General features: G+C 47.4%; 56 protein-coding genes, 1 tRNA gene and 1 other annotated feature. Of the genes, 29 read left to right on the top strand and 28 right to left on the bottom strand.

Going from position 1 to position 57508, the window contains the following annotated elements; translation table 11 throughout:
- Nucleotides 1-66 precede the first annotated feature (66 nt).
- On the bottom strand, nt 67-2397 hold the full coding sequence (locus F458_RS0113135) for a TonB-dependent receptor (protein ID WP_018983891.1): 2331 nt from the start codon (nt 2395-2397) through the stop codon (nt 67-69).
- Nucleotides 2398-2605: 208 nt separating this feature from the next.
- Here F458_RS0113135 and F458_RS0113130 point away from each other — a divergent pair, with 208 nt between their 5' ends.
- From F458_RS0113130 to F458_RS0113100, 7 genes are all read left to right on the top strand, one after another.
- Nucleotides 2606-3901, top strand: a complete 1296-nt coding sequence (locus tag F458_RS0113130) for a GntP family permease (protein ID WP_018983890.1) — start codon at nt 2606-2608, stop codon at nt 3899-3901.
- Between the two features lie 18 nt (nt 3902-3919).
- Nucleotides 3920-5125 carry an E22 family MetX-like putative esterase gene (locus F458_RS0113125; RefSeq protein WP_156824250.1) on the top strand — a complete coding sequence of 402 codons (1206 nt, stop codon included), beginning with the start codon at nt 3920-3922 and terminating at the stop codon, nt 5123-5125.
- Entirely contained in the window at nt 5122-6102 is a 981-nt protein-coding gene (locus F458_RS0113120) for an extracellular catalytic domain type 2 short-chain-length polyhydroxyalkanoate depolymerase (RefSeq protein WP_018983888.1), read from the top strand. The genes F458_RS0113125 and F458_RS0113120 overlap by 4 nt, the downstream gene beginning before the upstream one ends.
- A gap of 11 nt (nt 6103-6113) precedes the next feature.
- A complete protein-coding gene (locus tag F458_RS0113115) occupies nt 6114-6884 on the top strand; it encodes a 3-hydroxybutyrate dehydrogenase (RefSeq protein ID WP_018983887.1) in 771 nt (256 codons plus the stop codon).
- Between the two features lie 69 nt (nt 6885-6953).
- Nucleotides 6954-7829: an NAD(+) kinase gene (gene nadK, locus F458_RS0113110; protein WP_018983886.1), complete on the top strand. Its 876-nt coding sequence runs from the start codon at nt 6954-6956 to the stop codon at nt 7827-7829.
- Nucleotides 7830-7957: 128 nt separating this feature from the next.
- The gene (locus F458_RS0113105; RefSeq protein ID WP_018983885.1) at nt 7958-9100 is read left to right on the top strand and encodes a sensor histidine kinase; all 1143 of its coding nucleotides are present in this window, start codon (nt 7958-7960) and stop codon (nt 9098-9100) included.
- Between the two features lie 222 nt (nt 9101-9322).
- The gene (locus F458_RS0113100) at nt 9323-9925 is read left to right on the top strand and encodes a DUF642 domain-containing protein (RefSeq protein WP_018983884.1); all 603 of its coding nucleotides are present in this window, start codon (nt 9323-9325) and stop codon (nt 9923-9925) included.
- Nucleotides 9926-10394: 469 nt separating this feature from the next.
- Here the strand turns inward: F458_RS0113100 and F458_RS0113095 are convergent, their stop codons facing one another.
- From F458_RS0113095 to recN, 4 genes are all read right to left on the bottom strand, one after another.
- Nucleotides 10395-11702, bottom strand: coding sequence for a DEAD/DEAH box helicase (locus tag F458_RS0113095; protein ID WP_018983883.1), 1308 nt, complete (start codon nt 11700-11702; stop codon nt 10395-10397).
- 100 nt (nt 11703-11802) lie between these two features.
- Complete coding sequence (cspE, locus tag F458_RS0113090) at nt 11803-12009, bottom strand: transcription antiterminator/RNA stability regulator CspE (RefSeq protein ID WP_018983882.1); 207 nt, start codon at nt 12007-12009, stop codon at nt 11803-11805.
- A 548-nt stretch (nt 12010-12557) separates the two neighbouring features.
- Entirely contained in the window at nt 12558-12914 is a 357-nt protein-coding gene (locus F458_RS0113085; RefSeq protein ID WP_026294681.1) for an outer membrane protein assembly factor BamE, read from the bottom strand.
- 125 nt (nt 12915-13039) lie between these two features.
- On the bottom strand, nt 13040-14725 hold the full coding sequence (gene recN / locus F458_RS0113080) for a DNA repair protein RecN (protein WP_018983880.1): 1686 nt from the start codon (nt 14723-14725) through the stop codon (nt 13040-13042).
- Between the two features lie 284 nt (nt 14726-15009).
- Here recN and F458_RS0113070 point away from each other — a divergent pair, with 284 nt between their 5' ends.
- Nucleotides 15010-16062 (top strand): NAD(P)-dependent alcohol dehydrogenase, encoded by a 1053-nt coding sequence (locus tag F458_RS0113070; protein ID WP_018983878.1) that lies wholly within the window; start codon nt 15010-15012, stop codon nt 16060-16062.
- 87 nt (nt 16063-16149) lie between these two features.
- On the opposite strand, the gene F458_RS0113065 is transcribed toward F458_RS0113070, so the two are convergent.
- Entirely contained in the window at nt 16150-16611 is a 462-nt protein-coding gene (locus F458_RS0113065; protein WP_018983877.1) for a host attachment protein, read from the bottom strand.
- Nucleotides 16612-16974: 363 nt separating this feature from the next.
- Here F458_RS0113065 and F458_RS0113055 point away from each other — a divergent pair, with 363 nt between their 5' ends.
- On the top strand, nt 16975-17790 hold the full coding sequence (locus F458_RS0113055; RefSeq protein ID WP_169334842.1) for an FRG domain-containing protein: 816 nt from the start codon (nt 16975-16977) through the stop codon (nt 17788-17790).
- Nucleotides 17791-17802: 12 nt separating this feature from the next.
- Here F458_RS0113055 and F458_RS21165 read toward each other — a convergent pair whose 3' ends face one another.
- The 3 genes from F458_RS21165 to F458_RS0113040 form a co-directional block, all read right to left on the bottom strand.
- Nucleotides 17803-19110: a methyl-accepting chemotaxis protein gene (locus F458_RS21165; protein WP_018983874.1), complete on the bottom strand. Its 1308-nt coding sequence runs from the start codon at nt 19108-19110 to the stop codon at nt 17803-17805.
- Nucleotides 19111-19294: 184 nt separating this feature from the next.
- Complete coding sequence (locus tag F458_RS0113045; RefSeq protein ID WP_018983873.1) at nt 19295-21358, bottom strand: TonB-dependent receptor; 2064 nt, start codon at nt 21356-21358, stop codon at nt 19295-19297.
- A gap of 335 nt (nt 21359-21693) precedes the next feature.
- Nucleotides 21694-21957 (bottom strand): hypothetical protein, encoded by a 264-nt coding sequence (locus F458_RS0113040; RefSeq protein WP_018983872.1) that lies wholly within the window; start codon nt 21955-21957, stop codon nt 21694-21696.
- Between the two features lie 264 nt (nt 21958-22221).
- Between F458_RS0113040 and F458_RS0113035 the strand changes: the two genes are divergently transcribed.
- Both F458_RS0113035 and F458_RS0113030 read left to right on the top strand, forming a co-directional pair.
- Nucleotides 22222-22842: a trimeric intracellular cation channel family protein gene (locus F458_RS0113035; protein WP_018983871.1), complete on the top strand. Its 621-nt coding sequence runs from the start codon at nt 22222-22224 to the stop codon at nt 22840-22842.
- Between the two features lie 110 nt (nt 22843-22952).
- A complete protein-coding gene (locus F458_RS0113030; RefSeq protein ID WP_018983870.1) occupies nt 22953-23303 on the top strand; it encodes a carboxymuconolactone decarboxylase family protein in 351 nt (116 codons plus the stop codon).
- Between the two features lie 205 nt (nt 23304-23508).
- Here the strand turns inward: F458_RS0113030 and F458_RS19570 are convergent, their stop codons facing one another.
- A complete protein-coding gene (locus tag F458_RS19570; protein WP_018983869.1) occupies nt 23509-23730 on the bottom strand; it encodes a hypothetical protein in 222 nt (73 codons plus the stop codon).
- Between the two features lie 600 nt (nt 23731-24330).
- Entirely contained in the window at nt 24331-25374 is a 1044-nt protein-coding gene (locus F458_RS0113010) for a porin (RefSeq protein ID WP_156824247.1), read from the bottom strand.
- A 509-nt stretch (nt 25375-25883) separates the two neighbouring features.
- On the opposite strand from F458_RS0113010, the gene F458_RS20495 reads away from it, so the two are divergent.
- The gene (locus F458_RS20495) at nt 25884-26606 is read left to right on the top strand and encodes a TM2 domain-containing protein (RefSeq protein ID WP_018983865.1); all 723 of its coding nucleotides are present in this window, start codon (nt 25884-25886) and stop codon (nt 26604-26606) included.
- A gap of 4 nt (nt 26607-26610) precedes the next feature.
- Entirely contained in the window at nt 26611-27237 is a 627-nt protein-coding gene (locus tag F458_RS0113000; protein ID WP_018983864.1) for an acyl carrier protein phosphodiesterase, read from the top strand.
- Here F458_RS0113000 and F458_RS0112995 read toward each other — a convergent pair.
- The 7 genes from F458_RS0112995 to F458_RS0112965 form a co-directional block, all read right to left on the bottom strand.
- Complete coding sequence (locus tag F458_RS0112995) at nt 27193-28485, bottom strand: DUF445 domain-containing protein (RefSeq protein ID WP_018983863.1); 1293 nt, start codon at nt 28483-28485, stop codon at nt 27193-27195. The two genes, F458_RS0113000 and F458_RS0112995, sit on opposite strands and share 45 nt — an antisense overlap.
- A 121-nt stretch (nt 28486-28606) precedes the next feature.
- Nucleotides 28607-29410: a 2,5-didehydrogluconate reductase DkgB gene (gene dkgB, locus F458_RS0112990; protein ID WP_018983862.1), complete on the bottom strand. Its 804-nt coding sequence runs from the start codon at nt 29408-29410 to the stop codon at nt 28607-28609.
- Between the two features lie 261 nt (nt 29411-29671).
- Nucleotides 29672-30532, bottom strand: coding sequence for a 23S rRNA pseudouridine(2605) synthase RluB (gene rluB, locus F458_RS0112985; RefSeq protein WP_018983861.1), 861 nt, complete (start codon nt 30530-30532; stop codon nt 29672-29674).
- On the bottom strand, nt 30525-31154 hold the full coding sequence (scpB, locus tag F458_RS0112980) for an SMC-Scp complex subunit ScpB (RefSeq protein WP_018983860.1): 630 nt from the start codon (nt 31152-31154) through the stop codon (nt 30525-30527). Before scpB ends, rluB begins: the two co-directional genes overlap by 8 nt.
- Entirely contained in the window at nt 31141-31962 is an 822-nt protein-coding gene (locus tag F458_RS0112975) for a segregation and condensation protein A (RefSeq protein ID WP_018983859.1), read from the bottom strand. Before F458_RS0112975 ends, scpB begins: the two co-directional genes overlap by 14 nt.
- A 15-nt stretch (nt 31963-31977) precedes the next feature.
- Nucleotides 31978-32598, bottom strand: a complete 621-nt coding sequence (locus tag F458_RS0112970; RefSeq protein ID WP_018983858.1) for an L-threonylcarbamoyladenylate synthase — start codon at nt 32596-32598, stop codon at nt 31978-31980.
- Between the two features lie 16 nt (nt 32599-32614).
- Nucleotides 32615-33460: a PHP domain-containing protein gene (locus F458_RS0112965; protein WP_018983857.1), complete on the bottom strand. Its 846-nt coding sequence runs from the start codon at nt 33458-33460 to the stop codon at nt 32615-32617.
- Between the two features lie 152 nt (nt 33461-33612).
- Nucleotides 33613-33708: a sequence feature (Trp leader region), on the top strand.
- A 21-nt stretch (nt 33709-33729) separates the two neighbouring features.
- On the opposite strand from F458_RS0112965, the gene F458_RS0112960 reads away from it, so the two are divergent.
- The 7 genes from F458_RS0112960 to F458_RS0112930 are packed head-to-tail and all read left to right on the top strand — an operon-like array spanning nt 33730 to nt 40672.
- A complete protein-coding gene (locus F458_RS0112960) occupies nt 33730-35325 on the top strand; it encodes an anthranilate synthase component 1 (protein WP_018983856.1) in 1596 nt (531 codons plus the stop codon).
- Entirely contained in the window at nt 35325-35939 is a 615-nt protein-coding gene (locus tag F458_RS0112955; protein WP_018983855.1) for an aminodeoxychorismate/anthranilate synthase component II, read from the top strand. The genes F458_RS0112960 and F458_RS0112955 overlap by 1 nt, the downstream gene beginning before the upstream one ends.
- Nucleotides 35932-36963: an anthranilate phosphoribosyltransferase gene (trpD, locus tag F458_RS0112950; RefSeq protein WP_018983854.1), complete on the top strand. Its 1032-nt coding sequence runs from the start codon at nt 35932-35934 to the stop codon at nt 36961-36963. The genes F458_RS0112955 and trpD overlap by 8 nt, the downstream gene beginning before the upstream one ends.
- The gene (trpCF, locus tag F458_RS0112945) at nt 36956-38353 is read left to right on the top strand and encodes a bifunctional indole-3-glycerol-phosphate synthase TrpC/phosphoribosylanthranilate isomerase TrpF (protein ID WP_018983853.1); all 1398 of its coding nucleotides are present in this window, start codon (nt 36956-36958) and stop codon (nt 38351-38353) included. Before trpD ends, trpCF begins: the two co-directional genes overlap by 8 nt.
- 27 nt (nt 38354-38380) lie before the next feature.
- On the top strand, nt 38381-39568 hold the full coding sequence (gene trpB / locus F458_RS0112940) for a tryptophan synthase subunit beta (protein WP_018983852.1): 1188 nt from the start codon (nt 38381-38383) through the stop codon (nt 39566-39568).
- Nucleotides 39561-40373, top strand: a complete 813-nt coding sequence (gene trpA, locus F458_RS0112935) for a tryptophan synthase subunit alpha (RefSeq protein WP_026294677.1) — start codon at nt 39561-39563, stop codon at nt 40371-40373. The genes trpB and trpA overlap by 8 nt, the downstream gene beginning before the upstream one ends.
- Nucleotides 40373-40672 carry a YciI family protein gene (locus tag F458_RS0112930; protein WP_018983850.1) on the top strand — a complete coding sequence of 100 codons (300 nt, stop codon included), beginning with the start codon at nt 40373-40375 and terminating at the stop codon, nt 40670-40672. The genes trpA and F458_RS0112930 overlap by 1 nt, the downstream gene beginning before the upstream one ends.
- A gap of 62 nt (nt 40673-40734) precedes the next feature.
- Here the strand turns inward: F458_RS0112930 and F458_RS0112925 are convergent, their stop codons facing one another.
- Nucleotides 40735-41199 (bottom strand): pyridoxamine 5'-phosphate oxidase family protein, encoded by a 465-nt coding sequence (locus tag F458_RS0112925; RefSeq protein ID WP_018983849.1) that lies wholly within the window; start codon nt 41197-41199, stop codon nt 40735-40737.
- A 337-nt stretch (nt 41200-41536) separates the two neighbouring features.
- Between F458_RS0112925 and F458_RS0112920 the strand changes: the two genes are divergently transcribed.
- The 3 genes from F458_RS0112920 to F458_RS0112910 are packed head-to-tail and all read left to right on the top strand — an operon-like array spanning nt 41537 to nt 43826.
- Complete coding sequence (locus F458_RS0112920; RefSeq protein ID WP_018983848.1) at nt 41537-41818, top strand: PepSY domain-containing protein; 282 nt, start codon at nt 41537-41539, stop codon at nt 41816-41818.
- Nucleotides 41818-42492, top strand: coding sequence for a response regulator transcription factor (locus F458_RS0112915; protein ID WP_018983847.1), 675 nt, complete (start codon nt 41818-41820; stop codon nt 42490-42492). The genes F458_RS0112920 and F458_RS0112915 overlap by 1 nt, the downstream gene beginning before the upstream one ends.
- On the top strand, nt 42489-43826 hold the full coding sequence (locus F458_RS0112910) for an ATP-binding protein (RefSeq protein ID WP_018983846.1): 1338 nt from the start codon (nt 42489-42491) through the stop codon (nt 43824-43826). The genes F458_RS0112915 and F458_RS0112910 overlap by 4 nt, the downstream gene beginning before the upstream one ends.
- Here F458_RS0112910 and F458_RS0112905 read toward each other — a convergent pair.
- Nucleotides 43823-44860, bottom strand: coding sequence for an AI-2E family transporter (locus tag F458_RS0112905; RefSeq protein ID WP_018983845.1), 1038 nt, complete (start codon nt 44858-44860; stop codon nt 43823-43825). The genes F458_RS0112910 and F458_RS0112905 overlap by 4 nt on opposite strands.
- A gap of 82 nt (nt 44861-44942) precedes the next feature.
- On the opposite strand from F458_RS0112905, the gene folX reads away from it, so the two are divergent.
- On the top strand, nt 44943-45305 hold the full coding sequence (gene folX / locus F458_RS0112900; RefSeq protein WP_018983844.1) for a dihydroneopterin triphosphate 2'-epimerase: 363 nt from the start codon (nt 44943-44945) through the stop codon (nt 45303-45305).
- A gap of 9 nt (nt 45306-45314) precedes the next feature.
- The gene (locus F458_RS0112895) at nt 45315-46208 is read left to right on the top strand and encodes a TIGR01777 family oxidoreductase (protein WP_018983843.1); all 894 of its coding nucleotides are present in this window, start codon (nt 45315-45317) and stop codon (nt 46206-46208) included.
- A gap of 35 nt (nt 46209-46243) precedes the next feature.
- Here the strand turns inward: F458_RS0112895 and F458_RS0112890 are convergent, their stop codons facing one another.
- Together F458_RS0112890 and F458_RS0112885 are read right to left on the bottom strand one after the other, a co-directional pair.
- Nucleotides 46244-48772, bottom strand: coding sequence for an ABC transporter permease (locus F458_RS0112890; protein WP_018983842.1), 2529 nt, complete (start codon nt 48770-48772; stop codon nt 46244-46246).
- Nucleotides 48773-49468, bottom strand: a complete 696-nt coding sequence (locus tag F458_RS0112885; RefSeq protein WP_018983841.1) for an ABC transporter ATP-binding protein — start codon at nt 49466-49468, stop codon at nt 48773-48775.
- Nucleotides 49469-49525: 57 nt separating this feature from the next.
- On the opposite strand from F458_RS0112885, the gene F458_RS0112880 reads away from it, so the two are divergent.
- On the top strand, nt 49526-50149 hold the full coding sequence (locus tag F458_RS0112880) for an arylesterase (protein ID WP_051085029.1): 624 nt from the start codon (nt 49526-49528) through the stop codon (nt 50147-50149).
- A gap of 42 nt (nt 50150-50191) precedes the next feature.
- On the opposite strand, the gene F458_RS19560 is transcribed toward F458_RS0112880, so the two are convergent.
- From F458_RS19560 to dusC, 3 genes are all read right to left on the bottom strand, one after another.
- Nucleotides 50192-51472 (bottom strand): amidohydrolase family protein, encoded by a 1281-nt coding sequence (locus tag F458_RS19560; protein ID WP_018983839.1) that lies wholly within the window; start codon nt 51470-51472, stop codon nt 50192-50194.
- Nucleotides 51469-52893 carry an amidohydrolase gene (locus F458_RS0112870; protein WP_018983838.1) on the bottom strand — a complete coding sequence of 475 codons (1425 nt, stop codon included), beginning with the start codon at nt 52891-52893 and terminating at the stop codon, nt 51469-51471. The genes F458_RS19560 and F458_RS0112870 overlap by 4 nt, the downstream gene beginning before the upstream one ends.
- A 148-nt stretch (nt 52894-53041) precedes the next feature.
- Entirely contained in the window at nt 53042-53980 is a 939-nt protein-coding gene (gene dusC / locus F458_RS0112865; RefSeq protein ID WP_026294675.1) for a tRNA dihydrouridine(16) synthase DusC, read from the bottom strand.
- 85 nt (nt 53981-54065) lie between these two features.
- On the opposite strand from dusC, the gene F458_RS20695 reads away from it, so the two are divergent.
- Nucleotides 54066-54203 (top strand): hypothetical protein, encoded by a 138-nt coding sequence (locus tag F458_RS20695; RefSeq protein ID WP_156824246.1) that lies wholly within the window; start codon nt 54066-54068, stop codon nt 54201-54203.
- A gap of 93 nt (nt 54204-54296) precedes the next feature.
- Here F458_RS20695 and F458_RS0112860 read toward each other — a convergent pair whose 3' ends face one another.
- The gene (locus F458_RS0112860; RefSeq protein WP_018983836.1) at nt 54297-55211 is read right to left on the bottom strand and encodes a M14 family metallopeptidase; all 915 of its coding nucleotides are present in this window, start codon (nt 55209-55211) and stop codon (nt 54297-54299) included.
- A gap of 237 nt (nt 55212-55448) precedes the next feature.
- On the opposite strand from F458_RS0112860, the gene F458_RS20180 reads away from it, so the two are divergent.
- Nucleotides 55449-55889, top strand: coding sequence for a substrate-binding periplasmic protein (locus F458_RS20180; protein WP_051085027.1), 441 nt, complete (start codon nt 55449-55451; stop codon nt 55887-55889).
- The gene (locus F458_RS20175; RefSeq protein WP_083928630.1) at nt 55862-56512 is read left to right on the top strand and encodes an ion channel; all 651 of its coding nucleotides are present in this window, start codon (nt 55862-55864) and stop codon (nt 56510-56512) included. The genes F458_RS20180 and F458_RS20175 overlap by 28 nt, the downstream gene beginning before the upstream one ends.
- Before the next feature lie 37 nt (nt 56513-56549).
- On the opposite strand, the gene F458_RS0112850 is transcribed toward F458_RS20175, so the two are convergent.
- Together F458_RS0112850 and F458_RS0112845 are read right to left on the bottom strand one after the other, a co-directional pair.
- Nucleotides 56550-56834, bottom strand: coding sequence for a hypothetical protein (locus F458_RS0112850; RefSeq protein WP_018983835.1), 285 nt, complete (start codon nt 56832-56834; stop codon nt 56550-56552).
- Nucleotides 56835-57415: 581 nt separating this feature from the next.
- A tRNA-Glu gene (locus F458_RS0112845) sits at nt 57416-57491 on the bottom strand.
- Between the last annotated feature and the right edge of the window lie 17 nt (nt 57492-57508).

Genomic DNA, 57508 nt, shown 5'->3' with positions numbered 1-57508 from the left:
GCTGACGGAAAGGAAATATAGCCCCTGCAACAAGCATGTCGCAGGGGCTCATCTATAAGCTATTGGTTAGAAACGATAGCCTACTGTTAAATGTACGGTCCGCGGATCACCGTAGTAGCTGATCAGCGTTGTATCGTTGCCAAGCCCCGGTGCCAGACTGCCATCCTCATTACGTTCCACAAAGTCATAACCGCCAACAATATACTCTTCATCAGTCAGGTTTTTGAAGTGAAGACCGCCGTACCAGTCGCCCTCAACACTCTCCCAACTCAGGCTTGCGTTGAGCATGCCGTAAGCATCCTGCTGAATAAGATCGCTGGTCTCAAAAACCAGATACTCATCGCGGTGATAATAGTTCGTGTTGAAAGTAAAGAAGCCGTACTCCGTGTCCATCGAGTAAGTAGCCGCCAGATTCAGTGTATTTTCCGGTGTACTGGCTAAACCAATCAATGGAGGAATTGCGTTGTTTTCTTTTATTTCAAAATCGATATACCCGTACGTAACATCAAACGAAAGATTATCAGTGGCTACATAGGTCGCCTCGATTTCGATACCTTTTGCTGCAGTTTCCGCTGCATTGCGCAAACGCTGCTGAAGCGCTGTAGGATCATTGGCGTTGCCTTCAATACCGATATACTGACGGTCCTGGTGATCGTAACTAAACAGGGTCGTATTTAAACGGAAGCTGTCAGTCAGATCACTCTTCATTCCCACTTCGAATGAATCCACAATTTCAGGGTCGACACCCGGCTCGTTGGTGGTAGCTCGTGGGTTAAATGTTCCGGATTTAAATCCCTGGGCATAACTGGCAAAGAACATCACATCCTGGGAATAGTAGTACTCCACACCTAAACGCGGGGTAAACCGTGACCAGCTTTGGGATGCAGGCGCATCTAAGATACCGTCGTTGTCAGTATCGGTCCCCAAAACCTGGGGAATCGGCACTTCGTCCGGGCGCACAAAACCATCTATCCAGCCGGTTTCAGGGTATAGATTGTAAAGCACAGTACCATTATTGACAGTAGCCTGTTTTTCTTCATCAGTATATCGGGCGCCTACTGATACCGATAATTTATCCGAAATGTCATAGTTTACCTGCGCATAACCCGCCCAGCTTTCACTGTTATTACACCCTGATACTTCACGAGTGAACCCAGGGGTTCCTTCAGGAAATACGCCGGCAGCGGCAAAGTCGCGGCCCAGCACACCAAGGATAGCATCAAAAACCCCGCATGACTCGCCGTCGTAATAGTACAAACCACTAACCAGCGTCATCCCGTCCCCGCTATAATTAAATTGCAGTTCGTGGGTGTCATTCTCATCTTCGTAAATCGCCGGAACATCAAAGATATCCAGTTGCGTATTGTCAAAGTCGATATTGGTAGGCGAGTAACTTTCACGGTGTGAACCGATATATTTAACCTGCATAGACGGATTAATATCGTATCGGGCCATCCAGCTGTAGCCGTCTAACTCAACCTTGTTCCAGGTTGGCAAGCTGGAGTAAGAGTCATACACAGAATCCGGTTGCGGCGCTTCTGTGCGCAAGCTTGGTAGCAGCCGATACCCCCCTTTAGCGTTGGAGGTATCTTCCGTTTTGTCCCAGCCAAAGCGGAAAAATAAATCATCAGTTGCATGGACTTCCAGTGACAAGCGGGCCGCCCACAAATCTTTGTTATAGTTTTCGTTGTCCTGGTCAGGCTGCGCCAATATCAGATATTCACCAAATCCATCACGATTAAGGTTTGCATAACCAAACCCAAGATAAACCTTGTCATCAATCAGTGGGTACTGACCGGTTATTTTAACATCACGCTGGCTGTAACTGCCGACGGTGCCTTCAATATTCAGTTGAGGGTCTCCCGTCATTTCTTTGGTTACATATTTTACCGCACCACCAATTGTATTTTTTCCATACAGCGTTCCCTGCGGACCACGCAGTACCTCAATACGCTGCACATCTAATAGATCCAGAACGGCACCCTGCGGTCGAGCAATATAGACATCATCGATATAGATGCCGACACCCGGCTCATAGCCCCACAATGGATCCTGCTGACCCAGCCCTCGAATAAAGGCGGTTAAGGTCGAATTAGTACCACGACTGGTCTGCAACGTGGTGTTGGGCGAAAATTGCTGTACTTCGGTCAGTACACTGATACCTTTTTCGGTAAGCTCCGCAGCACCCAGTGATGTGATTGCCACAGGTACCTCCTGCAGCGTTTCCACGGTTTTTCGAGCAGTCACTTCTATTCTTTCAAGCTTGCCTCTTTGTTCTTGTTCTTCGGCATTATTATCCTGAGCAAGTGTAGCCGGCGCGTAGGTAAAAGCCGTAGCTACAGCAGCCGCGCACAGTGTACGGCTGAAACCAAGCGATTTTGTATGGGTGTGTTTCATAACAGGTCCCTATTATTGTAACAATCTTTTAGAATTCGCTTTCTTAAAGGATGCGGTCGAAAATTAATGTAGAGGTTTTTTTGACACAGGTAACTAGTACCTTAGTACGTAGTACCATCGTACTATGTCAAATCGCGAAAGCTATGGTCAGAATAATTGGGTTCCTTTGAGGCTCTGCGGTCACAGAACAAATACAAGGAAACGCATTATGTTGAGTATGACTGGTCTGCTGCTGGGCCTGGTATTGCTAATAGTTTTAACCATCAGGGGGATGAATTTATTCATTGCTGCCCCGCTGTGTGCACTCATCGTTGCATTTACCAATAACATTCCTCTGTTTGCCGGTGAACAAAACTTTGTCACGTTATACATGAATGGGTTTTCCGGGTTTATCGCCGCCTGGTTTTTCATGTTTTTGCTGGGCGCTATTTTCGGTAAATTTATGGAAGATACCGGCGCAGCAGACTCATTGGCGCGCTGGATTGTAGATAAACTCGGCTTCAAACAAGCCGTCCTAGCAGTAGTGATGGCCTGCGCAATTTTAACCTATGGCGGCGTAAGCCTTTTTGTCGTGGCGTTTTCTGTCTACCCCATGGCTCTTAGTCTGTTTAAAGATGCCAACCTGCCTCGCCGCTTTATCCCGGCGACACTGGCCTTTGGCTCGGTAACCTTTACGATGACCTCCGCAGGTTCACCGGAGATTCAGAATTGGATCCCCATTAAATATCTGGGAACCTCACCATTTGCTGCCTGGGAAGTCAGTTTGGTAGTGGCGGTATTCATGGCATGTTTTGGCTATTGGTGGCTCAAGCGTATGATTGGTAAAGCCGTAGCTGACGGTGAAGTATTTGATGCCAGAGAGCACGATCCGGATATTCCTGAACGGGATTATCCAAATCCTATAACAGGGCTGATTCCGCTGCTGGTGGTATTACTGCTCTCCTTCTTTTTACATGATGCTATTGCCCAGTATGCACTTATTGTCGCTCTGGCCGGCGGCGTGCTGGCCTTGATGATTGTTAATTACCGCCACTTTCAGGATATGCCCAAGGCGATTAATACAGGCACCACAGGCGCGCTGGTTGCTATCGGTAATACCGCAGCCGTAGTCGGTTTTGGCAGCATTGCAAAAAATACCGACGCGTTTATGTCAACCGTTGATTTAATGACGCAAATTCCTGGCAACGAGCTGCTAGGCGCCGCCATTGCAGTGAGTGTGATTGCAGGTCTTACCGGGTCAGCATCCGGTGGCCAGGCCATTGTCCTGCCGCTGGTTGCCCCGCATTATCTTGACCAGGGTGTTGAACCTGAAGAACTGCATCGTATCGTTTCTATTTCTTCAGGTGCACTCGACTCGCTGCCTCACAACGGCTATGTTGTCACAACCATCAGAGCTATCTGTCGTGAAACCCATCAGGCAGCCTACGGACCGGTGGCTGCCTTGACTGTGGTCACCCCGCTTATCGGTTTAGGAATGGCTATTACGCTCTTTACACTGTTTTAAAAAAAGGAATTACAGATGATGAGATTTGCAGTCAATCTGCCGGCGCTGTTTACCATTGTGATTTTGGTAAGTGTTTGGCCTGCTCAAGCATTGCCGCTGGTCGAAAAAAAGGTCTTTACAGCAACAGATTTTCCGCTCTTTTCAGGGCAGACTTTACCCGAGGTAAAAGTGGGCTGGGAAAGCTACGGCGAGCTTAATGAAAGTAAGGATAATGTTGTTCTTATCACCCATTATTTCTCTGGTTCTTCTCATGCTGCCGGAAAATATAGTGCAGACGACACTCAGCCTGGCTACTGGGACGCCATCATTGGCCCTGGCAAGCCGATTGATACCGAACAATATTTTGTTATCAGTGTGGATTCTCTGGCCAATTTGTCTGCGTATGATGAGCATGTTGTCACTACCGGGCCGGCTAGTATAAATCCGGCAACCGGTAAGCCCTATGGGCTTGATTTTCCAGTGGTGACTATCCGGGATTTTGTCAACGTGCAAAAAGCGGTATTGGAGACGCTGGGGATCGGCAAACTGCATGCAGTTATTGGTCCGTCGATGGGTTCTATGCAGGCACTTGACTGGGCCAGTGCATATCCTGAATGGGTACCGCGTGTGGCAGCAATTATCGGAACCGGTGAAAGTGATGCCTGGACCACTGCGGCGCTGGAACACTGGGCGCGCCCCATCAAGCTGGATCCAAAATGGTCTGATGGTAATTATAGCCAACAGGCACCGCCCACTGAAGGTTTGGTAGCCTCCCTGATGTTGATTACACAGCAAGCGCTGCATCCGCAATATTTTAATCAACAGGGGGAGCAATTAGATTATCAGGCCCTTGAATCTGCACCTTTAAACGATATCCGTCAATCGCACTCTATCGTGACCTGGCTGGAAGACCGCGCCCGCAGTCGCGCTGACAAAATGGATGCTAATCATTTGCTGTATCTAGTTCGCGCATGCCAGTTATTCGTTGCCGGCCATCAGAAAAGCCTGCAGGCAGGATTGAGCAAAATTCAGGCAAAAAGTTTGTTTTTGCCTGCTACCAGTGATCTGCTGTTAATGCCGTATCTCTCTGCCCATACTCACGAGCAGTTACAACAAGCAGGTAAAATCAGTCATTATCAGGAACTTACAGGCTCGCTCGGTCACCTTGAAGGTGTGTTAGATATACAGGAACAGGGTGAACGGCTCAAAGCCTTTTTAGCAGATAAATCAGCGAGGAACGAATGAAAGGATATACAATAACACTTGGGCTGGCCATGTTTTCTGCTGCACCTGCGGCAGCAACAATGAATCTCGACACCCGCAATGTCACTGTCTCTGGTTTATCTTCTGGCGGATACATGGCGAATCAGTTTCATATAGCCCATAGTGACTGGGTTAAAGGCGCGGCCATCATTAGTGCCGGCCCCTACTATTGTGCGCAAAATGATATTACGATTGCACTGGGTGCCTGTGTTGACAAATCCGAAACCGAAATCCCCCTAGATGTGTTCGCCTCAAAAGCTAAGAAATGGGCTGATGAGGGAAAAATAGCCGATTTGAATAATCTGAAAAATCACCGTGTCTGGCTTTTCCATGGCACAAAAGATGAACGGGTCGCGCAAAGTGTCACTGATACGCTGCACAAGCAGTATCAAAGCTGGCTCAATGCAGACACTATTGAATATGTTCGTGATAAGCCCTTCGGCCACTTATTCCCTACCCGTAATAGCGGTGTGACGTGCGACAGTTCGGCCTCCCCCTATATCGGCGACTGTGGTTATGATGCTGCTGGCAAAGCGTTATCGCATCTGCTGGAAAATGTAACAGCGCCTGATGATACCCTCACCGGCGAAGTCGTTACCTTTGACCAGGCTGGTATTGGCGGTAAAAATGCTGAAACTCTGGCAAAAACAGGCTACGCGTACGTGCCTAAAAGCTGTAAAGAAGGCAACGACTGCCAGGTTCACGTGTCATTTCACGGCTGTGATCAGTATGCCAATGAAGTCGGTAAGGCTTATGTAGACAACGCAGGGTTCAACCGTTGGGCTGACGATAACAATCTGGTGGTTATCTACCCACAAACAAAAAAGTCGCTATTTATGCCACTTAACCCACAGGGCTGTTGGGACTGGTGGGGTTATACCGGCGCTGACTATGCCACGCGTGACGGCGCACAGATTAAAGCAGTTAAAGCATTCATCGATTCATTTGCCCGGCAATAGGACGGTTACTTATGACGCAAGCAAAAAATATTTTCATCACCGGTGGCGCCAGCGGTATAGGGTTTGGTATTGCGCAAAGCCTGGCTGGCGATGGCCATCATGTTATTTTAGCAGATATTGACGAGCAGGCGGCTGAAAAGGCGGCCCACGTATTGTCGGATAAAGGACTTAGCGCGAGCGCTGTTGGCATTGACGTAACCGACACACAGGCAGTGTCAGCTCTGCCAGATAAACTCAGTAAGACGCCGGTGGATATACTTATCAATAATGCTGGCATACAGCATGTGTCGAACCTGGAGGCGTTTCCGGCTGATAAATGGCAGCAGTTGATTAATATCATGCTGGTAGGGCCTGCGCTACTTACCCAGGCTTTTTTACCGCACATGCGAGCACAAAACTTTGGCCGAATAATTAATGTTGGCTCGATCCATTCGCTGGTCGCCTCACCTTACAAGTCTGCCTACGTATCAGCCAAACATGGTTTACTGGGTCTGGCTAAAACCGTCGCACTGGAAGTTGGTACAGCGGATATTACAATCAATACACTATGCCCTGCCTATGTCAAAACACCCTTAGTAGAGAAACAAATTGCTGATCAGGCGAAGGAAAATGGGATCAGCGAAGAGGAGGTGATCAATGAAATCATGCTCAAGCCGATGCCTAAAAAAGCGTTTATCAGCATTGAGGAATTAGCCGGAACAGCGCGGTTTCTCATGAGTGATTCGGCCCGCAATATTACCGCCCAGACCATGGTCTTAGACGGCGGCTGGACCGCACGCTAACACTTTCATTTGCCTTCTTTTTTGTGCTAATGTCCGAAGCATTCCTGCTGCCAAGGACATTTGCACACTATGCCCTACAAAACGGTCGGCCTGATTGGCAAACCCGGTCACACAGAAACACGCACCAGCCTTAAACACTTAATTACCTATCTGCATTCTCGTGGATGCGCTGTGATTTTAGAAGAACATATTCAGCAGGAACTGGAGGAGCCGGATCTTGAGTCACAAAATTTAGTGGCTATCGGCAAAAATGCTGATCTTGCTGTGGTCGTCGGTGGAGATGGCAGTATGCTGGGTGCTGCCCGCGTACTCTCTCGCTTTGACATAGATGTGGTTGGTGTTAACAGAGGCAATCTGGGCTTTCTGACCGATATTCACCCTGATGATATTACCGCACAGCTTGATCTTATCTTTGCTGGCCATGCCATTGTGGAACAGCGATTTTTATTAGAGGTCGGCGTGTACCGCTATGAAAAGCTCAAAAGCAGCAACACTGCCGTCAATGAGGTTGTACTTCATCACGGTAAGGTAGCCCACATGATGGAGTTTGAAATTTATATTGATGAGCAGTTTGTCTTCAGCCAGCGCTCAGATGGCTTGATTGTCGCCACACCGACTGGATCTACAGCCTATTCGTTGTCGGCAGGCGGTCCTATTCTGATGCCACGGCTGGACGCTTTGACAATGGTCCCAATGTTTCCCCACACACTGAGTAGCCGCCCCATTGTAGTGGATGCAAACAGCATTATTTCCATGCGCGTATCCCGAGCCAATACTGACAGTCTGCAGGTAAGCTGCGACAGCCATATCGTCCTGCCCGTCCTTCCCGGCGATGAAATCCGCGTTCAAAAAAGTAAAGATAAGCTCTCTCTGGTTCATCCCAAAGGCTATAATTATTTCAATGTCTTAAGGAACAAACTGAGCTGGGGATCTAAACTGTACTGATCGCAGGCTAACAACCGTTCTAAAATTCATCGGTAGTCGTGTTAAAATGCAATCTTTACCAGTAATAAACAACGTAAGATTGGCTCGTTAAACGAGCCGTATCGCTAGTAAATAGAGAGGAAGTAAGCTTGTCTGTAAATACCAGGGAATGCGGCCAGTATCTTGAGGCGCATAAAGAGCAGATTTTTTCGCAATGGGAAGCGCTCGCCAACAAAACACTGAGCGCAGCCAATAACGCGCCGGATTTAATTGTACGCAACTACCTGCCTTATTTTGTGGCCAATCTGGTAGAAGAGTTACAGACTTTTGATGCAAAGCCTGGCGATGATATAACCAAAATAGACGCCATTGATTTTGACGCAAAATACAGTAATGAGCATGGACGGTCCCGTGCAACCGTTTCAAAGTATACCGTGGCGCAGGTGATCCAGGAATATTCGATGCTCAGACAAGTTTTACGTAATATGCTTTATGCTGAGAAGATACTTTGTCTGACCACGGCCGAGATCATTGACCGCTTTATAGAGACCAGTTGTGCCGAAGCTGCGCAGCAGTTTTCTAACTCACTGGATGAGGTTCAGGAAAAGCTCATAAGTGTGATCGCTCACGATCTGCGTAACCCTATCTCTGTTGCAAGAAGCTATGTTGAAATTGGTGAACTGGGACTTTCTCCGGCTGAAAAAGTGTTTGGATCTATAAAGCGTAGTCTTGAAAGGTCCTTAAGTTTAATTAGCGAACTGTTAGATACCACACAACTTGAAGCAGGACGAGGCATGACCTTCCGCTTCGAAAAGAAAGACATGGTAACCGAGCTAAAAGTCGCCACCAACGAAGCGCAAGAGGTTTATGACAACCCTGTTCACTTTTCAACCAAGTTAGATTCAGCGCCGGTTGTGTGTGACCACATGTCCATCTTAAGGGTAGTAGAAAATCTTATTTCCAATGGCGTTAAATATGGCAGCGTCGAAACGCCTATTTCACTAACATTAAAACAAAATGAGAATGAAATTGAGATAAGCGTTCACAATGAAGGTTCTTACATTGAACCTGATGAACAGAACTCCATGTTTGATTTTTTAACCCGCCATACGGGAGGACGCGATCAACAACGAGAAGGCTGGGGTCTGGGACTATATCTGGTGAGACTGGTAGCAAAAGCACATAAAGGCAGAGCCTGGATTGAAAGTGATCAGGCGACCGGCACTACATTCTGTATCGCGATAAAAAATGAAGCCCATCCACCGGGTTCTGCATTTTCTGAGTATATGTAGGTTTTGTAGCGTTCAACTGCCATATGAGACTTACCACTCCTCATACCAAAGTGTCACTATTTTTTACAGTGATAGTAAAAAAGAACCATTAACCTTAAGTATCTTATTGTTGTTGAAAGCTTTTTTAATTTTGGCACGAAGCTGGCTTTACCTTATTCGCATAATATGAAGAACGGCACGTAAGCGGTTCTTACACCAATTCGATGTTAATGAGGGAAAATTATGAAAAAGGTGATTGCTGCAGTATTAAGTAGTGTCGTTTTATTATCAGGTGTAGCCAATGCAAGCCTGATTAAAAATGGTAGCTTTGAAGAAAACACCGTCAATGCCGGAGGGTGGAGCAGCTTTAGCGCAAATCAAGTTAACGGTTGGTCAGGCGACACGATAGAAATCTGGAATAACTTGAATGGATTTGCTGCTTTTGACGGCTCACAGCATATCGAACTTAATTCAGACAACACTGGCTTTCAGACAATTTTTCAGAATTTTGCTTCTGAAGCAGGCCAAACCTACTCACTTGAGTTTGCATATGCTGCAAGAGAAAACCTGAATGAGTCTTTCAAGGTTGAAGTGTTAGATGCGGCTACAAATAATATGCTTTTCTCGCAAAATATTGAATACACCAGCGTTCGGCAATGGGATACCTTCAGTACGATTTTTGCGGCTACATCTGATTTTTCACAGGTTCGATTCACCTCTTTAAACAGAGGCTCTAAAGGCAACCTTATTGATGCTGTCAGTGTTGCCGTGCCTGAACCTGGTTCAATTGGCCTGATTGCCCTTGGCTTGCTGGCTTTGTCGGGCAGACGCAAATTTAAAGCATAGTTACAGCAGCTATCTGTCACCATTATACAAAAGCCAGGCTAAGTCTGGCTTTTTAGTACCTGTACATGTTTGCTACGAAGATGCCGCTGAGCTCTCGCTTGCCGATGGTTATTGTGGGGACTGGGAACGATGGTTTACTCCGCCACTGGCAAACTCGCCTTACCACCACTCTCTTGGTTGCGGCTTAGTTACCTTTTAAGGCGGAGAAAGCGGAGTTTTCGCGAGTGATAGTCCAGCCGTTAAGCCGTTGAGCGTTTCACGTCAGTTTAGCTTTTGACGTCGCTTTGAAGACTATCTCATTGACAATGTCGATGTTGTTGTCACTGAAGTCAGGCTAGTTGGCTTGGTTACTCATGGCGCATTGACGCTCTGTTGGGCGGACGCAAGATCAAAGCATTCATATCAAGGTTACCTGTCCGTCAGTATACAAAAGCCAGGCTATGCCTGGCTTTTTAGTATCTTTATATGCTTACTGTGAAGATGTCGCTGAACTGTGGCTTGCCGATGATTTTGGTCTGGAATTAGATCTGCGGTTTGCTCCGCTACCGGCCGGCTTGCCTGACCGGGCCTGACCACCAAAATTTTTGGTTTTCTTAGGCTTATTTGCTTTTTTAGGTGGAGAAAGCCGTGTTTCGGCAAGTGATAGTTCAGGCGAGAACCCTTTAAGCGTTTCACGGGGGATTAGCTTTTGAATCAGCGTTTCAATATCTTTTAACTGCTGCAGCTCATCAGCACTGACTAACGACCAGGCCTGACCCACTGCCCCTGCCCTGCCGGTACGCCCAATCCGATGCACATAGTCCGCCGCAGTATTAGGCAAGTCAACATTAACCACAATAGGCAGCTGACTGATATCTATGCCTCTGGCTGCTATGTCTGTAGCAACCAGAACATTAATCTTTGCGGATTTGAAGTCTGCCAACGCTTTGGTTCGCGCTCCCTGGCTTTTATTACCATGAATAGCAGCACTGGCAATGCCGGCGGCATCTAGTTTTTTAGCCAGTCTGTTTGCACCATGCTTAGTGCGCGTAAACGCCAACACCTGATGCCACTGATTTTCTTTGACCATAGTGATCAGCGCGGCCATTTTGCGATTTCGGTCTAATGCCACTAGTCGCTGGTCAATTTTATCAACCGTTGTATTGGCAGGTGTGGTGGAAATCTTCTCAGGATTATTCGTCATTGTTTCCGCCAGTGCGGTAACGGTATCGGAGAAAGTCGCAGAGAACAGTAGTGTCTGACGTTTAACCGGCAACAATTTAATGATGCGTTTAATATCGTGAATAAAGCCCATGTCCAGCATGCGGTCAGCTTCATCCAGCACCAGCGTTTCCAACTGATCAAACTTCACCGCATTTTGCTGGTGAAGATCCAGCAGACGACCCGGGGTCGCTATCAGAATATCCACACCCTTGCGCAGTCGTTTCATCTGAGGATTGATACCTACCCCACCAAAGACTACAGCAGTATTCACGGAGGTAAACTCGCTGAGTTCTCGGATGCTCTGTTCCACCTGCGCAGCCAACTCACGGGTTGGCGTCAGAATTAACGCGCGAACGTGATTACCTTTCGGTGCTTTACCCTGCGATAATCTTTCTAATATAGGTAAGGCGAAACCTGCCGTTTTGCCGGTTCCGGTCTGGGCTGCAGCCAAGACATCCTGGCCAGCCAAAACAGCGGGAATCGCTTTTGCCTGGATAGGTGAAGGCGTTTCATAGCCTTGCTTTTCAATCGCCTGCATTAAATTTGTAGACAGACCCAACTGGGAAAATGACATTAAAACCTCAAAAATAAAAAAGAAAAGTGTGCAACATGCACTGGAGCAATTAGTGTCCTAATTGCAGAAAAAGGGTGCCTGCGCACCCTTTTTTTCACTATTAAAGCGCTTCTACATCCGCAGCCTGAGGGCCTTTGTTGCCTTCTTCAATAGTAAACTGAACCTGCTGGCCTTCGGCCAACGTTTTAAAGCCATCAGATTTGATCGCTCTAAAGTGAACAAAGACGTCTTTGCCACCATCTTCTTGTGAAATAAAACCGAAACCCTTAGCTTCGTCAAACCATTTAACTGTGCCAGTTGCAGACATAAGATGACTCCTAGAATAAAATATGTGGCTGAATGTATTCAGCGCGTCGTTTAATGAAGGGCTATTACTTTGTAACAGGCTTAAATCGGAAAGTGTCTGGTTTAAAATCGCACGAGGGGGACTAACAGAGGACTAACGGTTGAAGCATCGATCAAACTTAAATAGAACCTTCAAAAGGCGGCGTGATAGTAACAGTCATTTTAGACTTAGGCCAGCGATAAATTCGATTATTCTTTAATCGAAACCATACAAATAAGAAGTTTATCCCGGCAGGCCTGTACTCTGTCTCAGTTTGGCAAGGTAGCCTGGAATCATCAACTTTCGGTAGGTGACTAACAAAAAAAGCAATCTTCTCTTAGGGCAGATAACATAAGCTGATATACCCAAACATCATCAAACGGTGCAGTTAAATGAAAATGCCCTATTGAATGTTATATCGACAGGCTCATCAATAGAGGGACGTTACACAGTCTCAAACTGTGTAACTATCAGGACAGGATATTAACTGTTTACTCGCATAAATAATAACGGGTAACCAGTAGAAAACATTATTGATCTAAAGGCGTATCAAAATCTTCTGACAACTCAAAATCACCTTCTGCAGTAACAAGCTCATCATTATTAAATGTCAGAATCAATTGCTTTTGAAAATCTTCACCACGTTTGCGCATGCCGCGCTTCATGTCATAAACATAATACCAGGTATCATCGTTAAATGAGTCTTCTACAACCGGATTTCCAAGCACATAGATAATCTGATCTTTTGACATTCCCTTGCGCAATTCTTTTACATCACGTTCATCTAAAAAATTACCCTGCGGAACATCAATGCGGTAAATCCAGTTAGAGCATGCCACTGAGGAGAATGCCAAAACAGATAGTAGTAAATATTGATACAACTTCATTCGAGAATTAGGTCCAGTCGCTTTTATTGTTTTGATTGTGCAGAGCGCCATCGAAAAAACCCTGCATCACGTCTAAATAGTGCGGAGCATGCTACCCCACCCCACTATGACCAATCAACCGCTTATTAGTTCGATCCTGAATTTTTCAATAACTCTCTCGCATTAGCAAGGGCTGTTTCTGTAACTTTATCACCTGCCAGTAGTCTGGCCAGCTCATCCACACGCTCTTGCTCAGCCAAAGCAAGCATCATGGTCTGGGTACTTTCACCATCGGTCAGCTTCGTGACGAAAAGCTGATTATGAGCCTGTGCCGCCACCTGCGGTAAATGCGTGACACACATTACCTGACTATGACTACCGAGCTTTCTTAGCAAAGCACCGACTATCGATGCGGTCGGTCCGCTGATGCCTGCGTCAACCTCATCAAAAATCATAGTCGGGATGGCATTTTTGCCACTTGCCAACACTTGTATCGCCAAACCGATACGTGATAGTTCCCCGCCGGATACAACTTTATCCAACCGGTCCGGATCCTGCCCCGGATTCGTGGAAACAAGCATTCTTACATCGTCCAGCCCTTGCGCCGCAGGAGTCTTATCAGAATTAAAGTCTACGTCAACAACGACACAGGCATGCTTCATATTCATTCGCTGAATCTGAGATTCAATATTTTCTGCAAATGACCTGGCAGCCTGCTGGCGAGAATCCGAAAGTAGCGTCGCCGCTTTCAAATAATCCGCTTTGGCCTCTTGCACTTCAGCTTCCAGCGTCTCCAGCTGGGTGTCCTCGTCCTCTAACTGTTTAAACTCCATAGCCAGCTGTTGGTGAAACTCATACAATGATTCAGGCTCTATGTTATGTTTTCTGGCCAGTTCCATACATTTGCTGTAGCGACTTTCCACCTGTTGCAGGCGCAACGGATCAATTTCCAGCGCGTCACAATAGCTACGCAATTCAGACGCGGCTTCTTCAACCTGTATCGAGGCATCATTGAGCATTGTGATAATCGGACTCAGACTTGCATCATGCTCCTGCAGTTGCACCAGTCGCTCAAGACTATTCTGAATAACCGATAACGCATTTCCCTCATCGTTTTCGTACAGATTATAAAAGCTGGTTTGCGCCTGTTCGAGTAATGCCTGACCATTGCTCAAACGCTTATGTTCAGTCTCTAATTCTTCAAATTCTTTATCCGCCAGCGCAAAGTCATCTAACTCTTCAACCTGATACACCAATAATTGACGCCTATCAGCCCGGGTTTGCGCCTGTTGCTGCAGTTCGCTGAGTCTTTTCTGCTTCTCTCGCCAATGATCAAAGGTTGTAATTACCGTATTCTGTAGCTCTTTGTGATTGGCAAAATTATCGAGATGATTGCGTTGTACATCGTCTTTTAACAGTTGCAGGTGCGTATTTTGCCCATGGATAGCTAACAGGCTCTGGCCAAACACCTTTAACTGCTGTAATGACACAGGGGAACCATTGACAAAGGCCTTTGAGCGCCCTTCTTTAGATATAACCCGTCTGATAAAACAGGTTTCACCATCATCCTCAGACTCAAGCTCATGTTCTTTTAACCATGCCAGTGCGTTCGCGTTATCACAAACAGTGAAGTGCGCTACGATTTCCGCCTTAGTGGCTTCTTTGCGCACCGAGCCTGCATCAGCACGCTCCCCAAGACATAGACTCAAGGCATCAATCGCGATGGATTTACCCGCCCCCGTTTCACCGGTTATCGCAGTTAACCCCTGGTCAAAGTTCACGGTTAAATCACGGACAACTGCAAAGTTCTTGATCGATAATTGTATAAGCATAAAGACTCTATAAACATACAGTACTTGTTTATTTATACAGTGCTTTTTCAGCTATTACAAGTCCGCAGAAAATGGTTTTATCAGTCAGACTGGATTTTGCCTACGAACGCTCTTTTGATAAGGTCTGCGAACGTTCACTGATCCCCGCTTTTCTGCCGTCAGAGTCTGTTACAAAGATGATGGGGAAATATGCTGTTGTATCTTTTTTCGCGACCAACGTAATCGATTTGCTATGTGTATCACTATTAACAGGTGACAAATAAACTTAATACACAGAGGTAAGTATGAAAACAATTGGTTACGCGGCCAAGTCATCTGATGCGCACATGGTGCCATACCATTTCGAACGCAGAAACTTGCGTGACAACGATGTTTCTATCGAGATTTTGTACAGTGGTGTTTGCCACTCTGATCTGCATACCGTTAACGGTGATTGGGGTGACCAGCCTTATCCACTTGTACCCGGTCATGAAATCATCGGTAAAGTTATTGAGGTGGGCCAGCAGGTTCAAAATTATCAGGTCGGTGATCATGTTGCCGTAGGGTGCATGGTAGACAGTTGCCAAACCTGTGACCAGTGTGAAAATCATGAAGAACAGTTTTGCCGTAATGGTATGACACCTACCTATGGTGCGCCCGATCGTGTCACCGGTGAAATCACCCAGGGTGGCTATTCTAAACATATTGTGGCCCGCGAAGAGTTTGTCATGCGTGTACCACAGTCACTGGACCTGGCGAAAACCGCGCCTATTTTATGTGCAGGTATCACTACCTATACACCGCTTAAAAAGTTTGGCGTCAAGCAGGGAAGCCGGGTCGGCGTTATCGGTCTCGGTGGACTGGGTCACATGGCGGTTAAACTGGCTGTGGCTATGGGAGCTGACGTTACGGTACTTAGCCGCTCAGATGCCAAAGAGCAGGAAGCAAAGAATCTGGGGGCCAGTGGTATTCTTGTTTCCACGGATAAAGAGGCTATGGAGTCTTCTGCTAACGCCTTTGACGTTATTATCGATACTGTACCGGTCAAACATGATTTGAATCCATACACGCCGCTTCTTGATATCGACGGTACGTTAGTGATAGTCGGCCAGATTGGTCCTATGGAAGAGCCTATGACAGCGCCGCTTGTACTGGGCAGACGTCGGGTGGCTGGCTCACTTATCGGTGGTATAAAAGAGACACAGGAAGTGCTGGACTTTTGTGCTGAGCACAATATTCACCCTGAATGTAAAATGATACGTGCCGACGAAGTTAACGATGCCTTTGCCCACTTAGAAAAAGGCGACATCGCCCACCGTTTTGTTATCGACATGGCGACGTTGAGTGTGGAAGACTAAGGCCATAAAAATATAGCCAACGTTTAGTGGTAAGATTGCCGAGCAATCAATAAAGCCCTGCAGATGTTTATCTGCAGGGCTTTTTCATTACTGAAGCGCGGAACCACGGCCAGCATCTTTGAGATACTTTTGCCATGTTTTTTCATCCTCTCGCACCACGTCCTTGTTAATAGTATAACCCACCAGTTCGGCCAAATTTTTATTCATATGATTACGTAGTTTGCCCAAGAATCCAGGCTCGGCGATGATATCAATGTGGTAAATCTTTTCAGTACAACGCTTGTTTTCCAGCCAGTCAGTAACTGTACCTGCAAAACGTTTGGCTTCAATCTCTGAGGCATCTTTGCGACTCATACTGTCCACGCCCTGTACAGCATCACTGGGAGCGGATATCGCACCTGGGCGATCGGTGACTAAATCTGAATCAGTATCACGACCATCATCATTCATCAGTACCACCACCGGCTCCAGATCTGACGCGCCGTCTTTCTCGATAAAAATCTTTGCTTCGGTTTGATTTGCGACTACAAGATACGATTTACCAATCATGTCTTCTCCTCGTTTCAGGGTTCATCTGTTTATAAGCAAGCCAAAGGTAAATAGTTTGAATAAGATAGCAAAAACATACTGAAAAGATGCGCCAACTGGCCAGGTCTGCCCCGCACACCCGACCAGTAAAGCAATTTGCACCATACCGCTCCCCGTTCAGGTTCTTATCTTTTATTCTGAAAAAACAGTAAGCGAAGATGTCTTATCATTGAGCGCCTGAAAATGGAGTATGCACCTGCGGACAGCCACGGTATTTGTCTGAATGACATAAAAGGAATTGCGAGAGAAAACAGATTAAATTTGCGCATCTTCATAATGTTTTGTGGTAGCGTAGCGCGAATATTGTCTTCTATCGCGAACGTTATGCAGTTTGAAAGCCGTCACGGTTACATCCAAAATACGCGTCTGATTACCTCATTAAGTGAATTTGTCGATGCGGTTTTACCTATCGCAAACCAACTGGGCTGCGATCCCAGAGCGTTATGGTTTCGCGGCGTTGAAAGCTCAATGTTCAGGCTGACCCCCGCCATCATGCGTTCTATAAACTGGCGTGAAAATATATCGGTGGAACGTGAGACACAAATCTTTGACGATTTTGTTCGCCGGGTTAAGCAGTCTGTACCCTCTCAACCGTGTGGTAATCGTGCTTTTTGCTGGTATGCAATGGCCGATAGATTTGGTATTCCGACCCGCCTACTGCACTGGACTACCAGCCCGTTGATTGCCTTATACTTTTCACTGTGGAAGGACGAAGTCACAACGCCCACAGTGTGGGTACTAAACCCCCATGCCCTGAATGGCGTGACACTTTCTACTCAGGAAATTTTCAAGATGGATAGCGAAGTGTTAACGGAAGCACAACAGTGTATACACGATGACTATACGTTTGGCAGTGAGCGGTTACCGGATTTTCCTATCGCGATTTCTAACTGCTATAACGATGAGGTCATCAACGCTCACCGGACCCGATACACCGTGTCAGGCAAGCGCAAATTCGGTCTGGAAGATGTCGCTAAAGATACAAGTACGCCGATTCTGATGAAGATACGCTTTGGCCGCAGCGAAGAATTTATACACCAGTTAAAGTCGCAACTATTCCAGCTGGGCGCCGGCCCCCAGGACATTACGCCAGGCATTGAGGGGATAAGCCGCGCCATTAATTTTGAATACGGGTTATGATGGCCGTCTCATCTAATCATCAGAGAGGCGGGAGATTGTTTCAGTAACATTAATAGCGCCTTTTTCAATCTCTTGCATGGTTTGCTCAACGCCAACAATATAATCACTATTCTTATCTACATGTTGTTTAACCATTTGCATGCGTTCGGTGGCTTCGGCGGAGAGACGTTTGTTTTCATTTACTACTGATTCAATTTCAATGGTTGATTCATTAGTGCGTTTTGCCAGATGACGAACCTCATCGGCAACTACGGCGAAACCGCGCCCCATTTCGCCTGCTCTGGCCGCCTCAATAGCTGCGTTTAACGCTAGCAGATTGGTTTGCTCTGCTATGGCCTGAATGGTGGAAACAATATTTTCAATGCGCGCCGATTGTTCATTGAGGCTAACCATAAGAATATTAGTTTCATCTACTTCCTTCAGGGTTTCGGTAAATCCATTGACTGCCTCTGCCAGCGACTGTTTCCCGTCAATAACAATCTGGGCGGTTTCTTCAGAAGTTGATAAAGCCACTTCAGTAGTCCTTATTATCCGCTCTTTTTTCTGCTCAGCAGTAGTAACATCTGTTGCAAACTTCATTACCGATACCACTTTACCTTCGCTATTAAGAACAGGATTATAGGTAGCTTCCAGCCATATTTCTCGACCATTGGCACCGAATCGTCGGTATAAACCAGACTTGACTTCCCCTCGACTGAGTCTATGCCAGAAGTCAGGATTGTTGTCGTAAAAACTGTCATCACAGAACATACGATGATGCTTAGTGACAATCTGCGACTTACTATAGCCCACCGTCCTGAGAAAATTTTCATTGGCATCCTTGATGGTGCCATCAGTTTCAAACTCAATGATCGCCGTAGAGCGATTCAGTGCGTCGGTCAGCGCGGTCAATTTTTGCCATTGTTCATGCTTTTCGGTCACATCATAGGCAATTTTCACCACAGATTCAGTCACACCTGCGGTGTTTACGATAGGAAAGTAAGTAGACTCAAGCCAGACTATTTTGCCGCTCTTATGAACACGAGAAAACGTCCCCCCTACCGTTTTGCCCTCTTTCAAATCCCGCCACAGTTGCTGATACTGACTGGACCCGGCAAATGATGCGGGACATAACGATTTATGCATTTCACCAAGTAGCTCTGCAGGCGTATACCCCATGATTTGCGCAAACATATCATTAACTTCGGTAACCCTGGAGTCAGGCGCAAAGCGAATCAGGGGAACCGCCCGACTGACAGCAGTGTAAAATGATTTGTGCTGATGAAGCTCTTCGCTAATGACTGAGACCTTTGCATTATGGTGTGCAGCGCGCATAAACATACATGTATTCCTTCCAGATACGGACAGCAAAAACGAAACCGTGAAACATTTATGTTTCAGCCATTCAGCGCTATCAGATAACAACTGGTTACATTGTACGCAGCCTTCATTAATTAAGTCACTAACACCTAGTGCTTTTTTGTTAGTCAATTAGTCTAATCTACTTAAGTAGTCCGAGCACTTTTTAAAACCGATACGAGGCAGAAATGCGAACCGAACGAGGCTCGAAAACATGATAATGAAGATCGTCTGTTTGCGAGCCTGCCGGTTCATTTGAAAGCCGTGATGTGTAGAAATAATCTATATCATGATCATTACTATTGGTAAGGTTGAGCACGCTCAGTTCAAGTTGCCAGTTTTGCCACTGTCTGCCAGTCTGAAAATTTACTAATATGCTTGAATCTGATTCAACTGTACCGTCCTCAATAAGTGGGCGATTACCAAAATAACGCAGGCGCAGGGCACCATACCATCCGTTTTCAAAGTCGGCACTCAATCCGGCTTGTAACACATGCTCGATTGCCCCGGGTATCTGATTGCCAGCAGGCTGACTATCCGTAAATTGCGCATCGGTATACGCATATTCAACGTCCAGAGCCCATGCTGGAAGAAAGTAATAATAAGCAGTTAATTCTACTCCCTTACGCCGGGAGGGTCGGCTTGCTTCTGTATTACCGGCATCGCCAACAAATAAAAGTTCGCTATCCAGTTCCAGTTGCCACAGGGACATCGACGCATTTAATTTACCGGGTATAAAAGTACGAACACCGGTTTCAAAACCGGTAGTCCGGACAACGGGATCAACCTGTGGAGCACGTTCCCCGGATGCGGGATCAACCGCTATAGTGGTCCCGCGGGCATCATTGGAATGCAAGCCCTGGCCGGCTGCCCCATAAACTTCCCACATTGAGGAAAGTGTATAAATCAGACTCCCTTTCAGCGAGGTTATATCATCTGAGGCGTCTCCACTATTGGGCGATAAGTCAATGCCAAACCGATTTACACCAACCTGATCGTCGACCGAGAAGTCAAAATAATCGAACCGTGCTCCCAATACGCTGCGAAATTGCGATGTCCATTGGGTTTCATTTCGAATAAAGCTACTGATACTACTTTGTAGCACCTCATCGCTTCTGGTAACACCAAGCCTGACGCGATCTCGCGTAGCGTATAAACCTACCTCTTCGATGTCATCTATCCGGGTCTGGAAACCAACCTTTGTAGAGGAAGGTTTAGAATAAACAGCATGTGAAAACTGATAGTCCAGCTGACCGCCATAGATTGTACGATCATCCACCTGCTCAAATTGATCACCCTGCTCCGGGTTATCCAGAAAGTATGTAAAATTAGACCAGAGATTCAACTGATAAGCGATCGCGTACGCGGAAAAGTGCCAGTTATCATTTTGCCAGTCAGTATTCACGCTGTATCGATGGGATTCACCACCGACGCTTGGGTCGATTGAGCCTAATTCATCTATGCGACCACTTGTTACAGCGCGCTGTGGAATTTGGTCGGCGCTATTCCAGCTATTGTCATAGCCCATAAAACTTACGGATACTTCTCCGCCGGCCAAGTCATCAGACCATTTGATCAGGGCATTGGTTTTGTTGATATCCTCATTAATATCTTGCCAGGGGCCATCATAAAATTGTCTTTCTCCTGCTACCAGCCAGTGGCCATTATCGGTGGTAGCATTTGCTATCCCCACCAGCCGCTGAAAACCGTATTCACCCAGGGCGAGCTCAACGCCAGGTGCTGGCGCTTCCTTCATAGTGGATAGCTGGGCACTGCCTGCGCCACTAAAATCGCCGATTTCGGTATAGTAAACCCCTTTTTGATAGCGCAGCGACTGAACCGTTTCGGGGATAATGAAGTTCAGATCGGTATAGCCCTGACCGTGCCCATGAGTACGCATATTAACCGGCATTCCATCGACCATCGTGGCAAAATCTGTTCCGTGGTCTAAATTAAAACCCCGTAGAAAATACTGGTTCGCTTTACCTGAGCCGCTGTGCTGAGTGGCAACCAGACCAGGTACAAATTCCAAAATATCGCCTGTCCGGAATATTGGTCGTAACCTTATTTCCTGTTGACCAACCACACCCTCAGCGGCGGATATTGCATCTCCGACAAGATTCATTTCACGGCTTTTTATCTCGATACGCTCAAGCTCTGGATGCGCCTTTCCTAATGCGTGGCCTGAAGAGAAAAGTATAACGGTGATGGCTAAAATCTTTTTTTTCATTTGGGCATCCTTGACAGAAAAATATAACCAACAATATTCACATGTAGGTGGTTATTTGGTGTCGCATAGGTTTTGTCGTAGCGATTACTCGTCAGTCTCAACGACTTAACATTGAGCTGATGTAGCGACGGGTTCGCCGGGCCACCGTCCAAGTTATTTTTGCGCATGCAATAAAAACATACTTTAACTGAGCATTACTCTAAACGCTGTGAAACAGATGCAAAGAAATATTAACTTTCTGTCATAGAAGAGAAAAATTAGGTTTAGCAGGGAACTGCCTAGCTGAAATGTCGGTGCTTACCAGGCAGTAAACACACTCTGACGACGTTTATTAATTAACCCGTGCGATGTTCCCACCGGCCGTTGGTTCTGGACATATAAACATTTTCAGTTTGATGGGGATATTGCAGGATCATTTGTACTTTATTCTTGCCTAAAAGTATTACCTCTAACGACACACTGTCATTAAGACGCGCCACTATATTGTGCGCAGCCATTTCTAATGAATGTACCGATAAATGACGAAGCGTACAAAAGCTCGATAATGCATCCAGTGCATCGCTGGGTATCGATAATAGGGAATGTCTTGAAGCTGGCATAACTAAACCTGTTGCTGGTTAATACTGGCAAGTACGAATGATATTTTGCATACGCATGGATGTAATATAACGGTCATAAATTAAGGTGTTTATGTGACAGAAAATTAATCCGCTCTGCTTTTCTTCAGAATAGTAGCTTACCGGTTGATAGTCACTTTTCTCTATCTATCACCTTATCCCTGTAAAATCTGAATCCATGTGATCTAAATATTTTTTAATCATCAAATAAGTAATACCTAATAACCGCGTTTCGGGAGCAATCGTATGAGCGCTGATTGGTTTCATCTTCTCAATATTGTCAGTATCGCATTTTTTGCTATTTCCGGAGCACTGGTAGCTTATGAAGAAGATGTCGATAGCTTCGGTGTGGTGGTGCTAGCAGTGATAACTGCTATTGGCGGCGGGACTTTGCGGGATGTACTACTGGATGAGCCCGTTTTCTGGATAGCTAATCCAGACTATCTATACTCTACGTATGGAGCCATCGTAATTACTATCATTCTGATAAAACTGAACTCAGGGATATCCAACAGATTAATGATGGGATTTGATGCGTTTGGTCTGGCTCTTTATAACATCATCGGAATTGAGAAAGCGCTGATTAATGAGACCAATATGCTTATAGCGATCACGCTGGGCACTGTGACCGCGATTTTTGGCGGGCTATTGCGGGATGTTATCGCCCGCAAGGTACCCCTGGTTATGCGCTGTGAACTGTATGCCACCGCCTGTATTGCCGGAGGCTGCGTTTATGCAGGATTGCTCTATGCCGGTGCACCCTATCTGTGGTGTATCATCGGTTCCTTCCTGACCACGGTTACGTTGCGGCTTGGCGCTTTAAAATGGGGTTGGCAGCTAAACATTTTCGCAAAGGACATTTCCTGAAGATTAGCGTCTTTTCAGGGCGCTCTTTTGCATCAAAATTGATCGAAACCAGGATAGCTACGAATTAGTACAGGTACTCTGACTATATTCAATCAAGCGAGGGACTTAAAATGAGTAAATCCTATCCCGAAATTATCAAGCGTATTTCATCTAATATGAAAGATTTACGCAACAATATTCCCGATACCATGCAAGGCTTTTCCGCCATGGCTAAGGGCGCTACATCAGACGGTGTGCTGGATAAAAAGACCAAGGAGCTTATTGCGCTGGCCATTGGTGTTTCCACCCGTTGTGATGGATGCATTGGTTTCCATACAAAGGCGCTGGTTGAACTGGGCGCGACACAGCAGGAAGTTGAGGAAACTCTGGCAATGGCTATCTATATGGGGGGTGGACCATCGCTTATGTACGCAGCGGATGCTATGCAGGCTTTTGAGCAATTTAGCGACAAGAGCGAATAAAACAACACGATTCGGCGATACTATGAACACCTGAAGACATAAATTTATGTATCATCAGGTGTTTGCAAAACCAGGTATAACTGGGTATGTCTAAGCAAAGCGCTACCAGATGGTGAGGTAAGATTTTCAATTAACGCCGCGTTTTTACATGACTCTCACATAGCAATGCTTCCTGACAATCAAATACCATAAAATTTTAAGTCCGTTAGTCAGACTCGTCCTTTTTCTCCTTTTTAGCGTTTGGGTGCCGCTTTTCGTACTCTTTATTCATTTTTACCCACTCTTCAATCGCTGCCCCAGGGTCTTCTTCTCCGGCTATACTTTCATCATCCGGCGCGCTGGCCTCAGCCTCCTTTTCATCCATTATCTCATCATCGTGTCTGGATTTTTTCTGGGTATCGTCTTTCTCGTTATCTTGCTTAGTCATTAGTTACCTCACAAACCATTAAAGTGGCAAGAATTATGCATTAATTGCACTGTGTGGATACACACTTCGCAAGGGCTGCTTTTTGCACGCTGCAATTTGTTGGTGCTTCTTCATGTTACGCCCTCAAATTGCCAGCAGTTCAATTATTTTGATTCCGGCACACGGCCTAGCACTAAAATATTTCAGTTTTATTACAGCTGTATGAAATAAATTGGATCCTTGCGAGATATTGATATAGTATAAGAATCGTAAAAGAAGAACAGGAGGATTTATGTTTAAGTCTGTAGCGAAGTTCTTTCAGCGTAAACACCCATACACAGTGGCTTTTTATATTGGAAGAAAAAACACTCAGAAGATTTTTGACTGTAAGATTAAGAAGAAATCTGAACTCTTTTCAGGCAATTAATCCAATAGCCAGCACGTTTAAGACGTTAACTTTATAACGTTTTGGTTTTAACTATTAAAGTGGTTGAAACATTTTCGCCCCGCTCGATGATTGACACAGCATTCAAGCTTGCCATGCGGTATATCAACAGGGCTATACGTGCCAAGCAAAAAAGGCTCCCACTTTCATGGTGGGAGCCTTTTTTGTATGTATTATTAAAAAGTAACATCCCACTGCAGGCGCACACGGGTATCGTCATAATCTGGATAGTCAGAGCTACTTAGGTCATATTTTGTTATATCTACAGTCAACTTATTGTTGTGACCGTTTAAAAACCAGTTAGCTGCCAGTGCTCGTTCTCTATTCTTGCGTGTCGAAAAATCTACCTGCGACTCATAGGCGGCATAGCGCATAGCTACTTCAATATTCTCAGGCCACCATGCCACAGTATGGTGCAGAAAATATCCGCCCTGAACATAAAAACCATCTAAGTCTAACGTGGCCTGAGCTGGGGCGCTCACTTCTTTTTCGTGATACTCACCCTGCCAGCTAAATCCTTTATATTTGAGCGCCGAGTCAACATTAAACTGGCTGATATTATTAATCTGCTGGTCATTGTTCACCCAACGTTTTAACTGCCCGCCACCGGATGACGAAAAACGACTGAAGCGACTTTCATGATCGGCCCACGCATAGGCGACGGATAGCGCTAATTCGTCATGATAAGAAAGATCACTACCGACAAAATCTACGCCTTCGCCCGTGGGGTTCCACTGCAATCGTGCAAAATATAAAGGCCGTCCCGACCCGGACAAGTCGCCACCCCGTCCCTGGCCACTGCCAATACCTACCCAGTAATTGATATCAGAAAATGTTCCCTCATTTAACTGACCGTAAAACGAGGCTGCTTTATGCCGATCGATAGTAAAAACCCGGTTAATAATAGATCTATCCAGCATTTGTTGTCCGCCACTACTGATACTTCGCTCGCGGGAATACTCCAATTTCCACTGACCGACTTTAAATTTTACCGCGTCATACTTTTCCAGCCTAAATTGGTAGTCCAACATAAAATCATCAGCCAGTTCATATTCCCAGGAATAGGTAATCCATGGCAAACCTGCATGACCTTTTGCTTTTAGCCTGGCGCGGTTGACGTGAAATTTATCTTGTTCTGCTTCGGTATATTCATCAGGAGCCCGGGGAATGTCCGGAAACTTTGATGAGTAACGCAACTGCCAGCGTGTGTTAAGTTGCATGGAAAAATTGCCATTTTCATCACCAAACAGAATCCCAGATCCATTTTTCCCGGGAATCTTAATAGATGGTGAACGATAAATTTCGGCGCTCAAAGGAAAAACAAAAAAAACTACCGAACAGCATAGTAAAGAAGCGGTTAAAGGCCGTTGCAAATTCACCTCCGAAAAAAGCCTGTTATGGGTGTCCGGTTAATGACCGGGCAATAAGCGTCTTTGGAGTGATAGACGCGAAGCGCGAAGTCTACGCGCGAGTCAAAGACTGTCAACCTTTATGTCATAAAAGTGACACAAAAGTGACACAATAAACCTATACGTGTAGGGCACATAAAGCGATTTCTGTCTGGCAAACCTATACATCATGAAGCACGCATTAATCTTGAGTAGCGTGAGCTTAGGTTGGCATAAAAACAGAGTTAAGCTGAAAAAGCAGACTATTGCGTGTAACGGCCTTTCAGACTGACTGCTGCCTGTGACACAATAGGTTTTCATTTAGTAGATACATTCTTCCCATGAGCACATCTGAGCATAGCGATAATTATTTACAAACCTGCGATTCTACGGATTCTCAGTCGTGCCGGGATAAAAATCCTGAACCGGTGGATATAATTTATAAAAGCCGGGTTGCGGCGGCGGCCTTGGCACTATTTGGCGGTGCGCTGGGACTGCACAGGTTTTATCTGGGTCAATGGCGCGGGCTGTTTTATCTGTTTTTTTGCTGGACCCCCATTCCCTGGTTGGTGGCGCTGATTGAATGCGTGGTATTTATGGCCACCGATCAACCCCGATGGAATCAAAAACATAACGGTGGTGTCAGCAATGGGCGTGAAAGTGCCAAAGTCTTGGCTGCATTTTTAATTATCGGCGCGATGCTGGCAGTTACCGCGCTCATTGCTTCAGCATATATTCCTTTTAAAATGCTCTCTGGCATGGCCAATATGCAGTCGGATATTAACGCAGCGCAGGTTGCATCCACGTCTGCGCAAAACTATATCATGCGGACTGGTCGGCGGCCGCAGCGTCTGTCACAATTGGATCTTCCCGCCAATTTCAAAGAAGATTACGCGACACGTCTGCAGATTGAAAATGGCCGTATTAAACTACTCTACCAGAGCACATCAGCGCGCGCTGGAGGACAACTGATCATGCAACCGGTGATTGTAGAGGGGCAGACATTTTGGGATTGCTCGGCGTCTACTGTCTCTGCGCGTTTGTTTCCGGATAACTGCAGGTAGCCTGATGAACTATCTGGCGCACATGTATCTTGCCAGGCCAGTTCCGGCCTCCCGCTTTGGCAACTTGTTGGGCGATTTCATGCGGGGCTCACAGCCCGGTATGTATCCGTTGCCGGTAAGAAAGGGGCTGGCGAATCACCGCTGGGTAGATAGGTTTACTGACACACACGGGCAGGTGAGCGCCGCGAAACAGCTTATTAGTCCTAAGAGAAAACGATTTGCAGGAATCATTACAGATATCTCCTTCGATCACTTTCTCATCAAACACTGGAAAAACTATTCACAAGTACCGCTGGATATATTTTGTGAGAATGTATACGACGACTTAACTGGCTGTCTGGCTGAGATGCCCTCGCCCATGCAAAAAACCGTCACCAGCATGGTGCAGCACAAATGGCTCGCTGTATACAAAGATATGGACGGCCTCGCCCGCGCTCTGGATAACACCGCCAGAAGAATTCGGTTCCCTAATCAATTCTCGGGAAGTATTAAAGAAGTTGAGAAAAATTACCTGCAGCTGGAACAGGCCTTTTTAAACTTTTTCCCCACCCTCATTGATGCTGTAAACGATGCAGCCATAGAGCAATCAGGCCACGAGAACCTGGCCGATTCCCAGCTCGATCAGAAATAAAATACCACCAATAAGTCCACCCACCAGCGTTCCGTTAATGCGTACTTTTTGCAGATCTTTACCTATATTCAGTTCAATCTGCGCCGCCATCTCCTGCTCATCCCAGTTTTCGATTGTGGTGCGAATGTGACGGGTCAAAAACTCACTTACCTGGGGCGCAACGTAAGCCGCCGCCTGGGTGATATAATTATTGACAGTGTGACTGGCCTCTTCTCTTGTTGCCAGCGTATGTGCCATGTCATGTAGCATGGTAACCATGTGGGATTGAAGCCTGCTGTCTGTGGCTTGCAAATCAGCATCCAGCCGCTGGCGTAAATCGTCCAGAATCTGCGACATGTAATTATGTAATACCGCATTATCCAGAAGCCTGTCTCTGATACTGTTCAGTTTGTCTGCCAGCGCCGGGTCATTTTCGACATCATTGATCAACTGCGCCACGTACTGATCAAATCGCTTGCGCAGAGGATGATCAGGATCGGCGTTAATATCTTCAATAGTACTCACAATGGCTTGCGTCGCCACCCGCGCGCCTTGTTCACTTAGCCAGGCCGTAGGCAAAAACCTTTCCAGTCTGCGATGTTCAGTCTTCAGCCATTGGTGAAGTTTTTCAGTTATAAATTGCTGTGCCGCAGGACGCTGCAACAATGCTGCCGCTTTCGCGATGAGCTGATCCAGCAACTGCTGATGTCGACCTTCACGAGTCAATACTTCCAGCGTCCCTCCAGCCAAAGGGGACAGGTCAATACGGCTCAGCATTTTCTTTAAATTTGTCGTGAATAAATCGCTGATTTTTTGATCATTTACCAGAGTTAGTGCGCCGCGCACAGTATCACCGGCAAACCGTGCAGTCTTCTCAGCATTGCCGGGGTACAATAGCCATTTTGACACAGCCTGCGCCGGCTGACTTTGTCTGACCAGCGTAGCGATTGCCTCGGGATGAAAGAATTTCTCCTGCACAAACTCGGAGAGATTCTGCGCAATGGTATGTTTATTCGCCGCAACGATATTGGTATGCGGGATTGGGTAACGCGGGGGGATGGGCTTAAATAATGCTGTCACTGCAAACCAATCAGCCAGGCCGCCAATCAAAGCTGCTTCACTGACCATTTTTATAAAGCCAATCAGCGTTGACCATGGCATCAGCGCCGGTATCTTTTCACCGACCGTGGCAATTATGAACAGAACTGCGGCGCCCAGTAACCATAATAGGGCAATACGCTTTGCTCTGGCTAATTGTTTTTCTTTCAACCCCAACTCCTGCAGGCGCTAATACACTTGAACGTATGCGCGAATCGAATGCCTGATACAAAAAAGGTGTTGCAGGCAATACCTGCAACACCCAAATACGTACTTCTATATTAGCTCAGACTTAGTCCCATTCTGGTCCAAAGTCAGGATCAACGATACGTTCGCCATTGTCTAATTCGCCAATACGTTCCATGTCCTCATCTGATAATTTCACTTTATCGAATTCAAAGTTATCTTTGATATGATCAGGATTTGTAGATGACGGGATAGTGTGATACCCCTTATTTTTCATCCACGCCAGAGTGACCTGCGCCGGCGTTGCATTGAACTTGTTACCAATATCTTTCAATACGTCGCTATCCATCACCTTACCCACGGCAAACGGCATATACGCGGTCACTTTCATTCCCAGCTCTTCAGCGCGCTCAGCGACACCACGGTTCTGCATGTACGGATGCAGTTCCACCTGATTAGTATATATTTCGCCTTCGCCCAGAATCTCTACAGCTTTTTCCATTTGTGCAATCGTAAAATTGGACACACCGATATGACGTGTAAGACCTTCATCTTTTGCCTGTTTCAGGCTGTTCAGGTACTGCTCCATCGGCACTTTGTCATGGGGCGACGGCCAGTGGACCAATAAAAGGTCTACATAATCAACCTTAAGTTTCGCCAGACTTTCATGCACACTTGCAATAAAGCTATCATTACCAAAATGATCAAACCAGACTTTTGTAGTAATAAAGACGTCGTCACGGTCTATATTCTGGGTTCGAATAGCATCACCGACCTGCTCTTCGTTGCCATAAATCTGTGCCGTATCAACATGGCGAAAACCAACTTTTAGTGCATCTACGACGGCTTTATGTGCGGTATCATCTTCTAAACGAAACGTGCCAATGCCTAACTGTGGCATGTCTTGCATAATTAACTCCTATCAGATTACATGTGATGCTGTCAGCGAAAATACGCTATAGCGCTTACCCAGCATTGTTTTTACATCTTTGTGCTACGTGGCGAATGATTAATAAGATCGTAATGATTGAGAGGGAAGCCAGTGAGACAAACACACATGCAAGTTGCATAGTAAATAGCGTTGGCGCTTAACTTGTAAAAAGGGAGGCAAGGCGGACAAACCTAAAAAAGCGCTGTCCGCTGAAAATCATATAGAGGAGTGAGTCGTAATTTAACGTCTTTTGGTTTGTCCTTCTTTACGGGCACGATGTTTTTTCACCGAGCGACGCATACGACTTAACCGGGCATGATCGAGTTTTGTTTGTCTGACATCCACCATACTCTGGGTTTCATCGGTCAGTTGCACCATTTTACGCAATGCATTGACGTCATCCAGTTCCAGCTCCACCCAGGCTCCGATAGGGAGTCGCTTCTGCAATTCTACCGGCCCGTAACGCACCCGCATAAGACGGCTAACCTGAACATTCTGTGACTCCCACAAGCGACGTACTTCGCGATTGCGGCCCTCAGACAACGTAACGTTATACCACTGGTTCATACTTTCATCGTCGTTCGGGCGGGGTTTGATGGAGGTGAACCGAGCCACTCCGTCATCCAGCTCAACACCTTTTTGCAACGTTGTCAGCGTGGGTTTGGAAACCTCACCAAATACCCGAACCGCATATTCTCGTTCGATTTCGCATTTAGGGTGCATCAGACGATTTGCCAGTTCACCGTCATTGGTAAATAACAATAGTCCACTGGTGTTAATGTCGAGCCTTCCTACTGCTATCCAGCGACCCAGACGTATGGCAGGCAAGCGTTCAAAGACAGTAGGCCGGCCTTCCGGATCATGACGGCTACACAGCTCACCCTCGGGTTTGTTGTACATCAGCACCCGGCAGATCGGCTTTTCGGTCTGGCGGGAAAGCAGATGACCATCGACGCGAATCTGTTCATCGGCCTCCACTCTGTCTCCCAGTGTGGCCAGACTGCCATTTACTGACACGCGCCCCTGTTCAATCCAACGCTCCATTTCCCGGCGGGATCCCAGACCCTGATTGGCCAGAACTTTTTGCAATTTTTCACTCATTGGTGGGTAAACTCTCAGGTTTAGATTTATCGTTCGTACGGTCTGTTTGCGCAGACGGTACCTCTTTGGAATCATTGACTTTATCAGCCAGGGCATCAAACTTTGAGGCGCAGGGCAAATCCGCCAGTGAAGTTAACGAAAAGTAGTCCAGAAATGTCTGGGTTGTAGCATACAAGGCCGGCCTGCCGGGCACTTCTTTGTGCCCCACAATTTTGACCCACTCCCGTTCGGTGAGTGTCTTGATAATATTACTGCTCACGGCCACCCCACGAACCTGCTCAATCTCCCCTCGGGTAATAGGCTGACGGTAAGCAATTAACGCCAGCGTCTCAAGCATGGCCCGCGAGTAGCGGGGCGCGGCTTCCTGCCATAATGCACTGAGCATGGGAGCCAGACTATCTAAGGTCTGAAACCGATAACCACTGGCAACCTCCACCAGCTGGATCCCCCGGGGCTGGTAATCCAGTATCAACTCTTCAATAACACTGGATAGCAATTTATCACTTACTGAAAAATCAGCCAGTGTAGTGTCTTTTAATCGTGCGCGGCTTACCGGTTTTTCAGCCACAAAGATGGTAGCTTCCACCAGCTGTTTTAACTGAGCACGATTAATCTTTTTCATACGCACCCAATTTTACATAAATTCTTGCAAAGGGTCCTGCCTGAGTGCACACAATCATCTGTTCTTTTACCAGCTCTAGTATAGCCAGAAATGAGACGACACAGCCAGCTCGCCCTTCTTCGACGGTAAATAATGCCTCAAGCGGAGTATAATGATCCGCGTGCGCCTGATTCAGAATACGCGACATGCGCTCCCGTGTACTTAATACTTCTCGTTCAATTGTATGATGTTCAAACGCAGCGGCACGCTGCATCGCATTGCCAAAGGCCAGTACCAGCTCATCAAGCGCCACATCAGGCTCAATTTTTTCCGGCGACACCGACGCTGTCACACTAACCTGAACAGGATGTATATCCCGGTGCATTCTCGGCTGCTGATCAATATCCTGCGCTGCCTGTTTAACGACTTCGTACTCCCTGAGCCGGCGTATAAGCTCGGCGCGAGGATCTTCTTCATCCTCTTCTGCGGCTGGAGGTTTGGGCAGTAAAAGCCGGGATTTTATCTCTGCCAATACCGCAGCCATTACCAGATATTCCGCTGCCAGCTCTAGTTTCAGCGCTGTCATGGCCTCCACATATTCCATGTATTGTGCTGTAATTTGAGCCACAGGCAAGGTGGTGATATCGAATTTTTGTTTTTTAATCAGGTACAGCAGCAGATCCAGGGGCCCCTCAAAACTCTCCAGAATAACTTCGAGCGCTTCCGGCGGAATATATAAATCCTGAGGTTTTTCAATAAGCGCCTGACCATTAATAAATGCCAGCGGCAATGGCTGCTGGACCGGGCCTGACGGCTTAAACTCACTCAATGGATCTCTCCGGGACTATTCGAAAGGGGCGGTATCACCACTGCCCTCACGCAGAATAACTGCAGGACCATCTGATACATCGATCACAGTGGTAGGTTGTTCACCCAGCGCACCGCCGTCAATAATAAGCCCGACACGCTTTTCCAGCTTATCTCGGATGGCCTCAGGCTCTGATTCTGCCATCCGCTCCCCCGGTAAGATCAGTGAAGCCGACATCAGCGGCTCGTCAAGCATTTCCAAAAGCTTTAGTGCAATAATGTTGTCGGGAACCCTGATGCCGATGGTTTTTCGTTTTGGGTTTAACAAACGGCGGGGAACTTCACGCGTAGCTTTTAAAATAAACGTGTAGGGACCGGGCGTGTTATTTTTTATCTGTCGAAAGGCGACGTTATCCACTTTGGCGTAAAATGACAGCTCGGACATATCACGACACATCAGGGTAAAGTTATGGTCTTTCTCAATTGCCCTGATCTGACATAACTTTTCCAGCGCTTTTTTATCGTCCATCTGACAACCAATGGCATAGCCAGAGTCGGTTGGATAGACAATAACCTCGCCCTGGCGAATCAGCTCACACGCTTGTTTTAATAGCCTAGGCTGCGGGTTTTCCGGGTGTATCTGAAAAAACTGGCTCATGGTGATTACTCTGTAATTATCGGGTGACCGACAGGTCCCATTCATCCCAGACAGCGGGAAAGGAATCCGCTGGCATCGGGCTTCGGCCCAGTTCACGCCAGCGAGATGGAAAATGGAAGTCGGAACCTGTTGATAGCTTTAATGCATTTGCCCGTGCAAGTTCGTAAATAAGGGTTTCTTTCTGCTTACCTATCGCCGCCGGTGCGGCCTCAATGGCGTCGCCGCCCCATTGCTTAAATTCTGCTACCAGCCGCCGCAGCCACTTGGTTGTCATATCATAATGGGCCGGATGAGCGAGCACAGCCTGCCCGTTAGCGTTCTGAATTGCCGCTACCGCCGCTTCAATGGATGGCCACTGCGCTTTTACCGCAGCACGCTTGCCCTTTCCCAGAAACTTTTTAAACACCGCATCCATTGAGTGAACGCCATAATCACTGACCAGCACGCGGGCAAAATGAGCGCGGGTAAGCTGACCACCGGCGGCGAGTCGTTGCGCTTTTTCCAATACCCCCTCAAAACCACACATACTTAGCTTTTCAGCGATTTTAACAGCACGTGCTTCGCGCCGTTTTGCCTGCTCTGTCAAAAATGCCAAAAAGCGATCATCGTTCTTATCAACGCCAAGCCCGACAATATGAATATCGAAACTGTGCCAGAGCGTAGAAATTTCCACGCCATCGATAATGTGCATCACACGGTTGTGCTGTTGCTGCGCTAAATGGGCTTCTTCCAGGCCTGCGACGGTGTCATGGTCAGTGATGGCCAGCACATCCACCTGCATCGTTTGCGCACGTTGCACCAGTTCGGTGGGCGTAAGCTGTCCGTCAGAGAATGTGGTGTGGCTATGTAAGTCAATTTTCAAGAATTTTTCTCATTACGGTTGACACGCGACGTGATTTGTTTTCTTCTATATAGACACTATACAGTTTATACGCCATTCTTGGCTAACGAAGTTTACTCGGAATTTATTCACCAATGCCTGAATTTACTCAACAAATCGCGCTTCAGCGCGCTATCTGGTGGTGGCACTCCCTCACTTAACGGGCGGTGTGCGCATTGGTGCGTGTAAATAAACACAGAAAAAAGCCCGTCTTGTACGGGCTTTTTTTTTGCAGCAGGAGAAATTGTTTAATGAGCTTAGCCGAACTGGGGGACACCCCCGGAATAGTCGAAACCATCATACAGAAGGCCCCTTACCTGTCGGATCCGCTGGCTGCGTTTTCCCATGTCTGTGGCAATAGTGCTAATTCACTGTTGCTGGAATCTGCGGAAATTGACAGCAAGGATGACTTACAAAGTTTACTGATGGTTGACGCAGCCCTTCGCTTTGAATGCAGGAATGATACGGTCACAATTACTGCGTTAAGTGATAACGGCAAAGCTACCCTGCCTTTATTCAAGACTTTTTGTCCGGCTCAGGCACATTGTGATACAAACGACAGCGAAGCAGTAATGCGTTTTTCGCCAGCGCCAGAGGCACTTGATGAAGATGCCCGCTTAAAAGCTGCCAGTGTTTTTGATGCATTACGGCTGGTGGTGAATCACCTGACGCCGTTGCGCGAGCACCCTCAGGCAGTATTCTTAGGCGGTGCTCTGGCCTACGACTTACTGGCAACGTTTGAGCAGTTGCCCGAGGTTGCAGAAGGCCAGAATGACTGTCCGGATTTTGTTTTCTATCTTGCCGAAACGCTGCTAACTATTGACCATAAATCAAACACCACAGAATTGCTTGGCAGTGTATTTTCCGGCCCTAATGTAGCGACCAATTATTTCACCGTAGCACAGCGGCTAGAGCAGTTGCAGCAACAACTGTCAGCGCTGCCTGACTATTCGCCAGCCTTGTATTCTGAAGCAACTGACGACGTAAAGGTTCACACCGATACTTCTGATGAAGCATTTATGGACAATGTCAATTACCTCAAAACGCATATTTTGTCCGGCGATATATTTCAGGTCGTTCCCTCACGAACCTTTTCACTGCCTTGCCCCTCACCAATTGACGCTTACGCAGCGTTGAAAAAACAAAACCCCAGCCCGTATATGTTTTATATGCAGGATGCTGATTTCACCATCTTCGGTGCCTCACCTGAGTCAGCGCTTAAATACGATAAAACAAGTAATCAGGTGGAGGTGTATCCTATCGCGGGGACCCGTCCGCGCGGCAGGCGCAGTGACGGTTCGATAGATAATGATCTGGATAGCCGTATAGAGCTTAACCTGCGTGAAGATGATAAAGAAAAGTCAGAACACATTATGCTGGTCGATCTGGCCCGCAACGATGTTGCCAAAGTAAGCGCGCCAGGTACCCGCTACGTCAAGGATTTGCTTAAGGTGGATCGCTACTCTCACGTCATGCACCTTGTCTCCCGCGTGGTGGGCCAGTTACGGGAAGATTTGGATGCGTTGCACGCCTATCAGGCTTGCATGAATATGGGCACGCTGGTAGGCGCGCCCAAAGTCAGTGCTGCCACCCTCATCAGACAAGTTGAAAAACAACGCAGAGGCAGTTATGGCGGTGCAGTGGGCTATATTAATGGTAACGGCGACATGGATACCTGCATCGTTATTCGCTCAGCCTTTGTAAAGAACAATACCGCATATATCCAGGCTGGCGCCGGGGTGGTCTATGATTCAGACCCGCTAAGTGAGGCGAATGAAACCCGCAGTAAGGCGCAAGCTGTTATCAACGCGGTTAAATATGCGCAATCATTCAGGGAGTCGGTGTAATGAAACGACCAGTTACGGTATTCTTGCTGGATAATGTTGACTCATTTACCTACAACCTGGTGGACGAGCTCAGGACACTGGATTTTAAAATTCTGGTTTATCGCAACACGGTAAGCGCCGAGACATTATTAGCCCGTATGGACGAGCAAGCCAGACATACCCCTGTTTTGCTTTTATTATCGCCCGGACCGGGCGCACCTCATGAAGCCGGCTGCATGCCAGAGTTGTTAAAACGTGTTGCAGGTAAATATCCGGTACTGGGCATTTGTCTGGGGCATCAGGCAATTGTAGAGCATTATGGCGGGACAGTAGCGCGCGCAGAGCAGGTAATGCATGGTAAATCATCAATGATTACCCATGATGGCAGCACACTGTTTGACGGGCTGCCCCAACCGCTGCAAGTCGCGCGCTATCATTCGCTGATTGCCACGCAATTGCCGCCGACATTACGTTCTGTAGCAACATGTGCAGCGTTAACGATGGCGGTGTGCCACGACGACGATAAGATGCTGGGCTTTCAGTTTCACCCGGAGTCTATTTTGAGCGCGCAGGGCAGTCAGTTGCTGCAACAAAGTATTTATTATCTCACTGAACAAGGAGTAAACCATGTTTGATTCGACGCGCGTGCTTGAGGCGCTCTTTGCCGGTGAATCGTTGTCTCAGGCGCAGTCCTTTGCACTGTTTAACAGTATTATGCATGGCGAGCAGTCTGAATCAGTGGTGGCTGCAGTGCTTACGGCACTTAAAATGAAAACTGAATCACCAGCTGAAATCGCCGGCGCCGCCAGCGCGATGGTATCTAACGCCCTGCCCTTTCCATCACCCAGTTATCCTTTTGCAGATATTGTCGGCACCGGCGGGGATGGCCATAACACAATTAATATTTCCAGCGCCGCCGGCGTGGTAGCTGCTGCTTGTGGCACAAAAGTCGCCAAACATGGTAACCGCAGCGTCTCCTCTCGCTCAGGCTCTGCTGATTTGTTCAGGCAGTTTGGGGTTAACCTGGAAATATCGCCTGATCAGGCAAGACAATGTCTGGATGAAGCCAACTTCTGTTTCCTGTTCGCCCCGGTCTATCATGCAGGTATGCGACACGCTGCACCGGTTCGTGCAGCGCTTAAAACCCGCACATTATTTAATATACTGGGGCCACTGGCGAATCCTGCCGGGCCAAGCTATGGCGTCTTTGGTGTGTACTCGCCGACACTGCTTAATGTTTATGCCCAGACCTTGATGCTGCTGGGCCAGCACCGAGCATTAATAGTCCACGGCAGCGGACTGGACGAACTGGCGCTGCATGGCCCTACGCAAATAGTCGATTTAGAGCATGGCGATATCCGCCATTACACCGTGACGCCGAAAGATTTTGGCTTACCTGAATACCCGCTGTCAGCCATTGAAGGCGGCGATGCGGACGACAATAAGAAGATGATAGAGGCGGCTCTGGCAGGAGAAGGGGCAGAAGCGCACCGGGCGGCTATCGCAATGAATTGCGCTGCGCTGTTGAAAGTGACCGGAAGCGTTAGCACGTTTACCCAGGGCACTGAACTGGCAATGTCGAAAATGCAGGAAGGCGTGCCATTGAATGTACTTAACCAGGTAGCAACCATCAGTCAGCAGGAGAATGTAAATGGCTAATGTGCTCGAACAGATTGTCGAAAATAAAAAACAAGAGCTCGAAACACGCAAGAAAATGCTCCCGCTGGACGCGTTTAAAGATGCATTGACACGCTCCCATAAAAGCTTGTTTGCGGCGCTGTCTTTGCCCGAAGCCGGATTTATTCTGGAGTGCAAAAAAGCCTCGCCATCCAAGGGATTAATCCGTGACCCCTTCGTCCTTGATGAAATTATCGAGGCCTACGCGCCTCATGCAGCTGCTATTTCAGTACTTACCGATGAAAATTATTTTCAGGGCAGTTATGAAAACCTGCAATATGTAACTGCACGGGTTGAGCAGCCCGTGTTAAATAAAGACTTCTTTATCGATACCTACCAGGTCTATCTGGCAAGGTATTATCAGGCCGACGCGATTTTACTTATGCTAAGCGTGTTAACAGATGACCAATATCAAACGCTGGCGGCCGTGGCAGACGAATTGGGGCTGGATATTCTGACCGAAGTCAGTAATGAGCAGGAAATGACGCGGGCTATTCATCTGCAGGCCAGTATTATTGGCATAAACAATCGTAATTTGCGCGATCTGAGTACTGATCTGGCCCGCACTGAATTGTTGGTTCCCCTGCTTGAACAAGCCGATCATGACTTTGTTGTCATATCTGAGTCAGGTATTTATACCCACAACGATGTACTTCGGCTGGCACCCTATTGTGATGGATTTTTGGTCGGCAGTGCGCTGATGGCCCAGGCCGATTTGCGCCGCGCGGTGAAATCCATCATATACGGCCCTGTCAAAGTATGCGGAATCACTGATGCGGCTTCTGCATCTACAGCCTTTCGCGAGGGAGCCAGTTTTGCAGGGCTTATTTTTGCCGCTCAATCCCCCCGTGCAGTCACTGTAGATGCCGCGCGACAAATTGTGGAAATGGCTGATGGCAGTTATGCAGGGGTGTTTGTTGATACGGATGTGGATGAAGTGAGCGATATAGCATCGTCACTGGGACTATCGGCTGTGCAGTTACACAGTCAGGAAGATGCGGCCTATCGCCAGGCCTTGCGGGAAAAGTTACCCAGCTATTGTCAGATTTGGCAGGTAGTCGGCATCGCTGACTCTGTACCGCAGACCCTGCCAGATTTATTGCGCGATGAAAATGTTGATTATGTTTTGCTGGATTCCAAAGTGGGTGACCAAAGCGGTGGCACAGGTCAACAGTTCGATTGGTCTTTACTCAGTGAGATTGATGATAAATCCAGAATTATCCTGGCCGGGGGCATTGATCCGAAGAGTATCACGCAGGCTCAGCAAACCGGTGTCGCTATGGTAGATGTCAGCTCTGGCGTTGAAGCAGCACCTGGCCAAAAGTCACCGGAAAAAATTCAGGCGCTGTTTGCCCAGACACGTCACTTTTAGTTTTAGTTTACTTTAACAGGAACTTAGATGAACCAATTAGATGCAAAATTTGGAGAGTATGGCGGGATGTATGTTCCCGAATTGCTTATCCCTGCGCTCGACCAGTTAGAGCAGGCGTTTATCGACGCACGTAACGATCCTGAGTTCGACAAAGAGTTTCAGGCCTTACTTAAAGATTATGCCGGACGTCCCACAGCGATGACGCTAACCCGCAATCTGGTCAGTAATCCCAAGGTTAAGCTGTACCTCAAACGGGAAGACCTGTTACACGGTGGCGCCCACAAAACCAATCAGGTGCTGGGTCAGGCATTGCTGACCAAACGTATGGGCAAGACCGAGGTTATCGCTGAGACAGGCGCCGGGCAGCACGGTACAGCTACGGCCTTAGCGTGTGCATTACTTGGTCTGAAAGCCCGTATTTATATGGGCGCTAAGGATATTGAACGGCAGGCTCCTAATGTATTTAGAATGCGCTTGATGGGCGCAGAAGTGATACCGGTAAATGCAGGCTCAGGGACATTAAAAGATGCGGTTAATGAGGCCATGCGTGACTGGTCAGCAAACTACGATAAAGCCCATTATTTGCTGGGTACCGCGGCCGGCCCTCACCCGTTTCCCACTATCGTACGTGAATTCCACCGAATGATCGGCGAGGAGACACGTTCACAGATTATGGAAAAAGAAGGCCGCCTGCCAGACGCTGTGATCGCCTGTGTCGGTGGCGGTTCCAATGCAATTGGCATGTTCGCGGATTTTATTGAAGAGAAGAGTGTCAGACTGGTGGGCGTCGAACCGGCCGGGAAGGGTTTACATACCAAAGAGCACGGCGCCACCATCTGCACCGGTTCAAAAGGTATCTTGCATGGTTCAAGCACCTATATTATGCAAGACAAAGAAGGCCAGATAGAAGAAAGTTATTCGGTTTCAGCGGGGCTTGATTATCCGGCAGTAGGCCCACAGCACGCCCATCTGGCCGATACCGGCCGCGCTGAATATGTGTCAGTAACTGACGATGAAGCCCTTAACGCATTTAAATTACTGGCACGAAAAGAAGGCATTATACCAGCTTTGGAAACCGCCCATGCTCTTGCCCATGCGTTGAACATGGCAGATGAAGCAGAAGACGAAACTATCCTGGTAGTAAATTTATCCGGTCGCGGTGATAAAGACATTGGCGTTGTCACAAATATATTGGGAGATGAAATAAATGGATAGATATCAGACAATGTTCGATCGCCTCAACCAGCGTAATGAAGGGGCGTTTGTACCGTTTGTGACGCTGGGCGATCCGAATATTCAGACGAGTGAAAAAATTCTCGATACGCTGGTCGATAGCGGGGCTGACGCACTTGAACTGGGATTACCCTACTCCGATCCTATCGCCGATGGGCCGACCATTCAGGCTGCCAGTATCCGGGCTCGTAAAAGCAACGTAAGCACAGCGAATTGCTTTGAGATACTTACCCGATTTCGTGATCGCCACGCGGACATTCCCGTTGGCTTGTTACTTTATAGTAACCTGGTTTTGGCCAGTGGCATTGATACATTTTATCAACGGGCGGCAGATGCTGGTGTCGATTCTGTGCTGATTGCGGACGTCCCGCTACGCGAAGCGGATCGATTCATCGAGGCGGCGAAAAAACATGGAATCAAGCAGATCCTCATCGCACCGCCTAATGCCAGCGATGACACACTGGCGCAAATAGGAAAACTGTCCTCCGGATACACCTATCTGCTGGGTCGGGCTGGTGTCACGGGTGTAGAAACAGCGGCTGAAATACCCGCTGCCTCGCTGGTCAAGAAATTGAGTCAGTTTGACTGTGCACCGCCCTTGCTAGGCTTTGGCATTTCAAAACCAGATCAGGTTAAAGCTGCTGTAGAAGCCGGTGCAGCAGGCGCTATCAGTGGCTCTGCGACAGTTAACATTATTGCTCAGAACCTTCAGGACACTGCAACCATGCTATCTAAGCTGGGGGAGTTTGTCAGTGCTATGAAGCAGGCAACCAGCAGGAACAGCTGATGCTCTATATGATTTGCGCCACAGATGTTGAAAACAGCCTGGAAGCCAGGCTTAAAGCCCGGCCTGCGCATCTGGCAAGGCTGGAAGCATTAAAACAGGAAGGAAGGTTGATAATGGCTGGCCCTTTTCCTGCTATCGACTCCCCGGATCCAGGGCCTGCCGGCTTTACCGGTTCGCTGGTAGTAGCAGAATTTGATTCGCTCGAGGCCGCTCAGCGATGGGCCGACGAAGACCCCTATATCGAAGCCGGCGTATACGCCAGCGTACTGGTGAAACCTTACAAAATGGTGCTGCCCTGAATCTTTGATTAAGTGACACAAAAAAGCCGGATTTCATCCGGCTTTTTTCTGCGCGTTGCTAACTACAAATTCACTTTTTCGTGTTCGCCCATTTCATCGGGTTTAATATCTTTACCTGACATCATTTTATACATGCCCTTGAGACTCGGGTCCGCCTCCCAGATTTCTGCATCATCCAGTTCAAACCGCATCATTTTAAGCGATGGGTCATCTTTGCCTTTCTCATACCAGGCCTCGACTGGATTTGACCAGTATTTGTCGATAATCTCTTCGCGCGTTTCTTCAACAAGGGTGCCGCGAATGCAGGCGAATACATCATGGCTTTTACTGGAAAAATGTACCATCGCTTTACCGCCAGCGGCAACGCGATTTGATGTGGTGGTGTAGAACCAGAATTCATGATCTGCATCTTTGTCCAGTTGCGCTCTCATAGGTTCGGAAGGCTCATCAGTGCCTGTCAGGCTCAGCATAACATTAGGGCTGTCAGCCATCGCTTTCCACATTTTTGTACGAATATCGGTAGACATGTCATCTCCTTGGATTGCTGCGTCTTGCGCAAAATAGCGGGTAACCTGCTAATTAAGCAGTGGTATAACCCTGTACATTTGTATAACCTGGACTATCCTATGCAACCCTCAGACCATCGATAATAATTTTAAAATTCAGAGACTTACCAATACATCTCGCACAACTTCTACTATCAACCGGTAATGAATGCATAATGGGTGCAAAATGTTTTCATCGGGTCAAAGTACATCGCAGATAAAATGGGTCTGTTATTCAGGACGGGTTCATGCTCTTTATAGTATTTTCAGATCAGAAACAGTACATTATGAAAAGTTCTAACTGAGGATGCTTACCGCAATGAAAACGCTGATTTTGATAGTGACAGCTACCTGGCTTGGTATTGCGCTGCCAGCTCAGGCACAACAGCAGGCAGCACCGCCATCAGAAATATCATCGGTAAACAGGGAACAGGCAGCCGTTAAGGCGCGCGAGCAGGTGGATGGTCGGGTGCTTAAAGTTGAGCCTACTGCAAAAAGCTATCGCGTCAAGATGTTAAAAAAATCGGGGCGGGTAGTCTCTGTTGAGGTTGATAAAAAGTCCGGCCAGGTCAGAACAAGCCAGCAAAAAGAGAAGCGATAATGCGTGTATTAGTAGTTGAAGATGATAGCCGTCTGCTTACCCAGTTAGACACATTGTTACAACAGCATAGCTTCAGCGTGGATTTAGCGGATGATGGTCAAAACGGACTATTTATGCTCAGCGAGCACCCCTACGATGTTGCTGTCATTGATATTGGACTGCCCCGGCTTGACGGTCTTAGCCTGATTCAAAAAGCAAGACAACAAGATGTGAGAACACCTATTTTGATTTTAACCGCGCGGGATCGCTGGCACGAGAAGGTTCAGGGTCTGGATGCCGGCGCAGATGATTATCTTACCAAACCATTTCATAATGAGGAACTGCTGGCCCGGGTCAAAGCACTCATTCGTCGCGCAGCCGGTCAGGTTAACCCGGTTATAAGCGCCGGCCCGATAAGCCTTGATACCGTTGCCCAGCAACTAAGTGTCGACAATACAGTGCTGGAATTAACGGGCTATGAATACCGTGTGATGGAATATCTGATGCTGAATCCGCAGAAAATCATCTCCAAAACTGAGCTTACTGAACATATCTATGACCAGGACTTTGATCTGGATAGTAACGTGATAGAAGTGTTTATCGGGCGGTTGCGCAAAAAGCTCGACCCGGCTGGTTCGCTGCAACCTATCGAAACCCGACGTGGCCGCGGATATCGTATTAACCCCAATTTATGAGTCGGTTGTCTTTAAGGCTACGCAGCCTGCTACTGGCTATCATCGCATTATCTCTGTTCTTACCAGTAACGGCCTATGTGCTGGAAAGCGCCTACACCAGCAGCCTCACGCAGGCCAAAGTCGATGAGCTCAAACTGATGAATCTGGCTCTTATCTCCGAATTTGAGTTAGATCCAACAGGGCCAGCCATGCCAGACTTGCTTTACGATGAACAACTGAATCTGCCTCAGTCTGGGTATGTAGGCGTAGTAATTTTTCGTAATGAGGTGGTCTGGCAATCAGCTTCGGCCCTCAATGTTGCGCTCGATACGCAGCTGCCGGTGCCACCGGTGGGACAAAGCGTATTTTATGAGGACTTCGAATTGGCCACCACGCCAGAACATGATTATTTTTTATTTGCCTTTACGGCTGAATTTGCCAGCGACAATCAGTTTGAGCCGGTGCATTTTATTATTTTAAATAATACGGCTGCTTTTAGCGCCAGGCGCAGCCAGTTTCTCGACACGGTCTGGAAGGGCCTCGCGGGTCTTGGCGCACTACTATTAGTACTGTTAAGTGCAGGGCATTTTCTCATTCTGCGCCCTGTACGTATGCTTATTTTAGAAATTCAGCAAGCCAGTAAAGGCCATCAATCAGGTATCTCCGCGCCCTATCCCAAAGAATTTGACGGTCTTAAACGCAGCATCAACCATTTGATAAGCACTGAGTCTGAACAGCGCGCCCGCTATAAAAACAGCCTTGGCGATCTGGCTCATAGCCTGAAAACCCCGTTAGCGGTAGCCATGGGCACCGCTAACCTGCCTCCTTCGGCCAGAGAATCCATGGAACAAATCAACTTACTTGTTCAGCGTCAGTTAAAACGCGCCACAGCGGGGTCCAGCGGCTGGCAGGCACCGGTACGAACAGATAGCGTCGCCGAAAAAATCATCAGCAGTATGCAAACTATTTATCGGGACAAACCACTCAGGATATCATTATCGGTTCAGCACGATGCTGCATTTAATGGCGATGAGACCGACCTGTTTGAAATACTCGGCAACCTGCTCGACAATGCCTGCAAGGCGGCGCAACAAAACGTCATGCTGAAAATACACCGAACCGGAGAAATATTGGAAATCGAAGTGGAAGACGATGGGCCGGGTATCGATCCGTTGCAGCAGAAACACTTACTGGACCGGGGCATTCGACTCGATACATACGGGGAAGGGCAAGGTATTGGTATGGCTGTAGTCAGCGACTTAGTGGCTATCTATGGCGGACAACTTGCCATTGGCAGCGGCCAGTGGCAAGGCGCTAAAATAACGCTACGCTTTCCCATCCGACCGGCAGGTTAAGCCAGGGGTCGTTTGTCATCGGCGCTGGATAATAATACCGCCAGCCAGCGGCTTTCCGAACGCGACTCCAACGCGATTTTTACTACCATGGTGAGGGGCACCGACAGCAACATTCCTACCGTGCCTAGTAACCAGCCCCAGAAAATCAGGGATAAAAAAACCACCAGTGTTGAAAGGCCCATGCCCCGCCCCATCAGTCGTGGCTCAATAAGATTTCCCATCACTGTATTCACCACTAAAAAGGTCAGCCCTACCAAGCCTGCTGATGCAAATCCGTACTGGACAAACGCGATCAGTACCGCGGGCAGCGCAGCAATAATAGACCCTATGTTAGGAATATAGTTGAGCATAAAGGCAAGCACAGCCCACAGTAAAAAATGGTCAATTTGCATGATATACAGGCAGGTACCGATTATCAGCCCGGTCGCCAGGCTGACCACCGTTTTGATGGCGAGGTAGCTGTTCACCGAGCGGATAAAGCGGTCGATATGCTGCATCTTCATATCTGGATCGGCTAACGCGGTATGCAAACGGGCCGGAATACTTCCGGCCTCAAAAAGCATAAAAATCACAGTCAGTAAGATAAGAAACAGGTTCGACAACACCCCACCCATACCACTGATAAAGTTAGTTGCCAGCGACATAGCCATTCCAGGATTCAGCTGCGAGGTAATAAGTTCGCGGTCTACATGAATATTAATCGCAGCGAGCTTATTTATTACCCAATCGAATTCACTATCTAACTGCTCACGATACTGCGGCAGGTTTTGTCTGAAATCGGCCAGGGACTGACCAACCAGCCCTGCCAGCAAAAAACCAATAACCACAATTAACGCAATAACCAGACTGATGGACAGCCACTTTGGAATACGGTGACGGGAAGCCCAGTTGATTAGGGGACTACAGGCAATGGCAATAAAACCTGACAGAAAAAATGGCACCATTATGGCTGACGCTGCTTTAATTCCCGCCAAAACAACCACAAGGCATGCCAGAACGATCAGTGCTTTTGCAGTTGGCGATTTAAGTTCCATAATAAACAATTAATCCGATTTTTGAGTACAAATTTGATACGCTCATTATTCTAAACTTCAATGTATAAAAACGAAGATTTTCATGAATTTGAATCAGGCTACAATAAAAATCAAGAATTTACGCTTACGCACTTACATTGGCATTAATGAAGATGAGGTTAAGAATAAACAGGACGTTATTGTAAACGTCAAAATACATTACGACGCTGAACGTGCCAGTGACAGCGATAATGTGGATGATGCACTAAACTACAAAACCGTGACAAAGTCCATGATCAAACTGGTCGAAGGCAATCGGTTTTCACTGCTTGAAAAATTAACTGCAGAACTACTTACTGTAGCATCAGAGCATCATTGGGTGACCTTTGCCGAAGTGGAAGTGGATAAGCCCCATGCACTGCGATTCTCTGACTCGGTTTCACTGACGTTATCTTGTTATAAATAAGGAGCACACGTGCGAATACTTATTACCGGCGGTACAGGCTTTATAGGCAGACACTTAATAGATGCATTACATCTTACCCATGATATAACTGTGCTTACCCGGGATAAGTCCAAAGCAGGGTCTGCTCTGCCACAGAATATTACTCTCATCAACGCGCTAACAGAAATTTCTGATTTTAGCGCGCTGGATGCAATTATCAATCTGGCGGGTGAGCCTATCGCTGACAGTCGCTGGGATGCTAAGCAAAAACGGCGTATTTGCGAAAGTCGGTGGGAAATTACCCGCGAACTGGTCGATCGAATCAACGCTACAGAAAATCCGCCTGCTACATTTTTATCTGGCTCAGCGATTGGCTTCTATGGTCGTCAGGGTGATAAGACGGTAACCGAAGCGCAACATCATGTGCATGATGAATTCACTCACGAACTTTGTAAAAAGTGGGAAGAGATAGCGCTAGAGGCCGCTGATGTAACGCGTGTGTGCCTATTGCGCACGGGTGTTGTCCTGGCGAAAGGCGAAGGCGCGCTGGATAAGATGGCGCTCCCCTTCAAACTCGGATTGGGTGGCAAAATGGGCAATGGAAAACAGTATATGTCCTGGATCCATATTCGCGATATGGTGCAGGCGATTATTTTTCTGTTAAAAAATGCTGACTGCAACGGACCGTTTAACATGACCGCACCGCATCCGGTAACCAATAAAACGTTCACCAGCACACTGGCCGATGTGTTAAATCGTCCTGCCATTTTTACTGTGCCGGCTTTTGCGCTTAAAGCCGCAATGGGAGAAGCCGCTGAAATGCTTCTTACAGGCCAGAAGGTGATCCCGGAAAAACTACAAGAGGCCGGGTTTACCTTTGAATATCCATTACTGGAAAGTGCATTGAAGCAAGAATTCTCTTAAAGCATTAAAAAAGGGGCTTGTAGCCCCTTTTTTTATTACATGATTTTTCGCAGCAAATCACTGGTATTGAGCGTTAGTAAACGCCAGCATCCGATTGCGCCAAGAGCTCCTACCACCAGCGCGCCAGTGACCGGTGCTATCAGCCAGTAGCTAAAGTGAATTGAAGGCGTCATATTGAATAACTGCGTTTGTAGCAGGTAAAGGCTGAACTCATTTGCCAGCGCAGCCATAAATCCAGCGACTACACCAATTATCACGAACTCCAGAATAACGCTGGAACGAATCAGACGGCCTTTGGCGCCCAGGGTGCGTAAAATGGCCAGTTCCTGTTGACGCTCATCCATACTGGCCTGTACCTGGGCAATAAGCACCAGCGAGCCGGCAACTAATACAAGTATCAGTATGAATTCCACAGCCAGCGATACCTGGTCTACGATGCCCCGAAGCTGATTGATTCTGGCATCCACATCAAACAGCGTAACCGCTGGAAACGGCTTCAGCAGTTTGGTTAGCTCTGCCTTTTGTGCTGTAGGCAAATAGAAACTGGTAATGTAGGTGGGTGTAAAATCAGTCATTGCCGCCGGTGACAAAATGAAAAAGAAATTAGGCTGCATAGTTTGCCAGTTTACTTTTCTTAAGCTGGTCACTCTGGCCTCTACCATCTGCGATCCAATATCAAATGTCAGCAAATCACCCATTTCTATTTCGAGCCTGTCGGCGACTTCACTTTCTACCGAAACTTCGTAGGGCTGACTTTCATCCGCCTGGTTATTCCCATGCCAGCTTCCCGCAACAACTTCATTTTCTTTTTGCAGTTGATTTGTCCAGGTTAGATTAGCCTCTCTGCCCAGACCATCCTGACTGTCTTCTGCATCCTCATCGCGATCATCTTCTTTAGTCACCTCCGTGTTTACCTGGGAGCCGTTTACAGAAACAAACCGCCCACGGACGACGGGGTAAAAGCGCTCGATCTGAACATCATTGTCAGCAAAATGAGACTCAACCCGGTCACGGTCATTTTCGGTAATATTGATCATGAAGTAGTTGGGCGTCCCCTCAGGAAGCTGAGCCTGCCACTGTTCAATCATATCATTGCGCATCACCAGAACGATTAACAACAACATTATTGTGATTGAAAAGCTTATCAACTGAACGCTGTTATCCATGGCCCGACGTCTTATTCTCGCCCAGGCCAGTTGCCACGCCCCCATTTTGCTGCTTCCCAGCCAACGCCCCAGGCGTATCAAGCCAAACGTGACACCAATGAGTGCGGCTACCAGCACAATCCCGGAAACAAATAAAATGGCGCTGATTTTAAGATTCTGACTGTATGCCCACATCAACACGAATACCGCCGTGCCGGATATGGCAAACTGAAAGGTTCTGGAGCTCAGGCTTGAGTCCAGATCCCGACGCAGAACCCGTAAGGGTGGAACCGAGAAAAGCCGAAGCAGCGGATACATCGAAAACAAGACAGCGCAGATGACACCGGTAAACACCGCTATCAATACAGGCCGCCAGTGCCACACACTAAGGCTTACCTCAACCCGGTCGGCCAGTGCACTGACCACTGCCTGCTGAATAAGCATCCCGGCAGCGATGCCAATGATGATGCCCAGTATCGCAATGAACATCACCTGTAAAATATAGACTTTTCGAATCATTTTTTTACTGGCGCCGAGGGTCTTCATAATTGCCACGGGGTCATAATGACGATGACTATAACGCTGCGCAGCCACTGCAATAGATACGGCTGCCAACACAATTGCCAGTAAGCTTGCTAACAAGAAATACTGGCCGGCTCTGGCTACGGAACGTCCAATGGGCGACTGATCATCCTGTACCGACTCCCAACGGTGTATCTCATCGTTGAGTTGTGGTCTCAACCACTCGTAATATGCTTCAAGCTGCGACGCTTCACCTGTAAAATACGCTTTGTATGACACCCTGCTACCGGGCCCGGTAATATTGGCTTCTTCTAAATCTGCCTGGCGGATAAGTACGATGGGATCAGTACTAAATAAACTGAAACCGGCATCGGGAATCTCCGAAAGCACACGTGAGACAGTAAAGGTAGCCTCACCAATTTCAATATCGTCCCCGATGCTGACTTCAAGTAGCTGAAAAAGACGGGAGTCTATCCAGGCTTGCCCCGGTTCAGGGACGCCAGTAACGCTGCGCTCTTCCCCGAAAGGCTCATCAGCAACGATAATATTGCCTTTAAGGGGATAATCGCTGTTCACCGCACGTAAGTCTGTCAGAGACATTTCCCGCGGTCCAAATACCATAGACCGCAACTGAACCTGCTGCGCCGTAGCTAACGATTGTTCTCGAGCGGCACTTAGCCACTTTTCATTTAGTGGTTGGCGGGCCTGCAGTTGACGATCCGCCGCCAGAAAGCTGGCCGAGCGTTCAGTTAATGCGCCCTGCAAACGCTCACTGAATAGAGATAAAGACAGCACAGCGGCCACTGATAAAATAATAGCCGCCAGGATAATGGTTAATTCACCACGACGGGCTTCATGTTTGAACAGCCGCCAGGCCAGATTTGATACGGTGCTCATCTAGGCGATATCCTGCTTTAGCGGTGCGCTGTTTTTACTTTCTGAAAGCGTGCCGGCCTGCATAGTGAACTGGCGTTCGCAATGTTCTGCCAGTTTCTCATCATGGGTCACCAGCACCAGTGTGGTACCAAGATCTTTGTTGAGCTTAAATAACAGTTTTTCAATTTTTTCGCTGTTAGCAGCATCCAGGTTACCGGTAGGTTCATCAGCAAACAGTATCTTGGGTTTGCCGATAAACGCCCGGGCAATAGCAACCCGCTGCTGTTCGCCGCCGGAAAGCTGATTGGGGTAATGGTGCGCCCGGTGATCAAGCCCGACCTGCTGCAAAATATTCTGCGCCTGCTTTTTGGCATCGCTGAAACCGGCAATTTCCGCGGGCAACATCACATTTTCAATAGCTGTCAGACTTTGTACCAACATAAAGCTTTGAAAAATAAATCCTACTTTGGCACCACGTAACTGCGCGCGCTCTTCCTCGTCCATGGTGTGAAGCGGTTCACCATCTAAAAATATCTCACCATCACTCACCTGGTCCAGCCCTGCCAGTAATCCCAGCAGAGTGGATTTTCCTGAGCCTGACGCACCTACTATGGCAACGGTCTGACCCGACTTGACTTCAAAGGAGATGGGTTTAAGAATCTCCAGTTCACCTTCGTTCGTACTAACTAGTTTGGTTAACTGGCTGGTTTTTATCATAGAGGAGTCACCACGGTCGTGTTTATTATTCAAAGTCGTTATGTTTTCAGACAAACGATGCTTATTCTATTTTTACCTCTGATCCTACTGGCAGATCAATCTTTTGCAGAAACGGAGGATACAGAAAATGAAACTACCCGCTTGCTTATTCTGGGCGATAGCCTTAGTGCGGCTTACGGGCTGCAACAGCATGAAGGCTGGGTTAGTCTGTTACAAAAGCGATGGAATGAAAAACCGCTTCAGGCCGAGGTTATAAATGCTGCGATTAGCGGCGACACCACTGATGGTGGCTTGTCCAGGCTTCCTCAGTTGCTAGACACACACAATCCCTCGCACGTACTTATCGAGCTTGGTGGAAATGATGGCTTACAGGGGCACAGCATTTCAAAAATGAAAAATAATTTACATACCATGATCGATTTGGCGCAGGACAGTGGTGCTACCGTCTTTTTGCAGGATATGGAAATTCCGTCAAACTATGGAAAGCGCTATACCAGCATGTTTGCCGATGCATTTGATGAAGTGGCAGAGAAGCAGAATATTCCATTAATTCCGTTCTTCTTAGCGTCCATTGCATTGGATAAGTCACTCATGCAGCGCGATGGCATTCATCCAAATAAGCAGGCACAACCACTTATTGCCGAATATATGGACACGAAGCTTAGTCCTCTTATTGACTAGCGCCAGAAGTAAAAAAGCCTGCATGAAGCAGGCTTTTTACGATTAGGGTTGAATATACTGCGAGGTATTTTTTTCTTGCTCGTAGAAATTCTGATACCGATTGCGCAACTGTGTTTGACGGCTTTCCATATCAATGGGCTGCCCCTGAATGAATACTTGTTCAGCGTACTCAGTTACCTCAAGTGGGTCGCCACTCCAGATAACAACGTCAGCCTGCTTGCCGGCGGCCAGTGACCCCACACGGTCTGATACGCCAAGAATGCTCGCCGGATGACTGGTGAGACTGGCGATGCCCTGTTCATGAGACAAGCCATTTGCCACTGCATTACCTGCATGCTGCGTAGCCAGCCGAATGTTATGCGTCTCCATGCCCACCGCAATCCGCACGCCGGCTTGCGCCAGTCTGGCTGCATTTTCAATGCTTGCACCAATGGCTTCAAAGCTGTCAGGCAGATTCATTTCCGGATTCATTATTACCGGAATATCAGCTTCGGCCAGCTGGTCGGCAACGCGCCAGGCTTCGGCAGCATCCATCAATACAATATCAATTTCAGGATGGCGTGACTTAAACGCCAGGATTTGCAATATATCGGATTTACGATCGGCTTCCATAATTAGCGGCATTTCGCCACTTAAAATACGCTGCAGAGCTTCTAAGTCTGCGCGTGTATTCAGGCCTTCCCACACACTGTTAAGCCCCGGTACTTCGCTGAGCGCTGCAGCCTCATCAAATAGCCGCTCCAGAGTAACCCATAAGGCAGCGCGTGAGCCTCCTGATTGCTCTGCACCATCACCACTGACATCCAGCACGGTAAACGCTCTGGGACGAATGATTTCGGCGCTTTCATTAAGGGAAATGACACTGCCCTGCCCCTGAAACAGATAATCGGTATAAGAAATGGTGGTCGCTGCGGATGTTACCCCTTCAATGCGAGATACATCTATAACCGTAGAGTCAGGGTTAATGGCATAACTTACGTCCAGGGCAGCACCGCTGTGAGAAACTGATGCATCCCCTACTGATGCGTCAACCAAACCAGCCCAGGACTCAACTTCCACCAGGCCTAGTGAAGTCATTGCGCCTACCAAACCGGGCGTGACCACCTTACCGCGCGCATCGTATTGTCTGTATCCCTGGGGAACAGCTGACCCCGTGTTAACGCTCTCGATATTGCCGTCACGAATTAATACGGTGCCATTTTCAATAACGCCCTGATCGGTCTGGGTATAAATTTTACCACCAGTAATAGCGATATTCTGAGCCAATACGCTACCGGCAAAGCCTGCGCTGGCAAGCGCTGCTGCAATTATTAAATTTTTCACTGGTTTTCTCCCTGAGCTGACTGACCAACTTCAAAATCGCTTTGAGGTTGCATACGTGGGTCATTTAAGTCAAAAACCTGACCGCCATCTATATATACCTTCTCAGCCTTGGTGTAAGTAGAAAATGGATTACCCGTCCACAGCACCAGATCTGCGTTTTTGCCCTCTTCAAGTGAGCCGGTTTTATCAAAAATACCCAGTGATTTTGCCGGGTTTGCTGTTAACCAGGTCCAGGCATCCGCCATTGATATGTCTATGCCAGCACGCTGGCCATCAGACCAGGCTTTGGCTGCTTCCTGGTTCAGGCGCTGAATGCCTATGTCGCTGTCGGAATGAACAATGGCACAAGCTCCGGCTTTATCCACCATAGGAATATTTTCACGGATACCGTCGTAAGCTTCCATTTTAAAGCCCCACCAATCTGCCCACATCGATGCACACACATTGTTTTGCGCTAATTTGTCGGCAATTTTGTATGCCTCTACCGCATGGTGGAAGGAGCTGATCTGATAATCAAACTCCTTCATCATGTCCATCATAGTGACCATTTCATCAGCGCGATAACAGTGCATATGCACCAGAATATCCCCCTTCAGCACACCGGCCATCGTTTCCAAATCTAAGTCCCGTTTAGGTGCTTTGGACTGCTTACCCGCGGCCGTTTCCGATTCGTATTTTTCCCACTTGCGCATGTAATCCTGAGCATCGGCCCAGGCCTGGCGATACCCTCTTACGTTGCCCATACGCGTCATAGGACCACCTTTTTGACCATATACACGTTTGGGGTTTTCGCCACACGCCATTTTCATACCGTAAGGTGCATCAGGAAATTTCATATCCTGCATGGTGCGACTGGGAAGGTTTTTAAGCACAACCGAGCGCCCGCCAAACAGATTTGCCGAACCGGGGAGAATTTGTAAGGTTGTCACACCCCCCGCCAGAGCGCGGGCAAAGCCAGCATCCTGAGGCCAGACGGAGTGCTCTGCCCATACCCCGGGAGTAACCGGTTTGGTCATTTCATTGCCATCTGACAACGAGCCAATTCCCGGCGAAGGGTACACCCCTAAATGGCTATGATTGTCGATGATGCCAGGTGTGACCCATTTGTTCTGTCCATCAATGACGGTGGCGCCATCAGGATAATCAACGTCTTTTCCTACAGCCTGTATTTTACCATCGGCAAAATACACCATGCCGTTGTCGATTTTATTTCCGATACCATCAATTACAGTGACGTTGGTAATAACAGTCGGCTGACCTTCAATAGGCGTGTAAGTACTGGGAAAAGGATTAGAATCGATGCTGACTTTTTCGGCCTGCTCAGTGTCTTTGCCCGATGACTGGGTAGACTGACAACCGCTGAGAAACGCAGGAATAAAAAAGGCCAGCGCAATAGATATGCGAGAACGGGTAAGTGCCATTGTGTTTCCATCTTGTTGTATTAACAGGTGTTAATCACCTGCGTATTGTTATATGTAGTGGGTGTCATTTAAAAAATCACACCTTTATACTAGCAATACGCTACTCCAGGTTCGATGGAAAACCAAGTTTTTGAGACTAGCTGCCCGACTATTGCGAAGACTGACTACGAAGAACAGTGACAATGTCCTGGGCATTTTGTAGTCGCCGTATACTGTTAAAGAGATGTTCAGCCTGAGGATACTGACGTTTGAGGTAACCGCACCACTGCTTAATTCGGTTGGGGTAATAGCGCCCTTTATCACCATATATTTCGTATCCGGAATACTGGATAAGCAATTTAGTTAGCTGCTCCCAATGCATCGGCTTTTCATCATACTTGATACAGTTGGCCAGGTTGGGCAACGCCAGCGCGCCCCGACCGATCATGATATTTTCACATAATGCCTGCTGCTGACACCGTCTTGCATCTTCAGCATTCCAGATTTCTCCGTTAGCAATAACAGGCAGTGTGGTGTGTTTGCGGATTTTAGCTATCCAATCCCAGTAAGCCGGCGGCTTATAGCCTTCAGTTTTAGTTCGGGCGTGCACGGTCAGTTCGTTGGCACCCGCTTCTTCAATCGCCAGCGCATTTTCAATCGCCTTTGTTTTATCGTCGAAGCCTAATCTTATTTTGGCAGTTACAGGATAGGCTGAAGGCACGGCTTCACGAACAGCTTTGACAATATCGTAAAGCGCCTGCGTTTCTTTTAGCAGTACAGCACCACCGCGGCTTTTATTGACCGTTTTGGCCGGACAGCCGAAGTTGAGATCTACACCGGGGGAGCCTAATTCCACCGCTGTTTGTGCATTTTCCGCCAGCCACTGCGGATGCTGGCCCAGCAACTGCACGCGTACCGGCGTACCGGCGGTAGTTTTACCGTTATTTTTCAGTTCAGGGCAAAGCCTGTAGAAAAGTTTGGGCGGGAGTTTTTGATCAACCACACGAATAAATTCAGTCACACACAGATCGAAACCACCCACCTGGGTAAGCATTTCTCTCATCAGATGATCGACCACACCTTCCATCGGTGCCAGGACTACTTTCATAACATTGGTATCGCGGTTGAAACGGGCGCGAATTTTACCAGAGGCATGGGATGCATCATAGCGTCTTATGATTGATGGACAGAGGATGAGCAATTATTCGGGGAGTGGTGTGTTTGCCAAAGACAGACATAAATCCCGAACCGTGCCATTAGATGCTGATGAAATTCCTGGTCAGATAATGCTTGCTGGTTCACGAGTTGCTGTTTGTTATCCGCATAAATAAACGCAGTATATTGATACACAGAAAAGGCCTCACTGATTCATGAAGCCTTAAATATACATCTAGACGTCTAAACATTCAAACGTCTAAATACAGTCATAGATTTGTAGCCATCAAATAATCCAACGCGCCTTTGATAGCGGCAACCTGTGCGTCATTACATTGCTCAGGTGTTGCCTGAGGAGAATCCGGATACACTTCGGTGGTGGAAACAAAATTGGCGTCAGTCATGCCACCACACAAAAACAGTTTTTTCTTATCGTAGCAAATTACCCCTTCACTTTGGATTTGTTCGCCGATAAGACGTCCTTCTTCATCCGCTGGCGCTATGTGGGTCACGTCGCGTACCGCCTCGATAATTGCTTTTTGAAAATCCAGTTGAGGTGCCTGAGAATTAGCGACGGTGTAAAAACCATCTGGAATATTCCAGTTAGTATTCACCGTTCCCTCTCGCGCCGCCAGCGCCGGACGAAATTCACTATTATCTGAATCAGTCGTTTCATGGAGATCGATGTGCATTAAAAAAGGCACGTTCAGAGAGTCCAGAAAAGCCATGACCTGCGCGGACTCCGGCGCCGGGCTATTGTCAAAAAACGAGCGATTTGGATCCATTGCCATGGGATTCCAGCGATTAATGGTTTCATAACCCCATGGGCTGATACAAGGCACGATGACAAAATTGAACCTGGAGTTATAGCGTGTGACATCATTTTTTATAAATTGCAGCGCACCTTGCACCCCGCTTGTTTCATAACCATGCACGCCACCAGTAATTAAAATGGTCGGCTTCGTCTGTGAAACGGGATCGCTTACCACTGCATATAGCGGATATTTGCTTTCATCGTAGGGCAGCGCGCCATATTGCACTACGGAAAAGCCATCAAGCTGGTCAGGTAATTTCTCCAGAACCTCTTCTCGGTAGCTGCGCTTTATTGTTTGTTGTTCCTTCCATTGCGTTTTTTCTTTTTCTGTCCAGGGTTCACCTGGTGTCCCTATAGGGTAATCTTGCATAAATGAGTTTCCGCATTACGATAAAAAATAAATATCTTAACACAGTGGATTGGTAAGTTGCTGTGTTAAGCATCTTGCTGTGCCTACGCAGAGCTAGGCAAATCAGTTGAACAGATAAGTCGATTGGGTACGTTTTGTTGGAAATTTATGATTACATCAGATGTAGAGCGGACGATCTTTTTTTAAGCTACCAACGAATAGTAAGGAGATTACAATATTTACAACAAGGATTTGGCTATGCCCCGTTTGACAGTTCTTTTAATGACTCTAATCGGTGCCATTTTTTCACTGCAAGGCTTTGCGCAGAACAAAGAAATGGTTGTAGCCACTAAAGAAGCACCCCCCTTTGTCATCGAAAAGGAAAATGGTGAATTTGAAGGCATCAGTATCATGCTGTTCGAAAAGATAGCGCGAGCCCGTGACCTGACATTTCGTTATGAGGAAACCGAGCTGGCAGATATGATCGATGGTCTTGAATCAGGCAAATATGACGCATCGATCGCAGCTTTAACCGTGAATGCCGACCGAGAGTCACGTATCGACTTTACCCATCCATTTTATACTACAGGGCTTGCTATCGCAGTACCCAAAGATGAAAGCCGGTTGATGGGTGCGGTTTCTGGCTTTTTTCCTGGCGATTTTTTGCGGCGCTGGGTGGGCTGTGTTTACTGCTACTAGGGGTAGGCGTTATTGTTTGGCTTGCAGAACGTAAAGGCAATCAGGAACAGTTTGGCGGAACCACAGCCAAAGGAATCGGCTCTGGCTTTTGGTGGGCTGCAGTTACCATGACAACAGTCGGGTATGGGGATAAATCGCCGGTCACAATAGCCGGGCGTATCGTCGGATTTATCTGGATGTTTGCCGCAATTATCTTAATCAGTAGCTTCACCGCCGCCATCGCCACGAGCCTTACCGTCAGTCAGTTGCAGACCAGAGTGCAAGGTGTTGACGACCTACCGGATGTAAAAGTTGTGACTTTACCAGGATCTGCAAGCGCAGCGTTTCTTCGTAACAAAGACATCGACTTTGCCACTGTTGATAGCCTTAAAGGCGGCCTGGCCTTTTTAAAAAATGGTAAAGCAGATGCGTTCGTCTACGACAAACCCATACTCGAGTATTTTATTCATCGAGGCTTCGAAGATGATATTACGGTTCTGCCAGAAGTTATTGACAGACAAGATTACGCTATAGGGCTGCCCGAAAATAGTCAGCAACGGGAAACTTTTAATACGTCTTTGCTCAGAATTATTAATACACAGGAGTGGCAGGATATCGTGGATGGTTACCTAGGCAAAAACTAACACCCAGGCAGTACTGGGGCGACAATATAAGCCTATCTTACACGTCGCCGGTAATTGTCGTCAGGTGCCAGCTGAGTTTATTTTTACACAGCCGATAGCGAACTTGCTGGTCACCAAGGGTTTTTAAAATAAAAACAACACCCGGAGCCTGAGCCGAACAGTCAATCAATGCGTTATCGCTTAATCGTGCTAACGCATGCTTATCTTTTTCCCAGCGAATAACGTCTTTTACATACAACCTTTGTTGATAACAAAACGCCGACAACCCATCCATGACGCCATTGCCTATGGCAACATTTTCCCAGCCAAAATTCGAGTTCATTGAAACTGCTATTAATACTTGATGGCTGGATTTTAGCTATATTTTATACTCCGTCCATTGTTCTTTAGTACAAGCAATTGTAAGGCTGGATGAAAGAGGGGGACCGACATCAATGTGCTGAGATAATGATAGGTGTATCATAGAGCGAAGGGCGTTTACCTATGAATGAAAAAAACGAATAGCAGCGATTAGAGCGATATAGGGTAGTAGACAAACCAGTTCCAGCGCCACGGATATAATTTACATGGTTTAGCTGCATCAGACAGGCACTCTTAAGGACTATTAAAAACATCGCTCTTAAAAGGCACCCACGGACGCTCTAGACGCTCTTAAAAGAGACGCTCTTAAAAGACACCCATGGCACTCTTTTATTGCACTCTTTTATTGGACACCCATCAATCTTTTATAGGTCACCCAAAAAATACCTCTAAAGACACTTTTAAAAGCCCCCCTAAGAGTCATCTATAAGAAACCAGCCCCTAACGCTGTTTTTTTAAGAGTACTTCCGAAAAGGTCATGGAAGGGTTTCTCGCCAACAAACAGGCATAAAAAAACCAGCCCGAAAGCTGGTTTTCTATTAATGGCGTCCCCTAGGGGATTCGAACCCCTGTTACCGCCGTGAAAGGGCGGTGTCCTAGGCCTCTAGACGAAGGGGACTGAAATTTTACAGTAAA

It is taken from the genome of Salinimonas chungwhensis DSM 16280, from assembly GCF_000378185.1.
GTDB classification, from domain to species: Bacteria; Pseudomonadota; Gammaproteobacteria; order Enterobacterales; family Alteromonadaceae; genus Alteromonas; species Alteromonas chungwhensis.
This window is presented reverse-complemented; position numbering and strand designations above follow the sequence as displayed.

Excerpts from the sequence above, each read along its gene's own strand:
- rluB (WP_018983861.1), bottom strand. The coding sequence starts at position 30,532 with ATGAGTGAAAAATTGCAAAAAGTTCTGGCCAATCAGGGTCTGGGATCC.
- trpA (WP_026294677.1), top strand. The coding sequence starts at position 39,561 with ATGGATAGATATCAGACAATGTTCGATCGCCTCAACCAGCGTAATGAA.
- trpD (WP_018983854.1), top strand. The coding sequence starts at position 35,932 with ATGTTTGATTCGACGCGCGTGCTTGAGGCGCTCTTTGCCGGTGAATCG.
- F458_RS0113035 (WP_018983871.1), top strand. The coding sequence starts at position 22,222 with ATGAGCGCTGATTGGTTTCATCTTCTCAATATTGTCAGTATCGCATTT.
- trpB (WP_018983852.1), top strand. The coding sequence starts at position 38,381 with ATGAACCAATTAGATGCAAAATTTGGAGAGTATGGCGGGATGTATGTT.
- F458_RS0112885 (WP_018983841.1), bottom strand. The coding sequence starts at position 49,468 with ATGATAAAAACCAGCCAGTTAACCAAACTAGTTAGTACGAACGAAGGT.
- scpB (WP_018983860.1), bottom strand. The coding sequence starts at position 31,154 with ATGAAAAAGATTAATCGTGCTCAGTTAAAACAGCTGGTGGAAGCTACC.
- F458_RS0113070 (WP_018983878.1), top strand. The coding sequence starts at position 15,010 with ATGAAAACAATTGGTTACGCGGCCAAGTCATCTGATGCGCACATGGTG.
- F458_RS0113085 (WP_026294681.1), bottom strand. The coding sequence starts at position 12,914 with ATGAAGTTGTATCAATATTTACTACTATCTGTTTTGGCATTCTCCTCA.
- recN (WP_018983880.1), bottom strand. The coding sequence starts at position 14,725 with ATGCTTATACAATTATCGATCAAGAACTTTGCAGTTGTCCGTGATTTA.
- F458_RS0112955 (WP_018983855.1), top strand. The coding sequence starts at position 35,325 with ATGAAACGACCAGTTACGGTATTCTTGCTGGATAATGTTGACTCATTT.
- F458_RS20695 (WP_156824246.1), top strand. The coding sequence starts at position 54,066 with ATGAGCAATTATTCGGGGAGTGGTGTGTTTGCCAAAGACAGACATAAA.
- F458_RS20180 (WP_051085027.1), top strand. The coding sequence starts at position 55,449 with ATGCCCCGTTTGACAGTTCTTTTAATGACTCTAATCGGTGCCATTTTT.
- dusC (WP_026294675.1), bottom strand. The coding sequence starts at position 53,980 with ATGAAAGTAGTCCTGGCACCGATGGAAGGTGTGGTCGATCATCTGATG.
- nadK (WP_018983886.1), top strand. The coding sequence starts at position 6,954 with ATGCCCTACAAAACGGTCGGCCTGATTGGCAAACCCGGTCACACAGAA.
- F458_RS0113030 (WP_018983870.1), top strand. The coding sequence starts at position 22,953 with ATGAGTAAATCCTATCCCGAAATTATCAAGCGTATTTCATCTAATATG.
- F458_RS0112880 (WP_051085029.1), top strand. The coding sequence starts at position 49,526 with ATGCTTATTCTATTTTTACCTCTGATCCTACTGGCAGATCAATCTTTT.
- F458_RS0113010 (WP_156824247.1), bottom strand. The coding sequence starts at position 25,374 with ATGCAACTTAACACACGCTGGCAGTTGCGTTACTCATCAAAGTTTCCG.
- F458_RS0113065 (WP_018983877.1), bottom strand. The coding sequence starts at position 16,611 with ATGATTGGTAAATCGTATCTTGTAGTCGCAAATCAAACCGAAGCAAAG.
- F458_RS0112870 (WP_018983838.1), bottom strand. The coding sequence starts at position 52,893 with ATGGCACTTACCCGTTCTCGCATATCTATTGCGCTGGCCTTTTTTATT.
- F458_RS0113100 (WP_018983884.1), top strand. The coding sequence starts at position 9,323 with ATGAAAAAGGTGATTGCTGCAGTATTAAGTAGTGTCGTTTTATTATCA.
- F458_RS0113045 (WP_018983873.1), bottom strand. The coding sequence starts at position 21,358 with ATGAAAAAAAAGATTTTAGCCATCACCGTTATACTTTTCTCTTCAGGC.
- F458_RS0113120 (WP_018983888.1), top strand. The coding sequence starts at position 5,122 with ATGAAAGGATATACAATAACACTTGGGCTGGCCATGTTTTCTGCTGCA.
- F458_RS0113125 (WP_156824250.1), top strand. The coding sequence starts at position 3,920 with ATGAGATTTGCAGTCAATCTGCCGGCGCTGTTTACCATTGTGATTTTG.
- F458_RS0112850 (WP_018983835.1), bottom strand. The coding sequence starts at position 56,834 with ATGAACTCGAATTTTGGCTGGGAAAATGTTGCCATAGGCAATGGCGTC.
- dkgB (WP_018983862.1), bottom strand. The coding sequence starts at position 29,410 with ATGCAAGACATGCCACAGTTAGGCATTGGCACGTTTCGTTTAGAAGAT.
- F458_RS0113095 (WP_018983883.1), bottom strand. The coding sequence starts at position 11,702 with ATGTCATTTTCCCAGTTGGGTCTGTCTACAAATTTAATGCAGGCGATT.
- F458_RS21165 (WP_018983874.1), bottom strand. The coding sequence starts at position 19,110 with ATGTTTATGCGCGCTGCACACCATAATGCAAAGGTCTCAGTCATTAGC.
- folX (WP_018983844.1), top strand. The coding sequence starts at position 44,943 with ATGAATTTGAATCAGGCTACAATAAAAATCAAGAATTTACGCTTACGC.
- F458_RS0113130 (WP_018983890.1), top strand. The coding sequence starts at position 2,606 with ATGTTGAGTATGACTGGTCTGCTGCTGGGCCTGGTATTGCTAATAGTT.
- F458_RS0112860 (WP_018983836.1), bottom strand. The coding sequence starts at position 55,211 with ATGCAAGATTACCCTATAGGGACACCAGGTGAACCCTGGACAGAAAAA.
- F458_RS0112915 (WP_018983847.1), top strand. The coding sequence starts at position 41,818 with ATGCGTGTATTAGTAGTTGAAGATGATAGCCGTCTGCTTACCCAGTTA.
- F458_RS0112890 (WP_018983842.1), bottom strand. The coding sequence starts at position 48,772 with ATGAGCACCGTATCAAATCTGGCCTGGCGGCTGTTCAAACATGAAGCC.
- F458_RS0112920 (WP_018983848.1), top strand. The coding sequence starts at position 41,537 with ATGAAAACGCTGATTTTGATAGTGACAGCTACCTGGCTTGGTATTGCG.
- F458_RS0113135 (WP_018983891.1), bottom strand. The coding sequence starts at position 2,397 with ATGAAACACACCCATACAAAATCGCTTGGTTTCAGCCGTACACTGTGC.
- F458_RS0113000 (WP_018983864.1), top strand. The coding sequence starts at position 26,611 with ATGAACTATCTGGCGCACATGTATCTTGCCAGGCCAGTTCCGGCCTCC.
- F458_RS0113055 (WP_169334842.1), top strand. The coding sequence starts at position 16,975 with ATGCAGTTTGAAAGCCGTCACGGTTACATCCAAAATACGCGTCTGATT.
- cspE (WP_018983882.1), bottom strand. The coding sequence starts at position 12,009 with ATGTCTGCAACTGGCACAGTTAAATGGTTTGACGAAGCTAAGGGTTTC.
- trpCF (WP_018983853.1), top strand. The coding sequence starts at position 36,956 with ATGGCTAATGTGCTCGAACAGATTGTCGAAAATAAAAAACAAGAGCTC.
- F458_RS0112910 (WP_018983846.1), top strand. The coding sequence starts at position 42,489 with ATGAGTCGGTTGTCTTTAAGGCTACGCAGCCTGCTACTGGCTATCATC.
- F458_RS19570 (WP_018983869.1), bottom strand. The coding sequence starts at position 23,730 with ATGACTAAGCAAGATAACGAGAAAGACGATACCCAGAAAAAATCCAGA.
- F458_RS0112905 (WP_018983845.1), bottom strand. The coding sequence starts at position 44,860 with ATGGAACTTAAATCGCCAACTGCAAAAGCACTGATCGTTCTGGCATGC.
- F458_RS0113040 (WP_018983872.1), bottom strand. The coding sequence starts at position 21,957 with ATGCCAGCTTCAAGACATTCCCTATTATCGATACCCAGCGATGCACTG.
- F458_RS0112960 (WP_018983856.1), top strand. The coding sequence starts at position 33,730 with ATGAGCTTAGCCGAACTGGGGGACACCCCCGGAATAGTCGAAACCATC.
- F458_RS0112930 (WP_018983850.1), top strand. The coding sequence starts at position 40,373 with ATGCTCTATATGATTTGCGCCACAGATGTTGAAAACAGCCTGGAAGCC.
- F458_RS0113115 (WP_018983887.1), top strand. The coding sequence starts at position 6,114 with ATGACGCAAGCAAAAAATATTTTCATCACCGGTGGCGCCAGCGGTATA.
- F458_RS20495 (WP_018983865.1), top strand. The coding sequence starts at position 25,884 with ATGAGCACATCTGAGCATAGCGATAATTATTTACAAACCTGCGATTCT.
- F458_RS0112970 (WP_018983858.1), bottom strand. The coding sequence starts at position 32,598 with ATGAGCCAGTTTTTTCAGATACACCCGGAAAACCCGCAGCCTAGGCTA.
- F458_RS0112925 (WP_018983849.1), bottom strand. The coding sequence starts at position 41,199 with ATGTCTACCGATATTCGTACAAAAATGTGGAAAGCGATGGCTGACAGC.